The 55,760-nt window shown below is 65.2% G+C and carries 61 protein-coding genes and 1 pseudogene (1 of these 62 running past the window's edge); 45 read left to right on the plus strand and 17 right to left on the minus strand.

The genetic code is table 11. The features are described from left to right. The 3 genes from P4L93_09865 to P4L93_09875 all read left to right on the plus strand — a co-directional run. On the plus strand, nt 1-883 hold an 883-nt coding region (locus P4L93_09865), incomplete at its 5' end, for a hypothetical protein (protein ID MDR3687248.1). Nucleotides 884-971: 88 nt separating this feature from the next. Next, nucleotides 972-2,489: a hypothetical protein gene (locus tag P4L93_09870; GenBank protein MDR3687249.1), complete on the plus strand. Its 1,518-nt coding sequence runs from the start codon at nt 972-974 to the stop codon at nt 2,487-2,489. A gap of 46 nt (nt 2,490-2,535) precedes the next feature. Then, entirely contained in the window at nt 2,536-2,709 is a 174-nt protein-coding gene (locus P4L93_09875; protein MDR3687250.1) for a type II toxin-antitoxin system RelE/ParE family toxin, read from the plus strand. A 13-nt stretch (nt 2,710-2,722) separates the two neighbouring features. Here the strand turns inward: P4L93_09875 and P4L93_09880 are convergent, their stop codons facing one another. The 3 genes from P4L93_09880 to P4L93_09890 are packed head-to-tail and all read right to left on the minus strand — an operon-like array spanning nt 2,723 to nt 4,080. Then, nucleotides 2,723-3,448: a DUF4386 domain-containing protein gene (locus P4L93_09880; GenBank protein ID MDR3687251.1), complete on the minus strand. Its 726-nt coding sequence runs from the start codon at nt 3,446-3,448 to the stop codon at nt 2,723-2,725. A gap of 30 nt (nt 3,449-3,478) precedes the next feature. Then, entirely contained in the window at nt 3,479-3,745 is a 267-nt protein-coding gene (locus P4L93_09885) for a hypothetical protein (GenBank protein ID MDR3687252.1), read from the minus strand. Continuing rightward, a complete protein-coding gene (locus P4L93_09890; GenBank protein ID MDR3687253.1) occupies nt 3,742-4,080 on the minus strand; it encodes a winged helix-turn-helix domain-containing protein in 339 nt (112 codons plus the stop codon). The genes P4L93_09885 and P4L93_09890 overlap by 4 nt, the downstream gene beginning before the upstream one ends. A 184-nt stretch (nt 4,081-4,264) precedes the next feature. Between P4L93_09890 and P4L93_09895 the strand changes: the two genes are divergently transcribed. The 9 genes from P4L93_09895 (at nt 4,265) to P4L93_09935 (ending at nt 15,342) form a co-directional block, all read left to right on the plus strand. After that, a complete protein-coding gene (locus tag P4L93_09895) occupies nt 4,265-5,608 on the plus strand; it encodes a PocR ligand-binding domain-containing protein (GenBank protein ID MDR3687254.1) in 1,344 nt (447 codons plus the stop codon). Between the two features lie 2 nt (nt 5,609-5,610). Next, entirely contained in the window at nt 5,611-6,054 is a 444-nt protein-coding gene (locus P4L93_09900; protein MDR3687255.1) for a response regulator, read from the plus strand. Between the two features lie 4 nt (nt 6,055-6,058). Then, nucleotides 6,059-6,532, plus strand: coding sequence for a hypothetical protein (locus P4L93_09905; GenBank protein MDR3687256.1), 474 nt, complete (start codon nt 6,059-6,061; stop codon nt 6,530-6,532). Nucleotides 6,533-6,755: 223 nt separating this feature from the next. Then, complete coding sequence (locus P4L93_09910) at nt 6,756-7,547, plus strand: SAVED domain-containing protein (protein ID MDR3687257.1); 792 nt, start codon at nt 6,756-6,758, stop codon at nt 7,545-7,547. 41 nt (nt 7,548-7,588) lie between these two features. Beyond that, nucleotides 7,589-10,504 (plus strand): DEAD/DEAH box helicase, encoded by a 2,916-nt coding sequence (locus tag P4L93_09915; protein MDR3687258.1) that lies wholly within the window; start codon nt 7,589-7,591, stop codon nt 10,502-10,504. 59 nt (nt 10,505-10,563) lie between these two features. Further along, a complete protein-coding gene (gene purB / locus P4L93_09920; protein ID MDR3687259.1) occupies nt 10,564-11,907 on the plus strand; it encodes an adenylosuccinate lyase in 1,344 nt (447 codons plus the stop codon). A gap of 91 nt (nt 11,908-11,998) precedes the next feature. Then, a complete protein-coding gene (locus P4L93_09925; protein ID MDR3687260.1) occupies nt 11,999-13,189 on the plus strand; it encodes a carboxypeptidase-like regulatory domain-containing protein in 1,191 nt (396 codons plus the stop codon). 120 nt (nt 13,190-13,309) lie between these two features. After that, entirely contained in the window at nt 13,310-14,014 is a 705-nt protein-coding gene (locus P4L93_09930) for a hypothetical protein (GenBank protein MDR3687261.1), read from the plus strand. Then, the gene (locus tag P4L93_09935) at nt 14,011-15,342 is read left to right on the plus strand and encodes a carboxypeptidase regulatory-like domain-containing protein (GenBank protein ID MDR3687262.1); all 1,332 of its coding nucleotides are present in this window, start codon (nt 14,011-14,013) and stop codon (nt 15,340-15,342) included. The genes P4L93_09930 and P4L93_09935 overlap by 4 nt, the downstream gene beginning before the upstream one ends. Before the next feature lie 18 nt (nt 15,343-15,360). Here P4L93_09935 and P4L93_09940 read toward each other — a convergent pair whose 3' ends face one another. Both P4L93_09940 and P4L93_09945 read right to left on the minus strand, forming a co-directional pair. Next, entirely contained in the window at nt 15,361-15,834 is a 474-nt protein-coding gene (locus tag P4L93_09940; protein MDR3687263.1) for a hypothetical protein, read from the minus strand. Continuing rightward, on the minus strand, nt 15,831-16,379 hold the full coding sequence (locus P4L93_09945) for a hypothetical protein (protein ID MDR3687264.1): 549 nt from the start codon (nt 16,377-16,379) through the stop codon (nt 15,831-15,833). Before P4L93_09945 ends, P4L93_09940 begins: the two co-directional genes overlap by 4 nt. 206 nt (nt 16,380-16,585) lie before the next feature. Between P4L93_09945 and P4L93_09950 the strand changes: the two genes are divergently transcribed. From P4L93_09950 to P4L93_09960, 3 genes are read left to right on the plus strand one after another with little or no spacing between them, the layout of a single operon-like run. Then, nucleotides 16,586-16,903 carry a hypothetical protein gene (locus P4L93_09950; GenBank protein MDR3687265.1) on the plus strand — a complete coding sequence of 106 codons (318 nt, stop codon included), beginning with the start codon at nt 16,586-16,588 and terminating at the stop codon, nt 16,901-16,903. A gap of 30 nt (nt 16,904-16,933) precedes the next feature. Further along, entirely contained in the window at nt 16,934-17,167 is a 234-nt protein-coding gene (locus tag P4L93_09955) for a VF530 family protein (GenBank protein ID MDR3687266.1), read from the plus strand. A 44-nt stretch (nt 17,168-17,211) separates the two neighbouring features. Next, nucleotides 17,212-18,135 (plus strand): glycoside hydrolase family 16 protein, encoded by a 924-nt coding sequence (locus P4L93_09960; GenBank protein ID MDR3687267.1) that lies wholly within the window; start codon nt 17,212-17,214, stop codon nt 18,133-18,135. A gap of 66 nt (nt 18,136-18,201) precedes the next feature. On the opposite strand, the gene P4L93_09965 is transcribed toward P4L93_09960, so the two are convergent. The 4 genes from P4L93_09965 to P4L93_09980 form a co-directional block, all read right to left on the minus strand. Beyond that, nucleotides 18,202-19,728, minus strand: a complete 1,527-nt coding sequence (locus P4L93_09965; protein MDR3687268.1) for a 4Fe-4S binding protein — start codon at nt 19,726-19,728, stop codon at nt 18,202-18,204. 192 nt (nt 19,729-19,920) lie between these two features. Next, nucleotides 19,921-20,325, minus strand: coding sequence for an ACT domain-containing protein (locus tag P4L93_09970; protein ID MDR3687269.1), 405 nt, complete (start codon nt 20,323-20,325; stop codon nt 19,921-19,923). 69 nt (nt 20,326-20,394) lie between these two features. Beyond that, a complete protein-coding gene (locus P4L93_09975; GenBank protein MDR3687270.1) occupies nt 20,395-20,973 on the minus strand; it encodes a YdeI/OmpD-associated family protein in 579 nt (192 codons plus the stop codon). Then, nucleotides 20,970-22,169 (minus strand): winged helix DNA-binding domain-containing protein, encoded by a 1,200-nt coding sequence (locus tag P4L93_09980; GenBank protein ID MDR3687271.1) that lies wholly within the window; start codon nt 22,167-22,169, stop codon nt 20,970-20,972. The genes P4L93_09975 and P4L93_09980 overlap by 4 nt, the downstream gene beginning before the upstream one ends. Before the next feature lie 37 nt (nt 22,170-22,206). Here P4L93_09980 and P4L93_09985 point away from each other — a divergent pair, with 37 nt between their 5' ends. The 3 genes from P4L93_09985 (at nt 22,207) to P4L93_09995 (ending at nt 24,042) form a co-directional block, all read left to right on the plus strand. After that, nucleotides 22,207-22,836, plus strand: coding sequence for a hypothetical protein (locus P4L93_09985; protein ID MDR3687272.1), 630 nt, complete (start codon nt 22,207-22,209; stop codon nt 22,834-22,836). Nucleotides 22,837-23,050: 214 nt separating this feature from the next. Beyond that, nucleotides 23,051-23,659 (plus strand): PadR family transcriptional regulator, encoded by a 609-nt coding sequence (locus tag P4L93_09990; GenBank protein MDR3687273.1) that lies wholly within the window; start codon nt 23,051-23,053, stop codon nt 23,657-23,659. Beyond that, nucleotides 23,656-24,042 carry an HsmA family protein gene (locus P4L93_09995; GenBank protein MDR3687274.1) on the plus strand — a complete coding sequence of 129 codons (387 nt, stop codon included), beginning with the start codon at nt 23,656-23,658 and terminating at the stop codon, nt 24,040-24,042. Before P4L93_09990 ends, P4L93_09995 begins: the two co-directional genes overlap by 4 nt. Before the next feature lie 48 nt (nt 24,043-24,090). Here the strand turns inward: P4L93_09995 and P4L93_10000 are convergent, their stop codons facing one another. After that, the gene (locus tag P4L93_10000; protein MDR3687275.1) at nt 24,091-25,032 is read right to left on the minus strand and encodes a cysteine synthase family protein; all 942 of its coding nucleotides are present in this window, start codon (nt 25,030-25,032) and stop codon (nt 24,091-24,093) included. Then, a complete protein-coding gene (locus P4L93_10005; GenBank protein MDR3687276.1) occupies nt 25,029-25,574 on the minus strand; it encodes a carbonic anhydrase in 546 nt (181 codons plus the stop codon). The genes P4L93_10000 and P4L93_10005 overlap by 4 nt, the downstream gene beginning before the upstream one ends. Nucleotides 25,575-25,711: 137 nt before the next feature. On the opposite strand from P4L93_10005, the gene P4L93_10010 reads away from it, so the two are divergent. The 5 genes from P4L93_10010 (at nt 25,712) to rpiA (ending at nt 28,921) form a co-directional block, all read left to right on the plus strand. Then, nucleotides 25,712-26,305, plus strand: coding sequence for a DUF4352 domain-containing protein (locus tag P4L93_10010; protein ID MDR3687277.1), 594 nt, complete (start codon nt 25,712-25,714; stop codon nt 26,303-26,305). A 47-nt stretch (nt 26,306-26,352) separates the two neighbouring features. Continuing rightward, nucleotides 26,353-26,844: a ClbS/DfsB family four-helix bundle protein gene (locus P4L93_10015; GenBank protein ID MDR3687278.1), complete on the plus strand. Its 492-nt coding sequence runs from the start codon at nt 26,353-26,355 to the stop codon at nt 26,842-26,844. A 93-nt stretch (nt 26,845-26,937) separates the two neighbouring features. Then, complete coding sequence (locus tag P4L93_10020) at nt 26,938-27,489, plus strand: flavodoxin domain-containing protein (GenBank protein MDR3687279.1); 552 nt, start codon at nt 26,938-26,940, stop codon at nt 27,487-27,489. Nucleotides 27,490-27,562: 73 nt separating this feature from the next. Beyond that, nucleotides 27,563-28,057, plus strand: coding sequence for a 2-thiouracil desulfurase family protein (locus P4L93_10025; GenBank protein MDR3687280.1), 495 nt, complete (start codon nt 27,563-27,565; stop codon nt 28,055-28,057). A 156-nt stretch (nt 28,058-28,213) separates the two neighbouring features. Continuing rightward, entirely contained in the window at nt 28,214-28,921 is a 708-nt protein-coding gene (rpiA, locus tag P4L93_10030) for a ribose-5-phosphate isomerase RpiA (protein MDR3687281.1), read from the plus strand. 50 nt (nt 28,922-28,971) lie between these two features. On the opposite strand, the gene P4L93_10035 is transcribed toward rpiA, so the two are convergent. Beyond that, the gene (locus tag P4L93_10035; GenBank protein ID MDR3687282.1) at nt 28,972-29,538 is read right to left on the minus strand and encodes a hypothetical protein; all 567 of its coding nucleotides are present in this window, start codon (nt 29,536-29,538) and stop codon (nt 28,972-28,974) included. 127 nt (nt 29,539-29,665) lie between these two features. Between P4L93_10035 and P4L93_10040 the strand changes: the two genes are divergently transcribed. Next, nucleotides 29,666-30,124, plus strand: coding sequence for a hypothetical protein (locus P4L93_10040; protein MDR3687283.1), 459 nt, complete (start codon nt 29,666-29,668; stop codon nt 30,122-30,124). Here P4L93_10040 and hgcB read toward each other — a convergent pair. Together hgcB and hgcA are read right to left on the minus strand one after the other, a co-directional pair. Continuing rightward, nucleotides 30,121-30,525, minus strand: a complete 405-nt coding sequence (hgcB, locus tag P4L93_10045; GenBank protein ID MDR3687284.1) for a mercury methylation ferredoxin HgcB — start codon at nt 30,523-30,525, stop codon at nt 30,121-30,123. The two genes, P4L93_10040 and hgcB, sit on opposite strands and share 4 nt — an antisense overlap. A gap of 9 nt (nt 30,526-30,534) precedes the next feature. Beyond that, nucleotides 30,535-31,566 (minus strand): mercury methylation corrinoid protein HgcA, encoded by a 1,032-nt coding sequence (gene hgcA / locus P4L93_10050; protein ID MDR3687285.1) that lies wholly within the window; start codon nt 31,564-31,566, stop codon nt 30,535-30,537. Between the two features lie 217 nt (nt 31,567-31,783). Here hgcA and mscL point away from each other — a divergent pair, with 217 nt between their 5' ends. The 3 genes from mscL to P4L93_10065 all read left to right on the plus strand — a co-directional run bounded on the left by mscL (nt 31,784) and on the right by P4L93_10065 (nt 34,501). Next, the gene (mscL, locus tag P4L93_10055; GenBank protein MDR3687286.1) at nt 31,784-32,176 is read left to right on the plus strand and encodes a large conductance mechanosensitive channel protein MscL; all 393 of its coding nucleotides are present in this window, start codon (nt 31,784-31,786) and stop codon (nt 32,174-32,176) included. A gap of 119 nt (nt 32,177-32,295) precedes the next feature. Next, on the plus strand, nt 32,296-33,009 hold the full coding sequence (locus tag P4L93_10060) for a response regulator transcription factor (GenBank protein MDR3687287.1): 714 nt from the start codon (nt 32,296-32,298) through the stop codon (nt 33,007-33,009). After that, nucleotides 33,002-34,501, plus strand: coding sequence for a HAMP domain-containing sensor histidine kinase (locus P4L93_10065; protein MDR3687288.1), 1,500 nt, complete (start codon nt 33,002-33,004; stop codon nt 34,499-34,501). The genes P4L93_10060 and P4L93_10065 overlap by 8 nt, the downstream gene beginning before the upstream one ends. A 32-nt stretch (nt 34,502-34,533) precedes the next feature. Here P4L93_10065 and P4L93_10070 read toward each other — a convergent pair whose 3' ends face one another. Beyond that, nucleotides 34,534-34,938 (minus strand): DUF3221 domain-containing protein, encoded by a 405-nt coding sequence (locus P4L93_10070; protein MDR3687289.1) that lies wholly within the window; start codon nt 34,936-34,938, stop codon nt 34,534-34,536. Nucleotides 34,939-35,050: 112 nt separating this feature from the next. Here P4L93_10070 and P4L93_10075 point away from each other — a divergent pair, with 112 nt between their 5' ends. The 9 genes and pseudogenes from P4L93_10075 to P4L93_10115 all read left to right on the plus strand — a co-directional run bounded on the left by P4L93_10075 (nt 35,051) and on the right by P4L93_10115 (nt 42,612). Beyond that, complete coding sequence (locus tag P4L93_10075) at nt 35,051-35,269, plus strand: hypothetical protein (GenBank protein ID MDR3687290.1); 219 nt, start codon at nt 35,051-35,053, stop codon at nt 35,267-35,269. 131 nt (nt 35,270-35,400) lie between these two features. Further along, nucleotides 35,401-36,292, plus strand: a pseudogene (locus tag P4L93_10080) (phosphoribosylaminoimidazolesuccinocarboxamide synthase). Between the two features lie 2 nt (nt 36,293-36,294). Next, a complete protein-coding gene (locus P4L93_10085) occupies nt 36,295-36,789 on the plus strand; it encodes a hypothetical protein (GenBank protein MDR3687291.1) in 495 nt (164 codons plus the stop codon). Nucleotides 36,790-36,823: 34 nt separating this feature from the next. Further along, the gene (gene purS, locus P4L93_10090; protein MDR3687292.1) at nt 36,824-37,057 is read left to right on the plus strand and encodes a phosphoribosylformylglycinamidine synthase subunit PurS; all 234 of its coding nucleotides are present in this window, start codon (nt 36,824-36,826) and stop codon (nt 37,055-37,057) included. A 3-nt stretch (nt 37,058-37,060) separates the two neighbouring features. Then, entirely contained in the window at nt 37,061-37,759 is a 699-nt protein-coding gene (purQ, locus tag P4L93_10095) for a phosphoribosylformylglycinamidine synthase subunit PurQ (protein MDR3687293.1), read from the plus strand. Continuing rightward, complete coding sequence (locus tag P4L93_10100; protein MDR3687294.1) at nt 37,759-38,151, plus strand: hypothetical protein; 393 nt, start codon at nt 37,759-37,761, stop codon at nt 38,149-38,151. The genes purQ and P4L93_10100 overlap by 1 nt, the downstream gene beginning before the upstream one ends. Nucleotides 38,152-38,397: 246 nt before the next feature. Continuing rightward, nucleotides 38,398-41,250 (plus strand): cation-transporting P-type ATPase, encoded by a 2,853-nt coding sequence (locus P4L93_10105; protein ID MDR3687295.1) that lies wholly within the window; start codon nt 38,398-38,400, stop codon nt 41,248-41,250. 18 nt (nt 41,251-41,268) lie between these two features. Beyond that, entirely contained in the window at nt 41,269-41,937 is a 669-nt protein-coding gene (locus P4L93_10110) for a TrkA family potassium uptake protein (protein ID MDR3687296.1), read from the plus strand. A 9-nt stretch (nt 41,938-41,946) separates the two neighbouring features. Next, nucleotides 41,947-42,612 (plus strand): NAD-binding protein, encoded by a 666-nt coding sequence (locus P4L93_10115; GenBank protein ID MDR3687297.1) that lies wholly within the window; start codon nt 41,947-41,949, stop codon nt 42,610-42,612. 27 nt (nt 42,613-42,639) lie between these two features. Here the strand turns inward: P4L93_10115 and P4L93_10120 are convergent, their stop codons facing one another. Then, nucleotides 42,640-43,962, minus strand: coding sequence for a hypothetical protein (locus P4L93_10120; GenBank protein ID MDR3687298.1), 1,323 nt, complete (start codon nt 43,960-43,962; stop codon nt 42,640-42,642). A gap of 225 nt (nt 43,963-44,187) precedes the next feature. On the opposite strand from P4L93_10120, the gene P4L93_10125 reads away from it, so the two are divergent. From P4L93_10125 to P4L93_10165, 9 genes are all read left to right on the plus strand, one after another. After that, nucleotides 44,188-45,702, plus strand: coding sequence for a discoidin domain-containing protein (locus P4L93_10125; GenBank protein MDR3687299.1), 1,515 nt, complete (start codon nt 44,188-44,190; stop codon nt 45,700-45,702). Nucleotides 45,703-45,753: 51 nt separating this feature from the next. Continuing rightward, nucleotides 45,754-47,319 (plus strand): DUF4118 domain-containing protein, encoded by a 1,566-nt coding sequence (locus P4L93_10130; protein MDR3687300.1) that lies wholly within the window; start codon nt 45,754-45,756, stop codon nt 47,317-47,319. Next, nucleotides 47,316-48,032 carry a response regulator transcription factor gene (locus P4L93_10135; GenBank protein ID MDR3687301.1) on the plus strand — a complete coding sequence of 239 codons (717 nt, stop codon included), beginning with the start codon at nt 47,316-47,318 and terminating at the stop codon, nt 48,030-48,032. Before P4L93_10130 ends, P4L93_10135 begins: the two co-directional genes overlap by 4 nt. 387 nt (nt 48,033-48,419) lie before the next feature. Beyond that, complete coding sequence (locus tag P4L93_10140) at nt 48,420-48,509, plus strand: potassium-transporting ATPase subunit F (protein ID MDR3687302.1); 90 nt, start codon at nt 48,420-48,422, stop codon at nt 48,507-48,509. A gap of 12 nt (nt 48,510-48,521) precedes the next feature. Further along, the gene (gene kdpA, locus P4L93_10145) at nt 48,522-50,249 is read left to right on the plus strand and encodes a potassium-transporting ATPase subunit KdpA (GenBank protein MDR3687303.1); all 1,728 of its coding nucleotides are present in this window, start codon (nt 48,522-48,524) and stop codon (nt 50,247-50,249) included. Between the two features lie 9 nt (nt 50,250-50,258). Continuing rightward, nucleotides 50,259-52,334: a potassium-transporting ATPase subunit KdpB gene (kdpB, locus tag P4L93_10150; GenBank protein ID MDR3687304.1), complete on the plus strand. Its 2,076-nt coding sequence runs from the start codon at nt 50,259-50,261 to the stop codon at nt 52,332-52,334. 9 nt (nt 52,335-52,343) lie between these two features. Then, nucleotides 52,344-52,919, plus strand: coding sequence for a potassium-transporting ATPase subunit KdpC (gene kdpC, locus P4L93_10155; GenBank protein ID MDR3687305.1), 576 nt, complete (start codon nt 52,344-52,346; stop codon nt 52,917-52,919). Next, the gene (locus P4L93_10160; GenBank protein ID MDR3687306.1) at nt 52,919-53,608 is read left to right on the plus strand and encodes a hypothetical protein; all 690 of its coding nucleotides are present in this window, start codon (nt 52,919-52,921) and stop codon (nt 53,606-53,608) included. The genes kdpC and P4L93_10160 overlap by 1 nt, the downstream gene beginning before the upstream one ends. 54 nt (nt 53,609-53,662) lie before the next feature. Continuing rightward, a complete protein-coding gene (locus P4L93_10165; protein MDR3687307.1) occupies nt 53,663-54,772 on the plus strand; it encodes a universal stress protein in 1,110 nt (369 codons plus the stop codon). Nucleotides 54,773-54,879: 107 nt separating this feature from the next. On the opposite strand, the gene P4L93_10170 is transcribed toward P4L93_10165, so the two are convergent. Next, on the minus strand, nt 54,880-55,760 hold the 3' portion of the coding sequence (locus tag P4L93_10170) for a collagen-like protein (GenBank protein ID MDR3687308.1). 472 nt of this gene lie beyond the right edge of the window; only the last 881 of its 1,353 coding nucleotides appear in the window; its start codon lies beyond the right edge, outside the window; the stop codon is at nt 54,880-54,882.

A 55,760-nucleotide genomic window follows, 5' to 3' on the forward strand; every position in this document is an offset into this window, starting at 1 on the left:
CGACCCGGTGCTGCTCGAACACGAATTCGACCTCGAGCCGCTTCTCGCCGAGTTCGACCGCCGGGGCGTGAGCGTCGAGGCCGTCGTCTGGCACGACCGCAGCGTGGACTGGTCCCGCTACGACCTCGTCGTCATGCGCAGCCCGTGGGACTACTCGCTGCGACTGGCCGAGTTCCTCGAGTGGCTCGGCGCGCTGGACGCCGCTCGCGTACTCAACCCGCCTGCGCTCATCCGCTGGAACCTCGACAAGCGCTACCTGCTCGACCTCGAGGTGCATGCCGTCGCGATTGTGCCGACAACGGTCGCCTCCTCGCTCGCAGAGGTGCGCGCCGCCGCCCGGGCGATTGGTGGTCGCATCGTGATCAAGCCGAACGTGGGCGCTGGCTCGTGGGGCGCGCACATCACCTCGGCAGACGATCCCAAGCTCGACGGCTACGGGGCCGAGCTGCTCGGCGCCGGGAAGCTCGTGCTCGTCGAGCCGGAGATCCCGGAGATCACGGCCGATGGCGAGCGAGGCCTGCTGTTCTTCGACGGTGAGTACTCGCACACCATCACCAAGGGCCGCATCCTGGCCGACGACGGCGGATACGTGGGCGGCGAGTACAGCGAGGACATCCGGCCGGCATGGCCCACGGATGCCGAGATCGAGCTGGCGGCGCAGTGCAGTCGCGCGATCGCGGCCATCGCGGCCGAGTGCGGGTTCGCCAACGCCGCGAGCACGACCCCGCTGTACGCGCGCTACGACATCGTTACAGGCGCGAGTGGCCCTATGGTGATAGAGGCCGAGCTGTTCGAGCCGTCATACTTTGTGGAGACGGCGCCGGGGAGTGTGGAGCGAGTCGTGGGCGCGATGCTGAGGCGGCTCGAACAAGTCGCTCGGTAGCACCGCTGCGTGCCCTCTAGCCCGTCGGCGCGATGCCGCTCCGGGGTATTCTGTTACCGAAGGGGTGAGGTCTTCGGGGGAGGCTGCCATGCGTCACTTTCGGTTCGCGATTTTCGCGGTTGTGTCGGCGTTGCTGGTCTTAGGGTTTGCGCAGAGCGCGCTGGCGCAAAAGACCTGGCAGGTCACGCAGCTCACATCGGCGCCCTACGAGCACGACAACCTAGCCCTCTCGGGCGATCGCGTCGTCTGGCGCGAGCAGACGCCGGGCGGCCCGCTCTGGACGTGGACGCCTACCGAGGCAACCCACACCATCTCCAACGACGACGCGGTCGCCACCGCACCGAGCGTTGACGGCAACCGGGTGGTGTGGACCGGCTACTTTGCAGCGACGGGCTACAGCCAGCGCGTGTGGACGGCCGGGAGCGGAGAGTCCAGCGTCGCGCCTGTGTACTCGTTCGGAGGTGACCCGAACGCACCGAAGATATCTGGCACTCGCGTCGCGTGGGTAGACAGGCCGAACGGGGACTTGATCAGCCATGTGTACTCGCGCGATCTGGATGAGACCAGCGTGACCGTCGTGTCCAACAACACTTGGCCGATCTACGACCCCATTTCCGTATCCGGGAATCGGATCGCTTGGGACTGCTCCACGGACGGCCACTCAAACAACATCTTCACTCGCGTTGTCGGCGACGCTGGACAAAAGCAACTCACCAACCACGCCGGCATCTACGACGCCGCCTACTCACCGGAGGTGTCCGGCGACCGCGTGGTTTGGGTGGACAACGTGGGTGACTGGATCGTGCGGGTGTGGAAGTCGGACGACACGTCGATGGCGGTCGGACCGCTCGCAAATGACGGTTGGCTGGACCCGCACATATCGGGTGAGCGGATCGTCTGGCGCTCGCCGGACGGAAGCGGCGTCGGCCAGGTCACGACGCTGAAGCTCGGCGACTTGGCACCTAGCGTCCTGACCACTGGAGGCACGAGCAACAGCGACCACGCCTACCAGCAGGTTTCTGGCGACCGCGTGGTCTGGCGTGAGTTCGACGGCTCCGTCTACCGCGTGATGACGTGGGCCATGGGCGACTCGAGGCCCACCACGTTGAGTGGCGACTACTCGGCGAACGACCCACAGGTGTCTGGCGATCGCGTCGTGTGGCAGGGTTACGTGGGCGGCTACCAGCAGATCTTCACGGCCGTGCTCGCCGAGCAACCCGTGCCGACGCCGATCGCAACTTCGCTCACCAAGCCTGGGGTTTCGCCGAGCAAGCCCACTCACGGCAAGTACGCCACCTTCACGGCGTATCTGACGCCGAGCGATGCGGGCGTGGCTGGGTCGAAGGGCATGCTGCAGCTCTACCATCAGGAGACCAAGACCGTGCGCAAGAAGGTTGGCGGGAAGTGGCGCAAGGTCAAGGTGAAGTACTGGAGGCTGCGCAAGACCGCGGGCATGACGGGCGCCAGCGCGTCGGGCGGCCGCTGGCAACTCAGCGCGCGTGTGAAGCTCGCGTACAAGGGCAGCTGGAAGGCGACGGTCACGGCGACGGCTGCTGGGAACTACCTCCTGCCGGCCCTCAAGACACTGACATTTTCTGCGAAGTAGATAGCCGCGCTCAGACGCGGATGTCCAGACGTCTTGACTCGAGCGCATCGGTCGACTTGCCGAGGATTCACCACCGCGCGGTTGCGAGAAGCTCGCGGGCGGGGAGCACTACCGCGTGTGGCAGGGTGACTACCGCGTCATCTACACCGTCGAGGACGAGCGCCTCATGGTGCGGGTGGTAGAGGTAGGCCACAGGCGCGATGTGTACCGGCGGCTGTAAGCGGGAGCCATCGTCAGGACAGCGCACCTCCCAAACGCGCCGGCGTAGCGCCGTCGTGCGCCGACGCGCTCCGCGAGCTAGCGCTGCGGCCGGCGGTAACGATCAGCCATATGCCGACGACCAGCTCGAACGGCGCATACGGCAGTCCGGGAAGGACGCCCAGGCTCAGACCCCGATCCCACAGGGTGAGCAGTATGGACACCAGCAGCGGCAGTACCGTCACGAAGCCCCAGCCGGCCAGCCAGTGAGGAACCAGCTCGGACTGGTAGAGCAGGGAGTACCAGAGCAGCGCGCCAAGGCAGAAGAAGAGCATGCTCGCCGTGAAGGCATCTTGGTACAGGCTGAACGCGAGCGTCGCGGCTGCCGCAAGCGAGGGAGTGGCCGCGCCGCCGGCGACCTGGGCCCCCAGCGCCGCGAGCGCGTACAGGCCCAGACCGCTAGCCGCAAGCATCGCCACCTCCGCGAGCCACAATGCTCCTGCGGCGAGCGCGCGAGGGCGATCGAGGTCGCCGAGCGCTGCGAACAGCAGCGCGGTGAGCGCAGCGATTCCCGCGCCGGTCAACAACTCCATCAGGCCAGCCGCACGAACCATGGTGAGGTTGCCCGTGGCCGCGGGCAGCGCGCCGCTGGCACCCGCAGCCACCACCTTCGCCGACAGCACCGCTGCAGCCACACTCGTGATGAACTGCGCCACGAACGCCGCGCCCAACCACCTGGTGGTGCGAGTGTCGGACTTCATCTCGAAGCCCCCCTTTCGCGTGCGCCGGAGCTACCCGACGTCGCGCATCATCTGTTCGATCGACTCGACCGACGAGCGGATCGCCGCGATGTCGGCCTGCATGCTGGCCTGCGCCTCGCGCGTCTCCGTGGCGAGCTTGGTGTATTCGGCGTTGAGCTCTTTGACCTGCTCGCCGTCGCGGGACTTGATCTCAGCCATCTGGATTTCGTGCTTGCGCCGCGAGGGCTCGCTGAACGCAATGATCGCCGCAAACGCGAGCATCACCACAAGAAACGCCATGGGCCATCCGAGTGTCATCGCTTTCCCCTTCCTTCGGCTCCGCCGTCTGGGCTGAGGGTCTTCGCAGCTTGGCTGATCCGCTCGGGAGTCAGGTGCTCGTCGAAGTCCGCAACCGTGTAGTAGCGAAGCGCTTTGCCGTCTTCCGAGACCTCGTGGCGTCCCACGACGAGTCCCGCCTTTTCCAGCGTTTGCAGGTGCATGTGGAGGAGCGGACGACCGATGCCCAGCTCTCGGGCCAACTCGCTGACGTAGCTCTCCTTGGAGCTCAGCGCGGCCAAAATGCGTAGCCGATGAGGGCTCGCCAGTGCGTTGAGCATCTGCAGAAGCTGATCGCCTGTCCGGTCGTCCGTCATGTTCCTCCTTCACGTGTCAGCTAATACTGACATGTAACAGGATGGGGTGTCAATAGGCCTCAAAGGAGAAGGTCCGCCTCGATTGGGCCGCTTCTTGAACGTGTCCTGGGCGAGATGCGGCGATCAGCAACCCACATATCCATGGAGTCTGTATACTTGCGGACGATAGGGGGGGGTGAGACGGTTGGTACCGCTGTCGGATCTCGAATCGCCGCAGGACCATACCCGAGAGTTGGTCGGCTTGATTCTCGACAACTTCTCGGATACGCACGATGTAGCCATCGGAATTGTCGAGAAGGACGGCGACGCGGTCTTCTCTGACCGTGCGGAGACCTACTTCTCACCACTGTGCAAGCTGCTTCGAAAGTACCCGCGTCTATGGGCGCTGTGCGAGGAAGATCATCGGCGCAGAGGAGCCGGGGACGCCCCGCAAGGCCCCGGGATGTGTCACTGCGGCCTGAACAACTATGCGATGCCGATAGTGGTTGACGCCGTTCGTCAGGGCGTGCTGCTGTGTGGTCAGAGACGGCCCACGCGGTCGGGTGCCGACGAATCGGAAGCCGCGCTCGAGGCGTTCTTGGATTCGCAACAACTGAGGCCGTCTGTGGCGGGCAAGTTGCGGGCGGCCTATATCGCCACCGACACCGCAGATGAAACTCGCCTTGAGGGGCTCGGGCGCGAGCTAGCGAATACGTGTCAGCGCGTCTGCCAAGTCTACTATGAGCGTCGGGAAGTTGATCGCCGCTCCGCAGAGCTCACGCGGCGAACCGAGCTAACCATGCACGAGATTCAGCTCTGCAATGCCGCCGTATTATCTGCGGCTGAAGAGCTCCGCCGCTTCGTAGCACTTGGCGATAGAGCTAGCGCATACGAAATCGCGCGGGTCCTCCCAGACCAACTGGAGTACTTGGGAATGGTCGCCACGAATCTCCTCTGGTTGTCGGCTCCCCATATCTCGACGATCGTGACCGAGGACATTCGCAACCCGTTGGACGATGCCTGTCGGCTGATGGAATGGTACGCATCCCAAGAGGGCGTGGAGGTACGGCGAGTTGAACTAAGAGCCCGGACACTTGTGCCGTTCTCGCACGACCACATATCGCTCGTCTTTCGAAATCTCCTACACAACGCAATCAAGTACTCGTATCGCGGTAACGAGGCCCAAGGCCGCGATCGATATGTGCGCGTTGTGACCGATGCGGACACGCGCAGTGATCGCTGTCGCGTGTCTTTCCAGAATTTCGGCATCGGGATTGACCAGGAGGAGCTCGCGCGGGTCTTTGACCGACATGTCAGGGGCGCGAACACGAAAGACGAGCACCGGTCTGGCCAGGGTATCGGGCTTGCGATTTCGGATGAAATCATCCGGCAGCACGGTGGGAGGATCAGGGCAACATGCCGCAAATTGGCGCACGGCGGTCCGTCACTGGTCGAGGTGAGCGTTTACCTCCCCTATAGCCGAAGCGAAATTGAAGAGAACCTGATGAATCTAACGATGGATGAGAACGCCGGCAGACTGGGGGGATAGCAGTGCCACAACTTCTTTGGATTGAAGACGATGCCCGGCAGCTGAAGCATTACGTTGCTCCGTTGGAGCGCGCCGGGTGGGCGATCAGCATAGCGGGCTCGGCAAAGGAAGCGTTCGAAGCCCTAGATGCGATAGAGAGCTACGACGTCGTGCTACTCGACTTATTGTTGCCTTCGAAACTCCCCGAGTACGTGGAATACGACCACCCCGGGATTGCGATTTTGGAACACGTGCGTCGCGATCTAGACAGTCGGATTCCCGTCGTTGTGTTCACCGTCGTGTGGACTCCGGGTGAGCTCGACAAGGTCCAAGCTTTGGGCGTGAACGCGATTCTCAGCAAGCCAGTAGTGCAAAGGCGTCTCATGCAGGCGGTGTATGACGCCATTGGGGAGGAACTCCCGGAACCTGAGAAGCTGCCGGCGGAGGTGCCGGATGATTGGCGCTAGCTCCTTGGTCGACACGGGCGGGCCGACGCCAATACTCGGAGCCGCGGCTCAGGCGATGGGCCTAAACCTGACGCTCCTGACCGTCTTGCTGGTCGGGACGGTGTTGGGAATTCTGTTGCAGGCGGTGCTGTTGTCTCTCTGGCGCTTGGCCGTCCCCCAGATTACCAAGACCATCGCTGGGGTTAGGTACTCGAAGGCGAACTCGGTGGTTGAAGGCGCCCACGTGACCGAAGAGGAAAGGACATCGATCCAGGAGTCGCATTTGGCGTACGCCGCCGCGAAGGCGGCCGCGGGAGACTCCACGGGCGCGGCGGAGATGCGGCAGCTCCTGCCAAAGGTGTCACGGGAGCTGTCTGATGACACCATTGCAACGATGGTGAAGAAGGCCTCGAAGCACTCCCCGAGTACGGACGTATTTCAGGACTTCATGTGGGTTGTTTGTTCGGAAATGTCTCGTCGCCGCCAATGCGAGGAGTAGCCGCCCTACGATAGGCCGGGATCGCACTTGGCGCGGATAAGATATTGACACCGTTGCCGCGGCTCAGTAGGTGTGGGGGCGGACTCACCCGTGCTGGGGATGTCAGTCGACAACGAAACCCAGCTCCATTCCTGCGGCGAATGAATCGGGCCAGACCGATCGTCTTCGGCCAACTAAGGGCCCGGGTGGCCGAGTAGTACAGGCAGCTTTCCAAGGAGGCGCAATGCCGCACTTCAAGGGACTGCCCGCGCCGGAGACGGTGCGGCTAGACGGCCGTCTCGAAGATGGCGAGATTCGGATCATGCACCTGTCGGAGGACCAATGGCAGGACATATCTCTCGAACATGCCATCTACCTGCTCAACGCCTACGTGGATCCCGGAGTTCTTCGCAGACTCGCGGCGAGACGCAAACAAGACCCGGGAGTTGTCTTCCTGAACCTCGTCCCCACTGGTGCGACCTACACCGGGAATTTTGGCGAGGTATTCGTCTACGCCCTGTTCGAAGATCAATACGGTGCGGATGTTCCCTGCGTGAAGCTTCGTCTCCGCCTCACCGCGAATCAGGCGCTGACCGGGACCGATGTCATAGCTGTGTCGATGCAGGGTCCGACGCCCGCGGAGGACGACCATCTTTACGTCTCGGAGGTAAAGACCCGATCTGGCTCGGTGAAGAAGACCATAGTCCGAGAGGCTGTGAACGGAGTTCTTGCGGACATGCACAGCCGACTTGCGGAGTCACTGCTATTCCAAGAGAAGCTGCTCGAGGAGTCTGGCGATTCGGCGGGAGCGGAGCGGCTGTGGAGGTTTGAGGATCCGGTGAACTTCCCGTATGAGACAACTTGTATGGCTGTGGTGCTTCACGATTCGGACCGCTGGAAGGACGAGTTCTTGAACGAGCTACCACGGCGACACGACACAGGCGTGGAGGTTGTCGTGCTGGTTGTCCGGGTTAAGTGCCTTCGCGACTGGATTGACGCGGTCCACGCCGTCGCGGCAGCGCAGGCCGATGTCTGATGGCCGAAGTCAGTCGGTTGTTCCGCAGGCAAGCTAGCCAAATGACCGCTCACGGGTTGTTAGCTGACTTCGGCCGGTTGAGCGAGGCCGGGGTCAGCTTCACGTACAGAGAAGGTGATTTGTTCGTCAGCGCGTTCACGGCCGCGATTCAGGGTGCGCAGGCCGGGTCGTACCTCGAAGACAAGGGCACTGCACTCATGCTGGCGCGCACTCTAGAGGAGTTCGTGACTCACCCGGCACTCACAGTCTCACCTCTGACAGCATCCCTTGCCGCCGGCACGATGTACTGGCTCGCTGATCACAGCGCGAACGCCTGCGTCGTGGGACGGCAAGTCACCGGCCCGGCCCATTCGGAAGGCGTTGCGCCACCGGTGCTACTCCTGCACGACCTGCTGACGCGCAACCCAGAATTGCTCAGCAGGAGCGACGGCATAACGGTGGCGCTACGCGATTATCTCTTGGGTGGGGGAGCCGAGAACATCGCAGCCGCCCTGCGGGCCAGCCGTGATGCCAAGCGAGAGTCCCTCAAGTCGGGCGACCCATCTAGCTATGTGGCCTCCGTGATGATGGCGAGCGTTCTTGAGGCGCTGAAGCGTTCGAGTTTGTGGGCTTTCGTGGACAGCGACTACACGTCGGCGGGTCACGAGGCATGGGCTGACTACTGCCGCGCTCAACTCGATGCTGGGCGCCCGCTGATTGACCTGTGGCCCTCCCAGCAACGCGCTGTCGAGGCAGGACTCCTTGATGGCAAGTCGAGTCTCGTGCTGCAAATGCCGACGAGCGCGGGCAAGACCCGTGTGGCCGAGCTCGCGATCTGGAACGATCTGAAGAGCGATTCCTCGGCCAAAGCTTTGTACGTCGCCCCCTTCCGAGCGCTCGTTGGGGAGGTCGAACAGGAAATCGGTGCGAGACTCTCCGCACTCGGGATTCCTGTGGCTTCACTTTATGGGGGATCCGAGGCGAACGAGCTTGATGTCTTGCTTACGAGCTCGGCACGGCTCGTGGTCGCAACGCCCGAAAAGGCCGCAGCTGTCGCGCGCGGCGGAGCGCTTCCCATGGAACGATTCTCTCTCGTTGTACTGGACGAGGGCCACCTACTCGACAGTCTCAGCCGCGGTGCTCGGTACGAGTTTCAGCTCGCGGGCCTCCTGCGGGCCGTTGGTGGCGAGCAGCGCACGCTATTCCTATCCGCGGTTCTTCCGAATGCGGATGTCATCGCCGGATGGCTAGCGGGAGGTGCCGATGCCCTGGCCAAGTCGGGTTGGTCCCCGAGCCAGACCCGGGTCTGGTCCCTGACCTGGTCGAAGGATAGGGACGCCAGGCTTGACCGATGGGTGAACGGCAAGCCCAGTAGCCTCTTTGTACCGCGGTTCTTCGGGTATCGGGACGCTGGGACAAGGGGCGGCGTGCCGTCACGCGAGGCGTTGGAGGTCGCAGTCGCGACCGGTGTAAGGTTCGCACACCGGGGACCCGTGCTCGTGTATACGAACCGTCCGGATTGGGCCGAGTCGGGGTCAAGGAAATTCGTTGACGCTGTGAAGGCGAAGAGGATCAGTACCGAGGCCCTGGTTGATGATGCGAACAGGGATAGCCTCGAGGCGCTGGCGGAGTATGCCGAGATGATTCTTGGTGGGGAAGCGCCGCTTGCCGCTGCTATTCGACACGGTGTCGCATACCACCATGGGCGGCTGCCCCAACCCCTTAGGCTTGCCATCGAGCACGCGTATCGGCAGAGACAGTTGAGGCTGTTGATTGTCACAAGCACCCTGGCCCAAGGCGTGAACTTGCCAGCCAAGGCAGTGATTGTGCATTCCCTTCCAATTTCCGCGGCTGCAGTCAGGGATTTCTGGAATCTTGCGGGCAGGGCTGGGCGCGGCATGGAAGACACCGTCGGCGACGTCGTGGTGCTAACACTCACCTCGGCTGCGGAGCGCAGGCTCCCGAGAATGCTCAACAAGGCGAATATCGAACCGGTCCACAGCGTCGTTCTTAGCCTGGTGACACACCTCCTTGAGATCGGGGGCGATGTATCGGCCAGTACGCTGGCTGTGCTGTTGGAACAAAGCCCAGAGTGGCTGGACACAGTACAGGCCGTTGACTCTGCTCTGCTCGAATACTGCGCTGAGGACTGGGAAACCAGAGTCGCAGGCGAACTCGACGAGTTCGTGTCGAGCCTATTCGCCGCCCACGAGTCGGCGAATCAACCCGAGGCGAGCGAGGCGCTTCAGGCCTTTTGTAGGAGCCGTAAACTGTCGGTCGTGGCGAGAGTCGATTCTGGTGTCGCGCAGAAGATTGTAAGAATGGGTTTGTCCGTCGGTTCAGGGCTCTCAATAGTCGACGCGGGACCCGACCTTCTCGACTTGGCGGAACACGAACCGGAGGCGAGTGAGTCAGCTCTGACGAAGCTGCTGGAGACGCTGCCGGACGTAGCCGAGTGGACAGACGACAACCGCCCACTGGTCGCCTCGATTGCTTGGACCTGGATGAGTACCGGCAGCTATAAGGCGGTGTACGACCTGGACCAGAGCTTCTTTCGCCAGGACGTCGGCCATGCGGTCGAGTACATCACGAACACGGTCGGCTACCGTCTTGCTTGGGTGTTGAGCGGCGCCCTCGTATCGCTCGAAGATGCAGACGGTTCAATGGCGCATGTACCTGATTGGATTCGCTCGCTGCCCGCGATGTTGTTCTACGGGGTGAACTCCCGCGCTCTTGTCTGGGCGATGTCGCTGGGTCTGTCTGACAGGCGGGTTGCAGAAGATGTTCTCGGCCAGTACTCCGCTGGCGTTGGGCGCGGGCCGCAGACGTTTCGGGAGCTGGCCGACTGGATCCTTGGCAATCAAGAGGCGATCATCGCCGCCGTTACTGACAACTGGCCAAGCTACTTTGGTTGGGCCCTGTCCGGTGCACTGAAGCGCTACGCGACACTTCGCATTGGCGACAGCGTCGAATGGTAGTGACAAGCAGTCTGCGATAATGCCCTTGTCCCTCGCCTCCGCACTGAAAGGCTTCTCCCATGATCCCTCGCTACTCCCGCCCGGAAATGGCCCGCATCTGGGAGCTCGAGAACAAGTTCGCGATCTGGCGCGACATCGAGGTGCTCGCGTGCGAGGCGCAGGCCGACCTCGGCGAGGTGGGCATCACTCGCGCTGAGGCCGCGCACATCCGCGACACGGCCGCCTTCGAGGTCTCGCGCATCGACGACATCGAGCGCATCACCAACCACGACGTCATCGCGTTCCTCACCAACATGGCCGAGCACATCGACGCCGGCCTGCCCGAGGACGCTCCCAAGCCCAGCCGCTGGGTGCACTACGGCATGACCTCGAGCGACCTCGGCGACACGGCGCTCTGCTTCCAGATGACGCAGGCGTTCGACATCCTGATCGCCGACGTCCGCCGCCTCGGCGCGATCTGCAAGCGCCGCTCGCTGGAGACGCGCGACATGCTCTGCGTCGGCCGCACGCACGGCATCCACGCCGAGCCGATGACGATGGGCATGAAGTTCGGCCGCTGGGCGTTCTCGATGAAGCGCGCCGAGACCCGGCTGCTCGTCGCCCGCGGCCAGATCGCCGTCGGCGCCATCAGCGGCGCCGTTGGTAGCTACAGCAACATCGACCCGGCCGTCGAGGAGTACGTCTGCAAGAAGCTCGGCCTGACCCCCGAGCCGCTCTCGACGCAGGTCATCCCGCGCGACCGCCACGCGCAGTGCCTCGCAGCCATGGCTGTCGTCGCCGCCGAGGCCGAGGAGATCGCAACCGAGGTCCGCGCACTGCAGAAGAGCGACACCCTCGAAGCCGAGGAGCCGTTCGCCAAGGGCCAGAAGGGGTCCTCGGCGATGCCGCACAAGCGCAACCCCATCACCGCCGAACGCGTGTGCGGCCTGGCGCGCGTCATCAAGGCCAACGCGCAGGTGGGCTTCGACAACGTCGCACTCTGGCACGAGCGCGACATCAGCCACAGCTCGGCCGAGCGAGTCGTGCTCGCCGACTCGACGATCGCGCTCGACTACATCCTCGGCAAGCTCGAGTGGATCCTCGACGGACTGGTCCTCTATCCCGAGAAGATGAAGGCCAACCTCGAGGAGACGCGTGGCCTGATCTACTCCAGCCGCGTGCTGCTCTACCTGGTCGATGGCGGCATCACCCGCGAGGATGCCTACGCGATCGTGCAGGCCAACGCGATGGTGGTCTGGGACGACATCCAGCAGGCCCGCAAGGGACCGACCTACCGGCAGCTGCTTGAAGCCGACTCCGACTGCACGCTCACGAGCGCGCAGCTCGACGAGGTCTTCGACCCCTGGGCGTTCCTGAGCCGAGTGGGCGTGCTGTTCGAGCGGGTCGAGGCGCTGGAGTTCTAGCACCGCCCTGCCCCTCCCCATGCATTCTGAGAGCGCTGCGTAGTACTATATGCGCCGTGGGCGTTCTGTGAACAACTCTTAAGGAGAGCCAGTGAAAGCTCCGACGAGCGCGCGAACGCTGCGCACCGCCTGTATCGCCACACTCTTGGCCATGATCGTGTTGCTCGGCGGGTTTGCGAGCGCCTCGGCTTACGCGGCCACCGTCCAGGGCAACGTATTCTCTTCGTCTGAGGGTCAGGGCATTCCGTATGCCGAGGTTGAGATCTGGCGCCAGGACGCTGGCACGTGGGGAGTCGAAGACCTGGCCACCTGCGATGCCGACGGCGCGTGGAGCTACGACACCACCGATACGTCGCCCGTGCGCGTTCGTGCCTACGACCCCACCGCCGGGCACAAGCCGGCGTGGTTCGGCGGGACGTCGGTTCAGAGCGCAACGGATGTCATCCCCAGCGACACGCCCGACGACACCAACATGACGCTGCCGTTCGTCAAGGGCGGCACGCTGGGCGGCTGGGCTGGCGACTCCAACAGCGGCTATCCGATCGACAAGATTCGCGTGACCGCATGGCTTGTCGGCGTGACGAATCCTGTCGTGCACCAGACCACCACCGCTGACGATGGCGTGTTCAGCCTGCCCAACCTGCCGGCGGGCAGCTACATCGTGCGCTTCGACGACCCCACGCTCACTTGGGACACCCAGTACGCGTTCTTCGCTGATGTTCAGGCTGACGCCACTCCGTTCGAGATCGACGGCCCGGGCAGTTACTTCTGCGACGGCTTTCTCTCGCGCCACGTGAGCGCGCTGACCCTCACACCCACGGCCGCGTCGTCGGATAGCACGCTGTCCCCGGCGGTCGGCGGCACCATCACGCTCGAGACCACATGCACCGACGCCAACCTTGGCGGCGCACTGCGCAGTGGGATGCCGGTGCAGCTCTACGCCTCGCCGGACGGCGCCGCGTGGACACCGCAAGCGAATCCGGTGACAAGCCCATCCGTGGGCCGCTACCGCACGTCGATCGCTATCACGTCAGTTGGCAAGATCTACTACAAGTTCGCGGTACCCGCCGCCGACTATCGGGCCTACGTGGAGTCCGACCCGTGCTTGGTCATCAGGCGCGGTCCGACCTACTGGTCGACTGACCTCTCGGTGGTTCCCGGACAGCCCACGAACCCGGGGCCCGGTGATGCCACGGCCATCACGGCCAAGCTGGTCACGGGCGACGGCGCTCCAGCGGCCGGCCGAGTGGTTCGCGTGCAGGCGAGCCCGTGGAACGGCTGATTGTGGGACGCCGGGTTCGTTTACAGATATATGGGCGGCGGCGTCTACCGCGCCGATCTCACGCCGGCGCGCTCGCTGAGCTACCGGTTCGTGACGGTTGGCACGCGCGCGGAGCCCGCGGTGACCTCATCTGAGTTGTTCGTGCCGTGCGCTGGCGTCTACAACCTGTGGACCGACTACGGTGCCGGGCCTCACTTCATCGTCAACTGGTACGAGAACTACGGCCATTCCAGTACGGCGAGCGCCTACTCGACCCAGATCAGCACCACGGACACTCCCACGGTCTACGTGCTCACGTCGCCTGATGGAGTGAATTTCACCAGGGCCAACCTGCCCATCGTCCGCTCCGTGATCACGGCCCCGGGCGGCCATCCGGCCGTCAAGTATACGGCGCAGATCCCCAGCGTAACTGCGCTTCGCTTCTATAGCTTTGTGATGGCCAGCAACGGCACGACCGGCGTCTGCGAGCCGACCTTCGTCGGCCCCAACGCATGGCTCGGCGCCATCACGGCAAAGGCGACCGTCTCGGCGAGCCGCGCGTTTACGGTGTCCGGCTCGATCAAGCCGCATATCGCCGCGGGCTACAAGACCGTGACGCTGCGCTGCGTGCGCTCGGGTAGCTCGAAGACCAAGTTCTTCACGGCGATGGTCTATGACTCGGGCGCATTCAGCGTCTACCGGGCCTCCATCAAGCTGCCCAGAGGCACGTGGCGCATCTACCCGCACGTGGCGTCCGGCTCCAAGTACGGTGGGGTGGTGGGCGGTTGGGCGAACGCGTGGGGCGATTCGCAACAGCTGATCTTCAAGAAGGTGGTCGTCCGATGAAGAAGACCTCGCTCAAAGCGCTTCTACTCACTGCGCTCGTCGCCGCGTTCGTGCTTGCGGGCGCGACCGGCGCGTATGCCGCGACCATCCGCGGGCTCGTGCGCGACGGCTACTTCAGCACGCCGCTGTCCGGCATCCAAGTCACGCTCGTAGAGGCGGCCAACGCTGACTCGGTGGTGTCGTCCACCACAACCGGGCCCGACGGCCGCTACCAGTTCTCCAGCGTCGCGGACTCGACGTACTATTTGTACTTCTCAGACCCCAACGGCGCCTACTGGCCCATGTGGTTCGACGCTGAGGAAACCTTCGACATGGCCGACCCCATCGACGTCTCGGGCTCGGATGTCTTTCTGGCCAACGCCGATCTCTCGGGCGTCCACGTCAAGATCCAGTCGCGGCTCTCGACGGCCACGGTGAGTGCCGACAGCTCCGACGTGCCTCTTCTCGGCGATGCAGTGACGATCGACACGACCGCCACCGACGTGCTCTGGGGAGACACGAACGCAGGCCAACGCGTGGTGGTGCAGACGTCGTCCAACCGCATCACTTGGACGACGATCGGTCCCGCAGACGACTACGGCGACGGCACCTACCACTACGGATTCACGCCCACCACCACCGACGTTCGCTACATCCGCTTCGCAATCGGCGAGGCGTCCGACTCGGTTGCGACCACCTCGCCGAGCGTGCGCATCGCGCCTCGGATGTGGCCGACTCGCTGGGAGGGTGCGACGCTCGATGGTACGAGCACCGCAAGCCTTGTCGCCCCCGTGGGCGCGCCCGTGCGCATCCGCGCGCGGCTGTTCGACCAGAACGAGGCGCCCATGACCGGCGCGAACGTGATCGTGCAGATGTCCTCGGACGGCGTGAACTGGCACGATGGGCCAGCTGCCAGCGCGGCGGCGACCCTCACCGGCCAGTACGAGACTACCGGAATCGCAGGGTTGTGGAGCTTCTACCGCTTCTACTACCAGGGCGTCGGCTACAACCAGCCCAAGGCGTCCGGAGCGGTGACGATCACGTCGCCGTGGCACCTGATCGCGACCGCGCCAACACGCCTCAAGGCGAACAAGAAGACCTTCATCCAAGGCAGCGTCACACCGGTGCTTCCGGCCGGCGTGCGGCCGCTCGTCACGGTCCAGTGGCACGTCCGCGGCAAGTGGCGCACCTACAAGACGTACTGGCCGACGACATCGGTGGGTCAGGCGACGTTCTTCTACAAGCGACTTGCCTTCCCCAAGGGCGACTTTCGCTGGAAGGTGTCGCTGCCGGGAGACGCGTACCGTTTCGCGACGTCGACCGTCTACGCACCGATCAAGGTTCGATGACGTAGACGCCGCGGCGCCTTACTCGTCGTCCTCCATGCGCTCGACCCACTTCGCACGCCACTTCGGCGCGTCGTAGACCGGTGCGAAGTAGGCGTCGTTGCGCACGATCTTGCCGCCGCGCGTCTCGGCGGTCATGACGATGTACCAGTCGCTGCCGTCGGGGTAGCGCGTGAGCACGGCGCCGTTTGCTTTGTTGCCGGAGCCCTCGGTCTTGACCATCGTGAACATCGGCGTCATCAGGTAGTGCTCCTCGGAGTTCTCCGTGATGCGCGCGCTCTCCATGTGCGTGCCGAGCGAACCACCCGGGTAGTTCGTCATGATCGCGATCATGTTCTTCAGTCCGCGGACTCGCTCGCGGGACTGCGGCCACTCGGCGACGACGTTCTCGTCCAAGACCTCGGCGGCATCGCTGAAGTTGCCGGTCTGGATCATCTTGAGCCACCGGGTCATGAGTTCCTTGGCGCTGGGTTCGTGCCCCGCCGAGTCCGTCATCGCTTGCCTCCCTTGAGCGGCGGCGCGTCGGCCGCCTGAAGCATATTCGCGTACTCCTCGCTCACGTACTTGTTCAGCGACGCCATCTCGTGCGCCGAGAACACCCGGCGCTTGAGCAGCCCGACCGCGACGTCGTGGGCCTCGAGCAGCGCCGCGAGCGCCGTCTTGCGAACCGGCTCGGGCACCTCAGTCTCCTCGGCAGCCTGCTTGTACCCTCCGTGGCCGAGGTAGGCGATCACCAGCGCCTGAAGCTCGGGCGCCGGCAGCCAGGTCGAGAGCTCGGGCAGCAGCCGCTCGTACGCCGACGAGCTCACCTCGCCGAACACCCCGTACTCGTGAGCGATGAAGATGCACAGTCGGTTGGCCGCGAGCTCGAAGTAGACGGCGCGACCGGCGTCACGGCCCTGGCGGTCGTGCGCCTTCTTCTGGATGAAGAGGCCGACCAGCAGCCAGCCGATCACGCCGACGATCGCACCAGAGATGCCGATGAGGAACTGCGTCACTGCCGCACCCTCCATGCCTCGCGCCGCATCGCGGCGCCCCACAGGCTACCTTCCCTGACGGCGGCGGCCATACGCGCGAGGCGGGCGCTGCGCGGCCGAACCGCAACGGCCGCCGTGACCCACATCAGTCGGCCACCAGTGTTGGAGTCGCCTCACGTTAAGTTCATCCCGACGTCACATTGCTCTCATCGCCCGCTCACGACGCAGCGCCAGACTGTGAGGCAGCCGGTCTTCCACGGAGGTGTCTCATGCAAGCACCCACGATCCTGCGATATGCCGTGTCGACCAGCCGGACCGGACGCGTGCTAGTTCTGATGAGTCGCAATGGAGTCGTCGACGTGGTTCTCGTCTCGGACCGCACGACTCCCAGAGACTGGACCGAGCTGCTGGCGGCGAGATTCCCCGATACGCGATTCATCCTCGACGACGGAGAGCGCGGCTCGTGGGCAGCGGCCGTGGTCGCTCGGCTCGATGGCGCACAGGACAACCTGGTCGTCCCAATCGATCTCGCGTGGCGGTCGCTGCCTGCGGCCGCGCATTTTTCGTCCGCAGGCGCGGTAAGGTAGTGGCGACACCCATCGAATGAGGATGCCGACATGACCGATGCACCATCCAACGACCCCCTGCACGGAGTCACGCTCGAGACCATCCTGCGTAAGCTCGTGCACAAGTACGGGTGGGACGGGCTGGCCAAGCGAGTCAACATCAACTGCTTCAAGAGCGACCCGAGCATCAACTCCTCGCTGAAGTTCCTGCGCAAGACGCCCTGGGCGCGCAAGGAAGTCGAGGACCTCTACGTCAACTCCAAGTTCTGGACCCGCGACGAGTAGCCCCATCCTCGCGAGACTCATGACCCGTGGCGCACAATACGAGCATGCGAGTTCACTGGGCCATCGGTGCGAGTGCTCTAATCGTCGTCCTTCTCCTCGGGACCACTTCTGCTGCCCTCGCGGCGCCCGCCCCACACCTCGTGTTTGCCGATGAGTTCGAGCACGGCTTGGACCCGGCGACTTGGGTGCAGCTCACGCCATGGAACACCACCTACTCGACTGGCGAGCTGGAGAGCTATCGCCCGGACAACGTCGCCGTGGCTGGTGGCGAGCTTCGCTTGGCGTCGCGCAAGGACTCGAGCGGCGCACCCTACACATCGGGAATCGTCACGAGTCTTGCTCGTGACCGGTTCTCCTACGGCTACTTCGAGATTCGAGCCACGCTGCCCAAGGGGCGCGGCATCTTCCCGGCGTTCTGGTTGACCAACGGCGACAGCCTCGAGATCGACGCCATGGAGATGCTCGGCGACGTACCTTCCCGGGAGTACATGACGCTGCACCAGCACAATCAGGTGGTCTTCCAGCGCGCGGTAGACGGGCCCGATCTCTCCGAGGGGTACCACACGTTCGGGGTCGACTGGCAGCCCACGTACGTCCGCTGGTACGTCGACGGCCAACTGCGCGCGGAGTACGCGCATCCAGTCCCGCACGACCCGCTTTGGATCTGCTTGGACACGGCGATCGGCGGGAAGTGGGCGGGTGCGCCGGACGCCTCCACCCACTTCCCGCAGTACTTCGACATCGACTACGTTCGCGTGTGGAACCAGATGCCGCACGATGCGGCACAAGTCGCGTCTGCCTTGGCGAACTACGCTGCGACCGCGCAGGCCGCAGCGCTGTCGTCGCGCTACGGGCAGATGCTTGCTGAGCCGAGCATCGAGTCCGCGCAAACGGTGCTGTTCTATCCGGGCCTGCGGTCGCCGCGCTACGTCAGGGGCGCGCGGGCCTGGGAGGCGGCATCTAACTAGGGGCTCTTGGATTGTGGCTTCCCCGCGCTACTCGTGAGGTCGGGGCCGGCTCGCGCTGGGTAGGGCCTATTCCGTGGTGGGCGTCCGCTTGCTCGACCCTGAACTTCCCGGCATCCCGGTGACGCCTGGCGGCGGCATCTGCGGCCTGATTGTGCCTGGATCGTACTTCGGCAGAGGCGAGCCGATCGCGGCAGGCGTCATGGCGCAGCTCGGCGCGCACTGGTTGCATCCCACGCACAGTTCAGTGTTGACCACCGGCACTTCCACCGGAGGACCGCCGCGGCGGCTCGGCAGATTCGCAGGTCGCTCGACGCCCACGAGAGCTCCCGAGATCGGGCACGTGCTCTGGCACTGCATGCAGGCGTGGTTGTTGGCCCACGCGCGGCAACGCGTCTTGTCGATCTCGGCGCGCACGCCCAGGCCAAGCGCGATTCGCTCGGACTGCGTCGGGGTGTGGATGGCATCGGTGGGGCAGGGCACAGCGCAACGGTTGCAGTTCATGGTGCAATGCGCCGGGCGCTCGTCGAGCATCGGTGTCCAAGGGCCGGCCTCTGTGGCAAACGATACGCTGGGGCGCAGGCTCCCGGTCGGGCACGCGCTGTAGCAGGCGCCGCAGCGCACGCACAGCTCGGCGAGTCTGGCCGGGGTTGTCGACGGCGGCCGAAGGATGTCGGCGTCCGCTCGCTCAATCGGCAGGACCACCGCCACCACCCCGAGCCCCGTGGCGCCCACGGCGATCAAGGCATCGCGTCGGGCTGGCTGGTAGGCTGGCGCGAGCAGCTTGGGCGGTGCAGCGCCAAACGCGTTGGCGCCGGCAGGGCAGGCATCGAGGCAGCGTAGGCAAACGATGCACTCAGCCGAACTCGATTCGAAGCCGCCCTTGCGCGCGATTGCATCGGTCGGGCACGCCTTGGCGCAACGGGCGCACCCGGTGCACGTCTCGGCATCGACGACCCGGCGCACCCCCGGCAGTTTCGACAGCACGCCGAGCAACCCACCGAGCGGACACACGTCGCGGCACCATGCACGGTGCTCGGCGAGGCTCAGGGCGATGACCAAAACGAGTGGGATGAGCGAGAGAAACGCGACGGTGTGTACGGCGCCCCGGCCCAGCGTGGCGCCGATACCCAGACCCACAGCGTCGTTGCCCACGAAGGGCCGCGCCAGCTCCTGTAGGGGGCGGGCGATGATGGTGACCGGGTCGAGAATCATGGGCCCCAGGTTACCGACGATTGCGGCGCCCAGAACCACGGCGAGCGTCACGTACTTGCCCAGCCGCCAGCGAGGAGAGATCTTGCTGCGCAGCAGCGCTGGAAGAGGGGCGAGCTCGATCAGGGTGCCGAGCGGACAGATCCATCCGCACCAGACTCTGCCGAGCGCGATCGACAGCACGACGGTGAGCAGCGCAGCGGCCCAAAACGCGATGAAAGCGCGCGAGGCGAGCGCAGCCGAGAGGCCAACCAGTGGGTCGAGGCGCGAAAAGAGGCTCGAGAACGCCCACGAGCTACCCAGCCCCAGTCCGCCGATGGTGAGGCCGACGAAGGCTACGAGGAGGACAATCTGCACGATGCGCCGAAGGCGCGACCAAGACATGGTCATCCAAGCCAAATCGGGCTGCTGTCGGTTTGCCGGTACCGAGAAGGTGCGCCCGTTCGCCTCCTGCCGACGGCTCAAAATACCACACACGGTATTCGAGCCGAAGGTGTCCGCACTCTCGTCCCAGCGCTAAGCGTGCCACCGGCGTCGGCACCGTCGGTGGCTTGGCCCTGAGGGGTAGCGGATTGCCTAGAGGCCTGCGAGCAGCCCTACGACGTCGACCTCGCACGCCGCCGTCAGTACGAGCATGACCTTGTCGGCGCCATCGGCCGAGGTCGCGAAGACCTGACCGACGTTGATGTTATGTTCGGCCAGCCTGCGGGAGATGGCGGCAAGCTCGCCGGGCTGATTGGGGACCTCGGCGACCACCACGGACTGCATGTCCATCTCGCCGCCGAGGTGAGCCAGCGCCTCGTACGCGAGTTTGTTGTTGCTGGTGATCATGAGGAACTCGCCCTTGTCGCCCTTGTCGTAGGCGCCGATAGCCAGGATGTTCACGCCAGCTTTGCTCAGCGCCTCGGTGACGTCGGCGAGCAGGCCCACGCGCGTGGGCGCCTTGAACATGACTTCGTTGCGAATCTCGACCTCGGCCATGTGGAACCTCCCGGAATCACGGTTGCGTGAGAGGTTCATACCGCCCGGGACCCCGTGCGAACCGAGCGGCTACCACATCCGCCGATGCTCGGCCGCCGCGCGGACGACCTCGGCGATGCGCCGGGTGCGGGTCTCGGCGCGCTTGGCATCGGAGATCCAGCGAAACGTGAGCTTGCGCTGGCCCGGCGGCAACTCGTCCCAGTAGCACTGGGCATCGGGGTTGGCAGCGAGAGCGGCGGCTAGCTCCTCGGGCATCACGCCTTCCTCGACGCGGTCGATTGAGGTCCACGAGCCGTTGGCCTTGGCGATCTCGACGGCTGCAAGCCCGGCGGGCGTCATGCGCCCCTCGGCGATCAGGCGCTCGACGCGAGCCTTGTTGGTGCGCGCCCACGTGCTGGTGGGCTTGCGCGGCACGAACATCACCGTGTAGCGGTCGTCGTCGAGCCGGCCCGCGGTGCTGTCGATCCACCCAAACGCCAGCGCCTCCTCGACCGCATCGTCGTAGGTGAGCGAGGTCGCCGAGCCACCTTTCTTGCCGATGGCCAGTCGCACGCCCGCCGAGACGGCGTGGTTCGCTTCGAGCCACGAGTGCAGCGCGGCGCGGTCGGCGACTTCCAGCAGCGGTAGCGGGTCGCGCTTGGCGCTCATGAGGGCGCGACCTCCCGACCGACGAAGCGTGCGTAGCGCTGCTGCTCGGCCGCGACGCCGGCAAGCTCGGTGGCATACAGCTCGCGAAACGCGCTCACCTCGAAGCTCACGGTTTGCGGCTTGAGCGTACGTCTCCACACGCCAACAGCCTGGCCGTCGATCACGACCGTGGCCGCGAGCATCCCGTTGGAGGCGACTCGCGAGCCGTACTGCTCCAGGTGCTCTCCAAGCTGGTGGCTGCGTCCCACGTAGCCGAGCATGTACTCGTCGAAGCCGGGAATCAGGTGGACGCTGGGTGTGCGACCGCACGCACGCGAACCGCGCTTCGCACGCGCCCCGCTCGCCTTGGCGATCTCGGGCGCGAACCAGTAGCGCTCGCCGTCGTGCTCGGCGCTCACCAGGCCGTCCTCGACCGACGCAAGCGCCGCTTCGGCCTCACGCTTGGGGATGTCGCACCAGCGCGCGAGGTCGGCGACGGTGGCCGGCCCGTGCCCCGCGAAGTAGCGCGCCGCCAGCAGCGCCAGCGCCTGCCCTCGGGGCGCCTCGGGCGACAGGAGGCTGTTCTCTGCGGGGACCCACTCGGCGAGGAGGCGAAACGTCTGCTGCTTGGCCTCCATCGGGCCGACGACGAGTAGACCCTCCTGGGCGAGGCGCCACAGGATGTGGTAGCCGCGCTGGCCGGTGGTCGCGATGCCGCCGGCTTCGAGCAGCGCCATTGCGTCGGGGCGCGTGAGCCGCCGGTTACCCGTCAACGCCGCGCGGAACAGCCCCCGGGCACGCTCGAACGTGGGCTCGTCGAGCTCGAGGTCGCGCTCGCGCTTGGCCGCGCGCGCAAGGATGCGCGGAGTGAGCAGCGGCAACAGCCAGTGCACGTCCTCGGCGGCGAGGAAATGCAGCGTGCCACGCATCGGCCACGAGCGCACGATCGAGCCGTCCGTGAGAGCGGCTTCGACGTCGGCGAGCGCCGATCCCGGCAGGCGCAGCCCCAGCGCCCAGACGGCGCCAGCGTAGTCCTGCGCCTGCATCGCGAGCAGGTGCGAGACCACGTCGCAGGGCGAAGTCGCCGAGCTGCTCTCGACCAGCTGCGCGCGCAGGCGCATACGTAGGATGTCGTCGGTGTTCATGTGCAATAGGATGACACGCCCAATCCCTGCGCGGCACTTCTCGGCACTGCCGCGGGGGCGTGGCTCGGGCATAATCGACCTAGACGACAACCATCGAGGAGGTCTTCGTATGAGCGACGACACCGCCGCCGAGATCAAGCCTGAGCCGCAGCCCGAGCCCGAGCCCACCGAGCCTGGGGTAGGGGCCGGCATGCCCGAAGCCGAGCCACCCGCCGAGGCCGCAGCTGAAGCGTCCGCAGCGTCGTCAGCGTCGTCAGCCCCCACGGCCGCGGAGGCGTGGGAGCAGGTCGTGCGCAAGCTGAGCGAGCTGAGCGACGCCATCGCTGTCTGGGCCAAGGCTGCTGCCGACACCCCCGAGAACCGCAAGCACGTCGACGACGTCCGCGCAGGCATCAACGACGTGGCGCGCCAGGCCAACGAGGCGTTCGCGAGCGTCTCGGGCAGCGACTTCGGCCGCCAGTTCGCTCAGGGTGCCGACCAGATGGGGACGGCGATCGGCGAGACCGCGACCGAGTTCGGAGCTGCCGCTGCACCGCACGTCGCCAGCGCGTTCGCCGGGCTGGCCGACGTCTTCGGCCGTGCCGCGCAGAAGGTGGGGGAGAGCGTCTCCCCGCCGAGAAGCCCCGACCCCGGCGCTCGCCCCGCACCCGAGCCGCCGACGACGACCGCGACGCCGATGCCGCCGTCGGAGCCCGATGCGGCCGCGCCCGCTGCGACCGACGAGGATGCGCCGGAGTAGCCCGCCGCAGCCCCGACTTGACGCGAACGCGGAAAGCCCGACAGGCTCAACACCCGTCGGGCTTTCGTCACTCCGGGTGCCGCTGCCGTCAGCGGCCATGTCCACCGCGGGTTGCGCATTGGTACGAATCGTACTATTCTGCTGGAAGCAGTTAGTACGAACCGTACCAAGAGGCGCCGCAATCGAGCGGTCGCCTCGGCGAAAGAGGTCGTTCATGCCCACCATCACCAACGCATCCGCCAAGGAGCTCTTCGTCCTCGGGCGGCTGTCGTCCCGGCCAACCCACGGCCACGAGATCATGCGCACGCTGGCGGCGTCTCGCTCCGACCTGTGGGTCGAGCTCTCGGAGAAGCACGTCTACTACGTTCTGAACAAGCTCGAGCGCGATGGTTTCGTAGCCGTCGAGGTCCAGCGCGAGGGAGCGCGACCGGCCCGCAAGGTGTTCTCGATCACGCCGGCTGGTCGCGCCGAGTTCGCCCGCCTCATGACCGCCGAGTCGCTGGTCGAGTCGATGGCATACTCCGAGTTTGATGTCGTTTTCGGGATGCTGGCGTACACCGAGGCTCTCTCACCCGCCGAGAAGACGGCGGTTCTACAGCGGCGGGCCGACTACCTGCGGCGTCTGATCGCCGAGACCGCCGAAGCGCGTGCCGCAGCACAGGCCGCCGGGGCTGCCGGTCTGCCCGCCCGCATCTTCGACAAGCTCGAGCGCGTCACCCAGGCCGAGCTCGACTGGCTCGGCGAGGTGCTCGACGACGTCGCTCGCGATGGATGGGTGAACGATCGCCCGGCAGCTGGCGACCACGAAGGTGTGACGAGATGAGCCCGACTCTGATCGGCGCCGTTGCCGCGATACTCACAGCTGCCGTCATCTACACGATCGCTGTGTTCTCCGAGCGGAGCTCGGGAGTTCTTAAGCCATGGCATCTGGCGCTCTTCTGGCTTGGGCTAGTGTTCGACACGACCGGAACAACGCTGATGAGCGACATCGCCGGCGGCTTCAGGCTCAACATCCACGGCATCCTCGGCGTCAGCGCGATCGTGCTGATGCTCGGCCATGCGCTGTGGGCGACGATCGCCATCACGTTCAAGCAAGAGGGCGTGCTCAGGAAGTTCCACACCTTCAGCGTGCACGTGTGGGGGCTGTGGATGATCTCGCTGGTCAGCGGCATGGTCCTGGCGATGTCGCAGATTGTCGGGAAGTAGCTTCGCGCCGCAGTCGGGGCGGGGCCGGGGGCCAGCCGCGGTCGACCGTTAGTCGCCGAGCATCTCCTGCAGGTAGCTCGTCGCCTTCTGGCTGCTGTCCGGCGCGATTGCTACAGCCACGCCGGACGCGCCGTTCTCGCGCAGCCACCGCAGCGCACCTGCCACGCACGCGGCTGTCGACGAGCCGCCGAGCAGCGCCTCATCGGCGTGAAGCGCGCGGGCGCAGCCAAGGGCCTGGGCGTCGTCGACGTAGACGATCTCGTCGATGACGCTGCGGTCCAGGATGGCGGGCACAGCGGTCTCGGTGAGGTTCTTCAGGCCGCTGATGTGGTGACCGGCGACTGGCTCGATGCCGATGACGCGGATGCTCGGGTCGCGCTCCTTTAAGAAGCGTCCGACGCCACTGATCGTGCCGCCCGTTCCGATGCCGGCGAAGAAGTAGCGCACCGTTCCAGCCGACTGTGCCCAGATCTCCGGGCCGGTCGACTCGTAGTGAGCGCGCAGGTTGTCCGGGTTGTCATACTGGTTGGGCATCACGTAACGCGAATCGGCCGCGAGCATCTCAAGCGCCAGATCCATGGCGACATCCATCGGGTGACGCCCGGCGGGTGCGTCGGCCGGCGTCGGAACGACGGTCGCGCCGAAGGCTCGCAGCAGCACTGACTTCTCGGCGGGCATGGAGCGTGGGACCACAGCGGTCATCGGTCGGCCAGTTAGTGCGCACAGCGCCGCGAGCGCGATTCCGGTGTTGCCGCTTGTGGGTTCGAGCACGGTCTTGCCGTCGAGTTCGCCGCGCCGCTCCATCCCGGCGAGCATCCACTTCGCCGCGCGGTCCTTGACCGAGCCGAACGGGTTGACCCACTCCAGCTTCAGCGCCAGCTCCACGCCGTCCGGCGCGATGCGCTGCAGGCGCGCGAGGGGCGTGGGGTCATCGGCGTCGCCGATCATGTCGGCGAGGCTTGCGAAGCGGGCGCGTTGCGGCTCGCTCACAGCCAGTGCACCTCGCCACTCGCGAGCTGGTAGGCTGCGCCTGCGACGACCGGCACCGCGTCGCCGGAGCCGTTCTCGACGAACCACTCGCGCAGCTCCGAGACCGACTCGAGCACGTGCTGGTCGACCGCCTCGCGAAGCGAGGAGTCGGGGCTGACGTGGATGTGGTCGGTTATGGGCGCGAGCCACTTGGGCGCGTCACCCTCGCGCGCGGCGCTCACGGCCCCGCAGTCCTCATGGCCGAGAACCACCACGAGTCGCGTTCCTAAGACGTCGACGGCGTAGCGCACCGATGCGTAGCCCGCCTCGGACATGACGTGTCCGGCGACGCGGATCACGAACAGCTCGCCGGGTCCGACGTCGAACACGACCTCTACCGGCACGCGCGAGTCGCTGCAGCCCACGATCACGGCCCACGGCCGCTGCTCGTGGGCGAGACCTAGGCGTTGGCCCTGCGTGTAGTGAGGCTTCTGGCGGCCCTCGGCGAAGCGCGCGTTGCCTTCGCGCAGCATGCGCACGGCGATGTCGGATGGATAGCTCATGCGTCGATTATCGCAGAACGCGGGCGCAAGCCACGCAGTGCGCAACCCACGCGCATAAGCAGCGGAGTACAATCACGCCATCCTCGACGGTGCGGGCGCCGGCCTCGCCGAACACCCGCCGAGAGAAACGGTGCAAGATGCTGCGACGCTTCATCGTGGTTGTGGTGCTGATCTGCTGCCTGGCTCTTGCGGCCGGATGCGTCGTCGTGCAGCCGAAGCCCGATGGCACCTGGGGGGTCTCGCTCTTTCCGCCCAGCTCGCAAACGACCGTCACGGGCGGTTCGAGCGTCGGCGCCGGTGGTGGCCCAACGGCCAGCCAGGCCAAGGCAGCGACGGGTCACCCTGCCTATCCCGGAACGGCGCAGAAGTCCGGACCGTGGACTGTGATGGTCGAGGACGCCAACTCCCCCAAGGAGCTTCAAGACGGCTCGAAGCCAGCGTCGGGTAAGCGGTTCATGGTGCTCGACGTCGCGGTTCGCAACTCGGGTACTGGCGCGGCACTCAACGTGCTGCCCAACCAGTTCGCGCTGTGGGACTCGAGGAACAAGGTTGTCGATCCGTACCCGGCGAAGCTGGACATGTACAACGCGTTGTCGGTCAAACCGATCGACGTGGGCATGGGCGGTTTCACCTCGTTCGTTTACGAGATCCCGACGAGCCCTGCGGTCTACACGTTCACGATCACTCCAAAGCAGGGTGCCACAAGCCCGATGAGCTGGTACGTACCGTAGACACGCGCTAGTCTTTGCAGACCAAGCACGTCTCAGGGGGGATCGCGATGACACGCGACGAGGTGCTCGAGCGACTCAAGGCGCAACGCGCCGAGTTCGACGCGCGCGTTCACGCGATTCCTGGGGACTCGCTCGACGAGCCGGTCCCGGGAAGCCTGCACTCTCCCAAGCAGATTGTCGCGCACGTGAACGCCTACGAGCGGCTGATTGTCGATCGGCTCCGCGCGGCCCGGCTGGGCGAGAAGACGGCGTTCGACCGCGACCGCGTTGGCTGGGAGGCGTTCAACGACCGCATCTGGGCCGAGTCCGCCGAGCAGCCCGCCGAGGTTGTCCTGTCCCGCTCGGCCCGCGACTTCCTGGAGCTACTCGAAGAGGTGGCGATTCTCGGCAACGCCGAGCTTTCCGAGACGCGCGGGGTTACCGCCGCGATCGATCCGGCGTGGCTTCAGGGGCGCAGTCTGTCCGAGGTCATCGGCGTCGACGGTTTCGAGCACTACTCGGCGCATTTCGCTCAGCTTGAGGCAGCCGCGCGCGCCTGAGCTGCGGATTCTCGGCGTCGTCTGGGTCGGGGCCACCCTGTGACGGGTTACGCCCTGCGCCCCGCGGGTACTTATGCCCGAGGGGGCGCAGTAATGAATCGCAAGGTTTTGGTAGCGTACGCGAGCCTGTGCGGCTCGACCGCCGAGATAGCCGAGGCGGCCGGGCAAGTCCTGGCGGCCCAAGGTGCTGATGTTCGCGTCTGCGACGTCGCCGATATCACGACCCTCGACGAGTACGATGCGATTCTTTTGGGCACGGCGATTCGCATGGGGCGTCCGGTCAAGCCGATGCGCGACTTCATCCGCAACCACGCCCATGAGGTCGCTTCTCGGCCCAACGCAGTCTTCAGCGTGGGGGCAACCCCTAGGGACCGCACTCCACGCGCGATCTCGGAGGCATCGCACTTCGTCTCGCCGGTCGTCTCGGCGGTCGCTCCTCTGTCGGTGGCGCTGTTCGCCGGCAAGATCGATCCGACGCGGCTCGCGCTGCCGTGGAGGGCGCTCATCGAGCACGCCGAGCCAGGATCGAGGCTATCGGCGGGCGACTGGCGCGACTGGGACGCGATTGACGCGTGGGTCGAGGAGATCGCCCCGCAGTTGCTCGCAGGCGGATGGGGCGCTCGCGGCACGTCGATGCCGAGCTAGCGCGCCGGTCGCGAGGGACTACTGCGAGGCTGTCGTATCCTCAGCGCAGGACAGCGAACCCAAGGAGCCAGCCGTGACCAAGCGCAGCCGTCGAGTCGTCGTTCTCGCCCACTGCATCCTGAACGGCAACGCCAAGTACGGCGGGGGAGCGACATACGCAGGCGCCAACGTCGAAGTGCTCGAGCCGTACCTGCGAGACGGCGTGGGAATCGTGCAGCTGCCGTGTCCGGAGTCGAGCTTTCTCGGCATGAGTCGCTGGGGCATGACGCGCAACCAGTACGACAACGTCGCCTACCGTCGCCACTGCGCTGCGATTCTGCGGCCGACAATCGACACGCTCGAAGAGTTCGCTGCGGCCGGCTATGCCATTGAGGGCGTCGTCGGCATCAAGGGCAGCCCGAGCTGTGGCGTCACCGAGACGCACGAGGGCTACGAAGGCGGCGGGATTGAGGGCACTCCGACGTGCGAGCGGGTCGCGGATCGGGGAGTGATGATGGCCGTGCTCGGCGAACTGCTGGCAGTCCGCGGGATGAAGCTGACCTTCACCGACGTGCGCGATCCCGACTAGGCACGACGGTCGCTGGGCACAATCCAGTGAAGATCGACGCCCAAGCTCGCAAAGGAGCACGTTCATGCACGTCTTCCTCGCCACCGGCAGGGCGAGCAGCGCCTGCCGCGTCCTGATCGCTCGTGACGCCTGTCAGCTTTCCCGGGTGTTGTCGTAGTGACCCCCACGAATCACGACGGACCCCTCGGCCTGCGCGAAATGAAGCGCAACGCCGCCCGAGCTGCCCTTGACTTCGTCGAGCCGGGCACCGTGATCGGAGTCGGATCCGGCACCACCGTCTGGTGCTTCATCGACGTTCTCCGCGAATCAGGCCTGCATATCGGCGGTGCCGTCGTCGCATCCAGCGAGACCGCGCGGCGGCTCGCCGAGATCGGCGTGACAATCCTTGAGCTCGACGACGGTCATCCCACGCTCTATATCGATGGTGCCGACGTGGTCGACATGTCCGGGCGGGCGGTCAAGGGTGGCGGCGCCGCGCACACCCGGGAGAAAGCCGTCGCAACCGCCTCCGAATACTGGGCGTGCATCGTCGATGCGACCAAGGTCGTGAGGGCGCTGAGCGACGAGACGATTCCGCTTGAGGTGCAAGCCGCCATGGCCGATTCGGTCGCCGAGGCGATCTGTGCGATGGGTGGGTCGGCTCGCGCGAGACCCGACGTGGTCACAGACGCCGGAAACCCGGTGCTCGACGCAAGCGGCATCTCGCTGGTCGATCCGCTCGCCACGGAGACCGCGCTCGACGCGATTCCCGGCGTCATCGAATGCGGAGTGTTTGCTCGGCGAACCGCGGACGTAATCTTGGTGGGCCGTGCAGGCGGCGGTGTGGGCCGCATCATCCCGCACCACGAGGACGCCGAGTCATAGCTCGCCGCGTCGAGGGAGCCGCCGCACGAAAGCGCTCACAGGTCGCGGGCTTACGCGCTGCGCTCTAGCCGCAGGCCCAGGTACTCCGTGAGGAACGTCGCGATCAAGACGCCGATCAACGCCGCGCCCCAAGCAAGGGCCGTGATTCTGCCCAGGTCGTCGATGCGCGCTTCAACAGCGCGCATGTTGCGCCCGGCGATCACGACGCGCCCATCCTTTGCGGCAGCGCTCACGGAAGCGATGCGTACGCCGGTCTGAGGCTGCCACGTCACGCGATCGGTTCCCTGCGCGCGTGCGGCGGCCAGCACCCCTGCGGGCGGCTCGGCCACCGAACTCCCGATCGTCGCGCCCGAGGCCAGCACGTTGTCTTGCGGACCGACCACCACCACGAATGGCGCGAGGCTCATCGCGGCGTCGATGGTGGGGGACGTTGCTACGCTCTCGGGTGTGGCTCCGGCATCGAGGAGAGCGGCGCCGTCGGTGGCGAGTTGCTGCTGCGGGTCGTCGAGGCCGTTGCGGTAGCTCTGCTGCACGGCGAGGTAGGTCAGACCCGACACGGCGGTCACCGCGACCGCGATCGGCAGCCAGATGCGGATGATTCGAAACCAGAGCGGCATGGCGGGTGCTCCTCCCGGAGGCGAGTTGCCGAACGCCGGCCCGTCAATCGTACGCCCGGGTGCGCTAGGCTAGTCGCCGAGTCATCACACTGTTGCCCCGTCGTCTACAAGTCAGGAGTTCGCGCCGATGCCCGAATGCTCGTTTCACCCCGGCGTCGAGACCGGCGTTCGCTGCACCGAGTGTGGCCGCTACATCTGCCCCAAGGACATGGTGCCCACCCCCGTCGGGTACAAGTGCCCGGTGTGCGCCAAGCCCGCTCGCAGCCAGTACCAGGTCGTCAAGCCGGCGCAACTGCTGCGAGCCACGATCGTGGGCGGGCTCGTGGGCATCTTCGGCGGCGTCGTGCTGGCGTTCGTGCCGATTCTCGGCATCTTCTCGGGATTCATCTGGGGCATCGCCACTGCCGAGGCAACTCGCCGAGCGAGCGGCGGTCACCGGGAGTGGGCCGTGGGCATCGTCGCCATCGCGGCAATCGTGCTGGGCGGTCTTGCCGGCATGGTGCTGACCGGCCGCCTCAACCCGCTCGCCATTATCATCGCGATCGTCGTGGCGTTGGTGGACCTGGCGCTGCTCGAGTTCCGCTAGCAGCAGCTGCTGCCTCGCGCCGAGTTCTCGGCCCCGCCGCCGCAGCATCCGCTGGTGGGCGTCGCTTCGTCTCCACCGCAACAGCTCGCTGCGCCGGCCCCTGCAGCGTCGCCCGCGGGCGCGCCCGAGCAGCCGCACGTCGGCTCCGTGCCGGTCAGCCAGCCGTGGATGATCGCCGAGGCGCACCCGACTCCCGGCTTGAGCGTGATAGCGCCCGAGGCGCAGTTAAGCGCACACGCGCCGCATTCCATACAAGCGCCCAGGTCGACGATCGCGGCGCGCTTGTCGGCCATCGCGAAGACGCCGTGTGGACAGACGATAGTGCAGGCCTGACAGCCGGTGCACTTCTCGGCATCGAGCTTGAGGGTGACGACGTCTTCGATGTAGCGAATGCCCTGCATGACCGGCTCCTATCGGATTCGTGCGATCATTGTTGTCCAAGCGGCAGTCCAGCAAACCAACGCGACGACGATGCCCGCCACCTCCAAGGGTATCGCGCGGCGCAACTCGGCCTCCACTCCGCTGGGCGAAGTGTAGGGAGTCGAGCCGGTGAAGTTCACGCCCAGGTAGCTCGCCGCCGAGGAGACCGCGAGGAGAACGGCGGCCCATCCCAGCACGTTCTGTCCGCCGAGCATGCCGGGCAGTGTCACTAACGCGAGCAGTGCCAGAACCGCGCCGGCGACGGCGCCTTTCACCGTGAACGCGCGACCCGGCAGCCACGGGAGCAACGCCGGGACCATCACCGCGCCAGCGAACACCGCGAGCACGAATACCATCAGCGACGGGAACAGCCCCATGAGCGCTGCGAGCGGGGCGAACGCGCGCATCGCGATCGACGCTCCCAGCACCGCGAGCACCAGCAGAGCTGGAATTGCGTACAGCGCATAGTGCAGCGACGGCATGATCTCCATCGGCGCAAGCGCCATGCGCTCGCGCAACGTGAACGTCACTGCGCGCATGTCAGGTGTGGTCTTGTTCCCAGCATCAAGAAACGCCTTTAGATCCGCCGAGCGAACCGGTCCCCAGACGACGCGGTAGCCCGTGAGCTGTCGCACCTTGTGCGCAGCCACGCCCACGGCGCCGAGTTGCGGCAGGATGAGCGTCTCGTGGTCGACGTAGTCCGCCAGATGCGTGGCGAAGATGCGTCGCACCAGCTCGTCGGTGCCGAACGTCTTCTTGCCTGCCGCGCACCACACGTTGATGCCGTACGTCTCGAGCACGAGCAGCCAGGCGTCGACGCCATCGAGGTCGCGTCGCACGAGATCGACCGTCATCCGGTAGTTGCAGGTCACGATCACCGACGACGACGATGTGGGTATTCCGACGCGGTACAGCCCCGGGGCGACGGCCGAGTTCTCGCGACCCACACCCCAGCGAAGCGACCAACGCTTGAGCGTGTCGCGCCAGGTGAGCTGCGATGAGAGTTGAGGTACTTCTTCCATGGGGTCCCTCCGGGCGCCGGCGGCGAGCGGATACTTCGATATTCATCGAACTACGCACGCTCACAGTATTTCGATAGTCATCGAACCTGTCAATCCCTGCGTACGGCGCGGCCAATCGCTGTTCTGCCCGTCTGGGCGTTCATGGTCAAATGCCTGCCAGTGGGTGACAATTACCTACGCGCAGGGGCTGTGCGTCAAGACCACAAGGAGGGGCCACATGCTCAAGGAGTTCAAGGAGTTTGCGTTCAAGGGCGACGTTGTCGACTTGGCCATCGGCATCGTGATCGGCGCCGCGTTTACGGCCATCATCAAGTCGTTTGTCGACAACCTGATCAACCCGATTGTCGGCGCGCTCATGGGTGGCAAGAACGCCCTCGATGGCCTTGCGCTGTCGATGGGGCCGATCAAGCTGACCTATGGGGCGTTTCTGAGCGCCGTGCTCAACTTCCTGATCGTCGCGTTCGTGCTGTTCCTGGTGGTTAAGGCGGTCAACCGCTTTCGCAAGGCCGAGGAGGCCACCGACCGTGACTGCCCGTACTGCTTGACCTCGATACCGAAGGCCGCCACCCGCTGTCCGAGCTGCACCTCCGAGGTGGCCGCCGAGAAGTAATCGACCACTTGCGGCCGTGCTCAGACAAACGTAGATTCGGTGAAGATGCCGCCCTCCTCCGGGGGGCGGCGTAGTGTTCGCTCTGGGGAGATGCGTACAACGAGCTGAGGAGTCACGTCATGGTGGTCGAAACCCGCCGGATTCTGCTGGTCGAGGACGAGAAGTCGATTAGAAGCGCCGTCGCTGCGTACCTCGAGCGCGAGGGTTACTGGGTCACGCCCGCCGAGGACGGCCAGATCGCCCTCGACGAGTTCACGAAGCACAAGTTCGACGTCGTCGTGCTCGACCTTATGCTCCCGAAGGTCTCCGGCGAGCAGGTCTGCCGAGAGATCCGCAACGTCTCCGACGTCCCGATCATCATGCTCACCGCCAAGGGTGAGGAAGAGGACCGCATTGCCGGCCTGGAGCTGGGCGCCGACGACTACCTCGTCAAGCCGTTCTCGCCGCGCGAACTCGTCGCGCGCGTCCGGGCGCTGTTGCGCCGGGCGCACGTGGACTCCGAGCCGCAGCGCGACCGCCTCGTGTTCGGCGACCTGGAGATCGACGTGACGGGGCACAAGGCGTTCCTTCACGGCAGCGAACTCGAGCTGACTGCGAGCGAGTTCAAGCTGCTCACCACGCTCGCTCGCTATCCCGGCCGCGTGTACTCGCGCATGGAGCTGGTCGAGAAGGTTCTCGGCTACGACTTCGAGGGCTACGAGCGCACGATCGACTCTCACGTCAAGAACCTGCGCGCGAAGCTCGAGGACGATCCGCGCGAGCCTACCTTCATCTACACGGTGCACGGAGTGGGCTACCGCTTCGAGGCCCCCAAGACGGACGCGGATGCCTAAGAGCACCACACCCGACGTCCTAGAAGACGATCAGCAAGAGCAGCCCGTATCCGCCGAGCAGCCCTCGGCCAAGAACGGCAACGGCAGTAAGCGCCCGCAGGCGTTCCGGCGCCGGCTGGCGCTCGCGTTCGCGCTGGTGGCGGCGTTCACCGCGCTGCTGGCGGGCGCACTGCTCTCGGCGGCATGGACGTACCAGTTCAACGCCTACATCCACGACAATCTCAAGGATGCGGCTCAGGGAATCGCCACGATCGTCGAGCAGAGCTACAGCCAGTACGGCTTCTCGTACGGGACTCTGGAGCAGATCCCCATCATCGGCATGACCAGCAGCGTGGGCGTGCAGATCCTCGATACCAAGAGCCAGATCGTCTACGACGAGGCCAGCATGCGAGCTCACATGCAGGCCGCGATGCTCAACCAAACCACTCCGCTGGCTCCCTCGGTGCCCAAGCCGGTGGTCGTGCTCCAGCCGACCGGTGACGTCGTGACGGCGCCAATCGTCGTCAATGCCAAGCAGGTGGGGACGGTTCGCGTATGGGCCTACGGAACCAACGCGCTGCTCAGCGAACGCGACTTGCAGTTCCGAAGGGGCTCGTTCGAAGGTCTCGCAATCGCGGCGCTCGTGGCCGTCGCCTTCGCTGGCGTGGCTGGAATCTGGTACGCGGGCAGGCTTGTGCGCCCCATCGTCCGCATCACCGACACGGCCCAAGCACTCCAGAATGGCGAAACCGATGCCCGTACCGGACTTCATACGAGCGACGAGATCGGTTACCTCGGCCAGACGTTCGACGCGATGGCCGACTCGATCGAGGCCGATCGCGAGATGGAGCGGCGCCTGACCGCCGATGTTGCACACGAGCTGCGCACGCCGCTGCAGGCCATCCAGGCAACCGTCGAAGCGATGCAAGACGGCGTGCTCCCGGCCGACGAAGAGCGTCTTGGCATCGTGCGCGAGGAGACGCGACGCCTGTCGCGCCTGACCAACGGCATCCTCGAGCTCACGCGCCTCGAGCGCGGCGCGACCGCGTTCGACATGCGCCGCATCGATGTGTCGGGCCCGGTGCACATGGCGGTCGACTCGCTCGCGCCACTGATCGAGACGTGCGCGCTCACGCTGACCAGCGACATCGACGAACACATCTTCATCAAGGGCGACCGCGACCGTTTGCAGCAGGCGGTGGGCAATCTGCTCTCGAACGCCGCCCGCTACACGCCAGCCGACGGCAGCGTGCACGTGGCACTGCGCCGCGAGGGGGATGACGCTCTCATCGAGGTCGCCGACACCGGCGTAGGTATCGCCGATGAGGACATGAAGCGCGTCTTCTCACGCTTCTGGCGCGCCGACACTGCACGGGCGGCTGCGACTGGCGGCTCGGGTATTGGGCTCGCCGTCACCAAGGAGATCGTCGAGCGCCACGGCGGCACGATCAGTGTCGCGCACCGCGAGGACGTCGACGGCACCGTGTTCTCGATCCGGCTGCCCCTCGCCTAGCCGTCGGCCGTTGCGCTGATGCGCCAAGCTGCCTACTTGCTCAGGATCTGCACGGCCTTCGCAGAGCCTTGCACCGGGTACGACTCGGCCACGGCGCCCTCGAACCAGACCCGCACGCGCGTGCCTTTGGCGATGTGCGCGATCGAGTCAAGCGTCGCGACCTTGCCGCTGGAGTCGAAGAACATGGTCGCTGGCGGGATGTTGACCTGCGCTTTGTCCGAGATTGCGCCGGCGATCGGGGTGCCGGTGCTCTCCACCAGCATCGATGCGGGGCGACCGTCACCCGAGACAACGCTCGCGACCGAGCCCGTGATTCCCGCCGGCTCGCTTGGCGGTTGCGGTGCCGAGAAGCACGCCGAGAGGAGCAGCACGCTGGCGAGGACTGCCGCTGCGAGCGGCCCGAGCAGCGGATTGCGGCATCTGGGAGCGCGGGTCACGGGGCCTCCTCCCGAGATTGGCGTTCTGCACACAGCATAGCGCGCGGCGCCACAGGTTCTTCATGCGATTCGGGTATCGTTGACAGGGCGAACGGCAACGAGAGGGACGCGCATGATCTTCGGAATCCCGGTCTCACCGACCTGGCTGCTTGTGCTCGGTCTCCTGCTATTGGTACTGCTCGTGTTCCAGATACTCGTGGGCATGCGCAAGATCAAGTTCGGGCGCAAGACCTTCGTCTACCACAAGTGGGTCGCCTTCACGATCTTGGGCATCGCGGTGGTTCACGGGCTCCTCGCCATGCTGTTCGTGTACGGCTGGAGCGTGCTCTAGGGCCGAGGCGCCCTCGCCCCTCGCGCGCCCTTCGCCTACAATGACCCCGTACCCGCGCCGAAGCCCCCGCCGCACTCTCATTACACTCCGGGCTGGCAGTGCCACCGCGATTCCCCGGAGGAGCATCCACAGTGCAGCCGCTTTTGCCGAAGCCCACTTCGCAGGGCAAGGTTCGCGACCTCTACGACCTCGGCGACAAGCTCTTGCTGGTGGCCTCCGACCGCCTCTCGGCGTTCGACGTCGTGCTTCCCGAGCCAATCCCCTTCAAGGGCGAGGTACTCACCAAGCTTTCGCTGTTCTGGTTCGAGTTGTTGGCCGACGTCGTCCCCAACCACCTGCTGTCCGCCGATGTCGCCGACCTACCGGCGGAGTTCGCAGGTATGCGCGACTACCTTGCCGGCCGCTTCATGCTGGTCAAGAAGGCGACTGTGTTCCCGGTCGAGGTGCATCGTTCGCGGCTACCTCGCAGGGTCCGGCCTCAAGGAGTATCAGCGCCAGGGCACCGTGTGCGGCATCCCGCTGCCCGCCGGCCTGGTTGAGAGCAGCAAGCTGCCCGAGCCCATCTTCACGCCGTCGACCAAGGCCGAGATCGGCCTGCACGACGAGAACATCAGCTTCGAGCGCGCCTCGGAGCTGATCGGCGCCGAGGCGGCCACCACGCTGCGCGACAAGTCGCTCGCGGTCTACTCGGCGGCGCGCGACCATGCGCTGTCTCGCGGCATCATCATCGCGGACACGAAGTTCGAGTTCGGCCGCGTCAATGGCGAGATCACGCTGGTCGACGAGGTGCTCACACCCGATTCGAGCCGCTTCTGGCCCGCGGACACGTACGTGGCCGGCGCCAGCCAGCCGAGCTTCGACAAGCAGCCGGTCCGCGACTGGCTCGAAGCGAGCGGTTGGGATAAGACTCCGCCGCCTCCCGCACTCCCCGTCGACGTGGTTGCGGCCACCTCGGCACGCTATATCCAGGCATACGAACTCATCACGGGCCGCACGTTTGAGCCCGAAGGAAAGGGCGTCTAGTAGTGTCGCGTCGCAGTGCAAGCAACGAGCGGTATCAGAAGTACACGGGTCCCAAGGGCCAGACGCGCAAGTCGGCGGCTGCGGCCAAGCCGTCTCGCAAAGAGGGCAGCTCCACCCCGGTCAAGAAGAACAAGAGCAAGACCAAGGTCTCGGCCGACAAGGCACCGGGTGGCAAGTTCTACGAGCCTGACACTCCCGAGTACAAGTTCTGGCGCCGCATGTGGTGGGTGTGTCTGGGCGGCGGCTTGCTCTTGGTCGCCGTGTCGTTCTACTTGCAGACGTACCTGAAGACGTACCCATGGGCGCGTACTGCCGGCATCGTCACCATCGCCGCGTCGTACGCAGCGATCATTGGGGCGTTCTTCATCGACTACCGCAAACTGCGTTTGATGCGGACGGGCAAGTACATCTCGAGCACGCCTGCCAAGTCCGCTGCCGCCAATCCCGCCGACAAGCCCAAGACCCCCGACGCCGGTGACTCCGGAGACGACGAGTAGCCAGCCCACCTCAAGCCGAGAGGACCTCTACGCCATGGCACGTTACGAGATCTACGTAACCTACAAGCAGGGCATCTTCGACCCGCCGGGCGCCACCGCCGAGCGCGCGCTGTCCAACCTGGGCTACGAGGGCGTCAACTCCGTCAAGATCGGCAAGTTCATCCGGCTGGATGCCGACGCAGACCTCGCGAGCGTCACGGATATGTGCGGCAAGCTGTTGGCCAACCCGGTCATCGAGGACTTCCGCATCGAGACGGTGGAGGAGTAGCTCATGCGCTTCGGCGTCGTCATCTTCCCAGGCTCCAACTGCGAGCAGGACGTTATCCGAGCCACCCAGTACCTCGGCTTTGACAGCGAGTACATCTGGCACGGGGACACCGACATCTCGGGCTTCGACGCGATCGTGCTGCCTGGCGGCTTCTCCTACGGCGACTACATTCGCACCGGCGCAGTGGCGCGCTTCAGCCCTGTCATGGCCGAGGTCATCCGATTCGCCGAGGCGGGCGGACCGGTGCTCGGCATCTGCAACGGCTTCCAGATTCTCACTGAGGCCCACCTGCTGCCCGGCGCCATGCTGCGCAACCGCGGCCTGAAGTTCATCTGCAAGCAGGTCAACCTGCGCGTGGAGGACAACGTCTGCGAGTGGCTCGACGAGGCCGCCGGCACCGTTCTCCAGTTCCCGATCAACCACAACGAGGGCAACTACTACTGCGACGCGCAGACCCTCGATCGTCTCAAGGCGAACGGTCAGGTCGTCCTTCGCTACGTCGAGGCTGATGGATCGACCGCTCCCGGCGGCAGCGCCCCGAACGGCTCGCTCGACGACATCGCTGGCATCTGCAACGAGCGCGGCAACGTCTTCGGCCTTATGCCGCACCCGGAGCGGATGGTCGACCCAATCAACGGCGGAACCGACGGGCAGCCGTTCTTTACGACGATCGTTCGCAGGCTCGCCGAGGTGGCTGGCTAGTGCCGGGAGGTACCCCGCAACTTCATGGCCTCGAGTGGTTCACCGGCGGGCCGGTCGGTTGGTACATCCTCGGGATGTACGTACTCGCAGTCGGGCTTGCGCTGTTCGTGCTCGTGGACTCTTTGCGTGCGGTCAGGCGCGAGCATCTGGCCGAGCTTCCCGAGCCTGCGTGGATCTACCCCGTGTTCGGTGGCGGCTTCCTGGTCTTCGTCTTTAGCGTCCTGCTGCCGTTTGTGCCCGTTGCGTTCTCGGCGGTTTCGGCGCTACTAACGCCGTTCTGGCTCGCCATCGCGGTGGCCTACCTGCTGCGAGTGGTCTTCCCGAAGCCAGCGCAGTTGGACGAAGCCTCCGAGGTCGCGGCAGATGACGAGCCGTCCGACGATGCTTCTTAACAGTTTCTTCACACCTGTGGGCGGATTCTTCACGCCTTCGCAACTCGCTTCGGCGCATACTCCATCGCATTGTTCTCGCGGCTGCCCAAGGCGCGCTCGTTACCCAAGACGAAGTCGCGCACACGCAAGATAGCCAAAGGCGACAGCACTCGAGGTCGCCTCGCTCGGCAGGAATCGCACGGAATCCGTGGAATCGAAGCCTCACGCCCTAGCCCCCTTAGGGCCTTCGAACTGGGACGAGGATTGATGGAATCACCCGAAGAGACGATGGCCGGCCCTTCTGACTTGTGCGGTGTTGCACCAGATGCGGTGTATGGCCTGCTGCAGTCGTCGAGAAAGGGCCTCAGCGCCGAGGAAGCCAGCAAGCGGCTTGAGACCTACGGCGAGAACGTACTGACGGCCAAGAGGCCCATCCCTATGTGGCGCCGGTTCTCCGCGCACCTGCTCAACATGTTCGCGATCCTGCTCTGGGTCGCTGCGGCTCTGTCGTTCGCGTCCGACCAAGCTGCGCTCGGTTGGGCCGTCATCCTCGTCATCCTGCTCAACGCAGTCTTTGCCTTCGTGCAGGAGTACCGCGCCGAGAAGGCCATCGAAGCACTCAAGAACATGTTGCCGCCCAAGGCGAAGGTAATTCGCGGCGGACAGATGCAAGAGATCGATGCGCGCGTTCTTGTCCCGGGCGACGTGTTGGTCGTCGAGGAGGGCGACTTGATCTCGGCGGATGCGCGACTGGTCTACTCGGCGGATCTGCGCGTCGACAACTCGGCGTTGACCGGCGAGGTCGATCCGGTGGTTCGCCGAGCAGACGTGCTGATCGCCGATCCGCCTTCGATCACCGACGTGGAGAGCTACATCTTCACCGGCAGCACTGCAGTGCTCGGGCAGGGCCGCGCAGTTGTATACGCAACGGGCATGACCACAGAGTTCGGCAAGATCGCCGGGCTGACTCAGAGCGTCGCCGAGCGTCTTTCGCCTTTGCAGCGCAACATCGCGAGGCTCAGCCAGCTGATCTCGCTCATCGCCGTCATCCTCGGCATATTCTTCTTCGTCATCGGCAAGATGATCGTGGGGATGACGTGGCTCGCCGCCGCGGTCTTCGCTATCGGCATCATCGTGGCCAACGTTCCGGAGGGGCTGCTACCGACACTGACCATGGCGCTATCGGTTGCCGCGCAGCGTATGGCCAAGCGCAACGTTCTGGTCAAGAAGCTCTCCAGCGTTGAGACGCTCGGCTCGACAACCGTCATCTGTACTGACAAGACGGGCACGCTGACCGCCAACCAGATGACGGTGCGCGAGGTGTGGCTGCCTGGCACCACCGTCGAGGTCGACGGCGTCGGCTACGCGCCCGAGGGCTCCTTCACGACCGACGGCGCGGCGGTGACCGGTGAGTCCAAGCAGCGCCTCGATGACTGCCTCGCTGCGGCGGTGCTCTGCAACAACGCGCGCCTGCGAGCCCCAGAGGAAGAGGGCGGGCTGTGGACCATCCTCGGCGATCCTACAGAGGCCGCAATGCTCGTCGCCGCCGCCAAGGCAGGCTTCGACATCGAGGAGCTCGAGGAGACGCATCCTCGGAGATTCGAGCACCCCTTTGACTCGACCCGCAAGCGCATGACGGTCGTCTGCGACGTTGGTAACAAACTGGTCGCGTATGTGAAGGGTGCCCCCAAGGAGACCATCGGCTTGTGCACGCAAGTGCGCGACGCCAGCGGCATACGCCCCATTACAGGCGCCGACGTCGCAGCCGCGCTCGAGGCCAACGACCGCCTGGCGAGCCAAGCGCTGCGAGTCATCGCGGTTGCCGAGCGCCCGGTCCAAAGCGGCGAAGATGGTGCCGAGATGTCCGTAATGGAGCAGGGCCTGACTCTGCTCGGCCTCGAAGCGATGCAGGACCCGCCACGACCCGAGGTGACCGCCGCTGTCGCCGAGTGCCACACAGCCGGTATCCGCGTCATCATGATCACCGGCGACTACGGCCTGACCGCCGAGGCGATCGCTCGCAAGATCGGCATCATCACCTCGCCGGACGCCCGCATCGTCACCGGGGCCGACCTCGAGACCATGGACGACGACGCACTCAAGCAGGCCCTGAGCGGGCAGGTCTGCTTCGCTCGCGTGGTCCCCGAGCACAAGATGCGTATCGCTCAGACGCTGCAGTCCATGAACGAGGTCGTCGCGATGACCGGCGACGGCGTCAACGACGCCCCCGCACTCAAAGCGGCCGACATCGGCATCGCGATGGGCAAGGCCGGCACCGACGTTGCCCGCGAAGCTGCCGACATGATCCTGACGGACGACAACTTCGCGAGCATCGTCAACGCGGTCGAGGAAGGCCGCGCCATCTTCGACAACATTCGGCGTTTCCTCACTTACTTCCAGACCTCGAACGTCGCCGAGATGGTGCCGTTCCTTGCGATGGTCTTCCTGCGCATCCCGCTGCCGCTCACGCTGCTGCAGATCCTCACGATCGACCTGGCAACCGACCAGGTGCCGGCGCTCGCGCTCGGCCTCGAGAACCCCGAGCCCGGCGTGATGGAGCGCCCGCCCAAGCGCCCCGGCGAGCCTATCCTCACGTGGGGAATGGTGATCAAGGCGTACCTGTTCTTGGGTCCGCTCGCCGCTGCCGTAGGAATGTTCGGGTTCTTCTACGCCTACATGCTCTACGGCTGGCACTTCGGTGACTGGGCCGGCATGGCAGCCCTTGGGCAGATGCCGATCGGCGCGAGCCCCGCGACAGGCATCTACATGTTCGCGACTACGATGGCCCTGACTGGCATCGTCATGGCGCAGGTGGGCAACGGTTTTGCCATGCGAACGCACCGGCAGTCCATCTTCAAGGTGGGATTCTTCACCAACAAGATGTTGTTGTGGGGTATCGTCGCGGAACTCGTCTTCCAGGCGATCATTGTGTACGTGCCGCCCGTCCAGGCGATATTCAGCACTGCGGCGATGAGCGGAATGCAGTGGCTCGTTCTTGCCGCGTTCGCCCCGTTGCTGCTGGTAGCTGACGAGATCCGCAAGTACTTCCTGCGCATGAGCGCGAAGAAGCCCGACGCCAAGGTCGAGAAGGCGCCCGAGCCGGCGTCAGACCTGATCTGAAAGCGAGGTGAGGCGAGAATGCAGAACCGGTTGCACGTAGTCATCGGAGGGTATGGCCGAGTCGGTCGCTACCTCGCGAAGATGCTCGAGTTCGAGGGGCACACGGTTTCGGTCATCGACCAGGACCCGCTCGTGTTCGACTGTGACGAGTCCGAGGAGATCATGGGCCAGAAGTTCATCGGCCCGGTCTTCGACCGCGACGTGCTCGAAGACGCCGGCATCAGGGACGCCGACTGCTTCGCCGCCGTGACCTCGGGTGACAACAGCAACATCGTGGCGGCACGTACGGCCAAGGAGTTCTACCGCGTGCCCCGCGTCATCGCGCGCATCTACGACCCGCGCCGCGCCGAGATCTACCGCGGCCTCGGCATCTCGACCATCGCCTCGGTGTCTTGGACGAGCACCCGCCTGCTCGACATGGTCACGCACCCCGACCTGCACAGCGAGTACCAGTACGGCGACGCCGACGTCGAGATGATGGAGGTCGAACTGCCCGCCTCCCTCATCGGCAAGGCCATCTCCGACCTGTCAGTTCCGGGCGAGATCGCCGTTGGAGCGATTCTGAGAGGTGGCCGAGGCGTCCTCCCGGTCACCGGCACCACCTTTGAGAAGGACGACGTCCTCTACATCAACGTGCTGCGCGAGAGCGCCGATAAGCTCGAGCGCCTGCTCGGGTTCAAGGAGTAGGTGAAGACGATGAACATCGTTATCGTCGGAGCGGGCAAGTCGGGCGTCTACCTCGCAGAGAAGCTGCGCGCCCACCACTCGCTGACGCTCATCGAGCCGCGCCCCGACCGCGCTGAGTACGTCGCGGCCCGGATGCCGGACGTCCGTGTCGTGCGCGGCGATGGCTGCGAGCCGAGCGTGCTGGATCGCGCCAACGTGGGCCACGCCGACCTTGTCGCTGCTCTCACGGGCGACGACGAGGACAACCTCGTGGTCTCGTTCCTCGCCAAGACAACGCTGAAGGTCCCGCTCGTCTTCGCGCGAACCAACCACCCCAAGAACGAGTGGCTCTTCACCAAGCAGTGGGGTGTGGACGTGGCCATCTCAACGGCCAACGTCATCTACAACCTCATCGAGAAGGAGGTCAGCCTCGGCGACGTCATCACGCTGATGGGCCTGTCGGCGGAGAACATGGTCATCGACGAGCTCACGCTGACCGCCGATGCCAAGGCCGTGGGCAAGACGCTCGCCGAACTCAATCTCCCCAAGGCCGCCCACATCATGGCGATCATCTCGGGCGGCGAGATCGTCGTGCCGAGAGGCGACACGCTGCTGGGCGCTGGCGACGAGGTGCTGATCCTGTCCGCAATCGGCGAAGAGACACGACTGCGCGCGACGTTCGGAGTCCACCAGTAGGGGCGACGCCGAGTAGTCCGGAGACGCCTATCGCATCGAACTGAGTCGGTACGTCGTCTCAGCGAGCGAGGCCGCTGCGAACTGCTCGTCTTCGGCGTACGCCGTCTCGCCCTTTGAGAAGATGTATCCGGCCTTGTGACGGCTTTGCTGCTTCAGGGTGAAGTCGAGATGCGCCTTGGCCCAGCCGTAGGACTTCGGGTCGATCTTGGCGCCGAAGACCTCGATGTCGAACTCGGCAGCGTTGAACCGGCGCACGGCGCTGCGGTCGATGCTCGTCGGGTAGTAGATGTTGGGCGTGGGTGTGTGGTTCTTCCCTCGGCGATAGATCGTACCGCCGGGCGGCCGGAACTGCGGCACGGGAAACATCCGATTGTTGAGCGACCACCACACGAGCCCCAGGTTGTTCATCACTTCGCCGGGCACCTTCTTGCCCGCCCGAGCCGAGACGAGCGACACCTTCGCGATCATCTCCGAGACTGAGAACATGTAGTCGGGGTTGATGCGGCTGTGGTTGGTCACGGTCCCGTCTGAATTCAGATTGCTGCCTTTGATGCGGGGGTCCGTCCCCACCTGTGCCGGAGTTGCCAGAGCCATGAGCGCGTACCAGCGCCCCTGCCGGTCCCAATCCAGCGAGTGGGGATTGCTCGAGAACTCGCGGGCTGCGAACAAGAGCAGCGAGGCGTTCCAGCCGTCCTCCTCCGATTTGGAGTCGCCTGGAGTGAGCACGGTGCCAGACGCATCCATGTAGTAGGGCGGATCGATCGTGAGCAGGTGGTCGGCCTCGGCGGCGACGTCACTGGCTACCAGACTACGTGTGACTGGCGGGAGGTTGTTCCAGACCATTCGTGCGCCGAAGCCCATGTACGTGGTCCACAGCGCCGACTGCCAGCCGCTTCCCCAATGGTCACGGCCGTAGGACACGGCGAGGTCGTTGATCCAGGCAACCGTGCGGTGCGCGGCCACGCTCCCGCTAACCGTGACGGTCTTGGTGCGGTAGTACCCCTTGTTCAGGGCGATGGCGGTCGCGTAGGCGGCCATCGCCTCGGCGCGGATGCTCGTGAGTCTCGAAGGCAGAATCTCGACGCTAACCGTGCTTTGAAGGGATCCGTCAGGCCCGTACACAGGGGCAGCGGTCGTCTCGTAGGCGGGGTAGATGGCCTTGAACCAGCTCGTGTGCAGGTAGCGCAGCTCGTTGTTGGTGGCGCTCAGCGCGCGAGAGCGCAGGTCAAGCCTCTGCGCCGACCGGCTCATCGCCTTGGCGCTCGCCGACGCGGGCACGCCCGAGACCACGACAGCGATGGCGATCGCGAGTACGCCGAGCCGAGCACAACGTCGTATCCCGAAGCTCATCGGCGCACCCCTTCCTCGATTAGGCGAATCCTGCGTGTCCACAGACTATACTTCAGGTTGACCAATGCGCCCGATGGTTTTGCCTGTTGTTACGGCCGCGCCGGGACGTGACGTGGGTTTGGCGACAGGCCGGACGAGAATGTTCTTCGTTGTGAGAGGTTGAGGCACTTGTTGGGTAGGAGCGACCTTCGGGTTCGCGCGGCACTCGCCTTGGTGGCGGCTCTAATGGGAGCCGTCGGCTTCCTGTCTCTTCCGCACGCCGCTCGAGCGGATGTTGCAGCGGATGCGCAGCTCCGGTCTGCCGAGAGCGCTGCAGCCAACCGTGTCCGTGCGACGGAACTTCAGCTTCCGTACTGGGCGTTCACCTACTACACGCGTGACAACGCTTGGATCACCCTCGGGCCCGACGGATGGACGAGTGGCTACCTGCCTGGCGAGCTTTGGCGTCTCTACGCGCTGAGGGGTGACGGATGGTTCAGGACTCACGCCAACACTCGGCTGGCGCCTATCGCCCGCCACGATCCGGCGTGGACCGAGCTCGACATCGGCATCCGCTACTTCTACAGCTGCGCGTCGGACTACGACCTCACCGGCGATGCGGCCGCGAGGAGCCAAGCGCTCGTGGCAGCCAACTCCATGGCCATCGGCTTCAATCCCGCAGCTGGCGTCGTGAGCCCCGCCAGCGCCACGAACACGGCCACCGTCATCATCGACGATCTGATGAACGTGCAGCTGTTGTGGTGGGCAGCCGACCACGGCGGTTCGCCGGTCCTGCGCTCCGTGGCCAACGCACACACGCTTACGACCGCGCGGGACTTCGTTCGCGCGGACGGCAGCACGTACCAGTTCGTCTCCTACGAGACATCAACCGGCGCGGTGGTCGACCGAGGGACGAGGCAAGGTTGCTCGGACGACTCGACGTGGTCTCGCGGCCAGGCCTGGGCCATCCACGGCTTCGCGAACGGCTACCGCGAGACGCACAACCCGGTGCTTCTAGCAGCGGCTCGCAAAGTGGCCGACTGGTATCTCGCGCACCTTCCTGATGACATGGTGCCGTACTGGGACTTCGAAGCGCCTGACATTCCCAACGCCCCCCGAGACAGCTCGGCTGCTGCGGTGGCAGCTTCGGGGCTGATCGACCTGTCGATGCTCGATCCGGACGTCGCCAACCGCACCCGCTACGAGGCTGCGGCGCGAGCAACGCTGCAGTCTCTGTCATCGCCGAACTACCTCTCGACCGGGCCGAACCCAGCGGTGCTCCTGCATGGAACGATGAGCTACAGCGCTGGCTCCTACGACGTCGGCCAGTCCTTCGGCGACTACTTCTACCTGGAGGCACTCCAGCGTCTCCGTCGACTCACACCGGCCCAGAAGCCCTGGCGCATCGTTCGCACGGTGGCGAGCTCGGGATCGCCGTCTCGCGCTATCGACCGCTCGGAGTCGACGTCGTGGACGTCGAAGGGCAAGCAGTGGATCGACGTAAAACTCGAGCGCCGAACGACGGTGAGCGCCGTCGGCGTGGGAGTGCGGTGGGGAGCGAGTCGCTCGGCAACCCTGAAGGTGCAGGTCTCTTATGACCGCAAGCACTGGCGTACCGTGCGGGTCGCGCGAAGCGGCGGCGATTGGGCCGGGGTCGAGACGTACCGCTTCACCCCATCCAGGACCCGATGGGTGCGCCTCGCGGTCTCGGGCACGTCGCACAACTCCGCCAACGGAATCACGATGCTGCGAGTCTACTGATGCCCGCGCTGCCCGCGCCAGGTGCTGTCTTTGCGTGCTAGGCTCGATGCTATGAACTGGCGACGACTGACAACGGCGGGTGGAGGGTACCCTTTCGCGATTGTGGCGGTGGGCCTGGCGACGCTCCTGTTCTTGCCATTCCGCGATCTGCTTCAGACCACCGTCTTCATGCTGCTGTACGTTCCGGTCATCATCTCCATCGCTCGCCTTGTCGGCGTTCGCGCCTCGACGGCAGCAGCCGTGCTCGCGTTCCTAGCGCTCGACCTGCTCTTCATCCCGCCCTACTACCACGTCACGGTCGCATCGCTGTCCGAGTGGCTCGGCCTAGTCGTCTTCCTTCTGATTGCACTTATCGCCGGCCAACAGACCGGTCAGCTCCGCGCTCGTGAGCGCGCCGCAGTCCGCCGCCAGGACGAACTCGCATTGCTCAATCGGCTCGCCTTCCGCGTCGCCTCCGAGAAGAGCGTCTCGGCGATAGCCGAGTTCATCGTCGGCCAGGTCACCCAGGTGCTCGGCGCCCGGCGCGCGGCCCTCTACGTCGGCGGCCCGGGCACGGGGACTCCGCGGTGCCTCGCGCAGGCTGGCCTGCTGCGACCGTCGAGCGGAGAGGCGGCGCTGGTTGGCTGGGTGCTGCGCACGAGCAAGGCGGTCGGCCTGCCCGCAACCGAAGGCGTGCCCTACGATCAGCGGCTCGTCTCAGTAGGCGCCTCCGATGCCATTCCTGGAGTCGAGACCGCGGGGGCGTTCCTGCCGCTGCAGACGGCCAACAGTCTCGAAGGCGTCCTGTTCGCCGACCCAGCGCAGCCCGCAGGGTTCTCGGCAGACGACGCGCGACTGCTCGCGGCGGTCGCCAACCTCGCTGCGACTTCGCTCGAGCGCCAGCGCCTCGCGGGCGACGCGGCTCACGCGGAGGCACTGCGCGAGGCCGACCGACTCAAGTCCACGCTGGTCAGCTCCGTCTCGCACGAGCTCAAGACGCCCCTCGCGGCGGCCACGGCCCGCGTGACCGGACTGGTGGAGGAAGGGGAGGGCTGCGATGCAGCGCGCGTTCACGAGGAGCTCACCGCCGTCGCCGAGGACCTCGTGCGGCTCAACGACTCCATCGGCGACCTGCTCGATCTTTCGCGCCTCGAATCCGACGCCTGGCAGCCGCATTTCGACCTGTACGACGTGCGCGACGTCCTGGGCACGGTGCTCTCGCGGCTCTCGGCGAGTCAGCGCGAGCGCGTCCGGTTCGATCTGCCCGAGAACCTGCCCGATATCCGCGCCGACTTCGCTCAGCTGGCCCGCGCGCTCTCGAACCTCGTGGAAAACGCGCTGGTCTACTCGCCGGCCGACGCGCCCGTGCGCGTGTCAGCTCGCCGAGCAGGCGGTGGGATCGAGCTGTCGGTCACCGACGCGGGCCCTGGAGTCACCGACGCCGAGAAGGCGCACATATTCGAGAAGTTCTACCGCGGCCATGCGTCGGCAAGTGCGCCGGCGGGCACGGGGCTGGGCCTTGCGATTACGCGCGAGATAGTGCGAACCCATGATGGAACACTGAGAGTAGAAGACGCGCAGCCCCGTGGCTCGCGTTTCGTGCTGACGATCCCATCGAGTCCCAAGGAGCCAGCGTGACACCCGAAGGTGCCCCCGAGCGAGCCCAGCGAGTGTTGGTCGTCGACGACGAGGAGCAGATTCGCCGAGCGCTGAAGTCGGTTCTGCAGGCCCGCCACTATGAGGTCGACCTCGCCGAGACCGCCGAGCAAGGCCTCGAGATGACCGCAAGCCGAACGCCCGACATCATCGTGCTCGACCTCACGCTGCCTGGAATGAGCGGCCTTGAGGCCTGCAAACGGCTGCGCGAGTGGTACGAGGGCCCAATCCTCATCCTGTCGGTGCGCAACGCCGACGACGACAAGATCGCCGCACTCGACTCGGGCGCAGACGACTACCTCACCAAGCCGTTCTCCACTGGCGAGCTCCTCGCGCGCATCCGCGCTCTGCTACGTCGCACGCACTCAGTCGACACTGCCGTCGCGGAGTTTCGCTCCGGCGACCTGTGCGTCGACTATCCCAAGAGAACGGTGACGGTGAAGGGCGAGCTCGTGCACCTGACCCGCACCGAGTTCGATATCCTCGCCATGCTCTCGCGCAACGCTGGTCGAGTCGTGACCTCGCGGATGCTGCTCGACTCGGTGTGGGGGCCCGAGTATGTAGGCGACACCCAGACGTTACGCGTCCACGTGTCGCATTTACGTCGCAAGATCGAGTCGCCGGGCGATGTCTCGCACTACATTCTGACCGAGCCGGGCGTCGGATTCCGATTCGTGGAGCCCGAAGCGGGCTAGATTCGTCCTCCGTTTCGGGCTATCGGCGAATCTTTTCGCAATCTTCACGCGGGCCTTCGAGCCCTTTACGCGTCCTGAACAGTCCGCTCGCCATACTTGGAGGGCGGGCTTTTGTGCGTCCGTGCATCTTGAGTACCGACCGGATGGAGTCGCGTCATGATCGTTTGGGCCTCGGCGTTGGTGTTCGTTGCAGCGCTGATCGCAATGTGGGCATGGGTGGGTCAAACGCGTCGTCACGGTCACGCTCGCAAGCGCGCGCGTTGAGTTCAAAGAAGGGGTGTAGCTGATGGAGTTCTTGATTGATGTGCTCGTTGTCTTAGGTGTCGTCGTCGCGGTGGGCATCACCGTCGTCTACGTGTACCTCGCGGACAGGATGGTGTCCGGACGATGAGTGCACAAGACATCATCGTCGGCATCATTTCGGTCGGCGTTCTGCTCTATCTACTTTGGGCGCTCATCAACCCGGAACGCCTGTAGGAGGCAGCCGAGATGCCACTCATAGACCTCATACAGATGACGCTCTACGTCGTCTTGATCGTTGCGGCTGCCAAGCCGATGGGCACTTTCCTATTTAAGGTATTCACGGGTGAGAAGACGCTACTTCACCCTGTGCTCGCACCTGTTGAGCACGGGATCTATCGGATGGTGGGTGTCGACCCCGAGGGTGAGATGACGTGGGTCGCCTACGCGATCTCGGTGCTGATGTTCTCGGGCGTGGGACTGCTCTTTCTCTACGCGCTACTGCGCCTGCAGGGCGTACTGCCGCTGAACCCCGCCGGCGTTCCGAGCATGCCGAGCCTGCTCGCCCTGAACACTGCCGTGTCGTTCATGACGAACACGAACTGGCAGGCCTACGCGGGGGAAACCGGCGTGAGTTACCTCACGCAGATGGTGGGACTGACGTGGCACAACTTCGTCTCGGCAGGGGCCGGCATCGCGGTTGCCGTCGCGTTCGTGCGCGGTCTGACGCGCATGGGACGCAAGGAGATCGGCAACTTCTGGGTCGACCTGACGCGCGCGTGCCTCTACGTGCTGCTGCCCATCTCGCTGATTCTCAGCTTGGGGCTGATGTCCCAAGGTGTCATCGACAACTTCAGTCGCCCGACCCAGGTAAAGACCGTGGAAGGCGCGATGCAGACAATCGCGCAGGGCCCCGTCGCATCGCAGGAGGCTATCAAGGAGCTGGGCACGAACGGCGGCGGCTTCTTCAACGCCAACTCGGCGCATCCCTTCGAGAACCCTACGCCGATCACGAACTTCCTCGAGATTCTCGCGATCCTAGTCATCCCGGCGGGACTCGCGTACATGGTGGGCAAGTTTGCGGGGGACACCCGCCAAGGCTGGGTGCTGCTGGCCGCGATGACGCTGATCTTCATCGTTGGTCTCTCGGTGGTCTATGGCTTCGAGCGCGCGGGCAATCCTAACCTCGCTCGCGTCGGGGCCAACCAAGCGCAAACCGCCGGCAGCTCGGGCGGAAACATGGAAGGCAAGGAGGTGCGGTTCGGAATCGCGCAGACGTCGCTGTTCGTCAACGCGACGACCGCGGCTTCGTGCGGTGCCGTCAACGCCGCGCAGGACAGCCTCACGCCGCTCGCCGGAGGAATGGCGATGCTCAACATCGCTCTTGGCGAGATTGTGTTCGGAGGCGTGGGCTCGGGCCTGTACGGCATGTTGATCTTCGCGATTATCGCGGTGTTTATCGCCGGCCTGATGGTCGGGCGAACGCCGGAGTATCTCGGCAAGAAGATCGGGCCGACAGAGATGAAGCTCGCGATGCTCTCGGTGCTCGCGCTGGAAGCGGGCATCCTCATCATCGCCGGCATCGCAGTGGTCTACCCGCCGGCTGCCTCGGCCGTGGCCAACACCGGACCGCACGGACTTTCCGAGATCCTGTACGCCGCCACCTCAGCGGTCGGCAACAATGGCTCCGCATTCGCCGGCCTCAACGCTACCGGTCCGTTCTACACGATCGCGCTGAGCATCGGCATGTTCGTTGGTCGTTTCTTCTTCATCGTCCCTGTGCTTGGCATTGCCGGCGCCATGGCGCAGAAGAAGGTCGCGCCACCGTCCTCTGGCACGTTCCCGACAACCGGTGGGCTCTTCGTCGGCCTGCTCGTCGGCGTGATCATCATTGTCGGGGCGCTCACGTTCTTCCCCGTCTACGCGCTCGGTCCGATTCTCGAGCACCTGCTCATGACCGCCGGCCGGCTCTTCTAAGGAGGATCGATGTCTGACACCAATCTCACCGATGCAGTAGAGAGCAAGGAACATAAGCCCCGCGGCGGCGTCGCCTCCGATCCTCAACTCATCGTCGGCGCCATTCTCGATGCGCTTCGCAAACTCGACCCGCGTACGCTCTACCGCAATCCGGTCATGTTCGTTGTCGAGATCGGCAGCATCATCACCACGGCATACGCAATCGCCTCAGCCTCGAGCGGCGGCAAGGACCTGGGCTTCTTCGTCGCACTGGCGTTCTGGCTCTGGTTCACCGTCCTGTTCGCCAACTTCGCGGAGGCGATGGCCGAGGGACGTGGCAAGGCCCAGGCGGATGCGTTGCGCAGCTTGAGCACCGACACCACCGCCAACCGTCTGGCGGCATCCGGCGATACCGAGATCGTGGCGGCCTCCGATCTTCGCCGAGGCGACACCGTCGTTGTCGTTGCCAACGAGATCATCCCTGGCGACGGCGACGTGATCGAGGGAATCGCCTCGGTCGACGAGTCCGCCATCACCGGCGAGTCGGCCCCGGTCATCCGCGAGAGCGGCGGCGACCGCAGCGCGGTAACTGGCGGCACGAAGGTCCTCTCGGACCGCATCGTCGTCCGCATCACGTCGGACCCGGGCCAGACGTTCCTCGACCGCATGATCGCGCTCGTCGAGGGCGCCAGCCGCCAGAAGACCCCAAACGAGATTGCGCTCGACATCCTGCTTATCGTGCTGACCATCATCTTCGTGCTCGTGGTCATGACGCTGAAGACGTTCGCAATCTACTCGTCGGGTGATGTGTCCGTCAGCGTTCTCATCGCGCTCCTCGTCTGCCTCATCCCGACAACCATCGGCGGGCTTCTCTCGGCAATCGGTATCGCCGGCATGGACCGCCTCGTGCAGCGCAACGTGCTCGCGATGTCAGGGCGCGCGGTCGAGGCCGCGGGCGACGTGGACGTGTTGCTGCTCGACAAGACGGGCACCATCACCTTCGGCAACAGGCAGGCCGCCGAGTTCCTGCCAGTCTCGGGCGTCACCGAGACCGAGGTCGCCGACGCCGCGCAGCTCGCATCTCTCTCCGATGAGACGCCTGAGGGCCGCTCGATCGTCGTACTTGCCAAGCAGTTCGGCATCCGCGAGCGACATCTCGACGAGGCCACCACGCAGTTCATCCCGTTTACGGCGCAGACGCGGATGAGCGGCATCGACATAGGCGACGAGCAGATCCGCAAGGGCGCAAGCGAGTCGGTGGCTACGTGGGTCGAGTCGCTTGGCGGTACCGCACCGGCCGATCTCGACGGACTGGTGCGCAGCGTGTCCGAGAAGGGCGGCACTCCGCTCGTGGTCTCGCGAGGCAACAAGGCGCTCGGCGTCATCCACCTGAAGGACATCGTCAAGGGCGGCATCCGCGAGCGCTTCGAGCAGCTTCGCGCGATGGGCATCCGCACGGTGATGATCACCGGCGACAACCCGATCACGGCGGCGGTCATCGCCAAGGAAGCCGGCGTGGACGACTTCCTTGCGCAAGCCACGCCCGAGACCAAAATGGAGCTCATCCGCAGGGAGCAGGGGAGCGGCAAGCTGGTCGCGATGACCGGCGATGGTACCAACGACGCGCCGGCGCTCGCTCAGGCCGATGTTGGCGTCGCGATGAACACAGGGACGAGCGCTGCCAAGGAAGCCGGCAACATGGTCGACCTGGACTCCGACCCCACCAAGCTCATCGAGATCGTAGCCATCGGCAAGCAGCTGCTCATGACACGCGGCTCGCTGACGACGTTCTCCATCGCCAACGACGTTGCGAAGTACTTCGCGATCATTCCGGCGATGTTCATGGTGACGCACCCGGAGCTCGCCAAGCTCAACATCATGGGCCTGCACTCGCCCCAGAGCGCGATCATGAGCGCCGTCATCTTCAACGCGCTCATCATCGTGGCGCTCATCCCGCTGGCGCTCAAAGGCGTCAAGTACCGGCCGGTGGGCGCGGGCGCACTCCTTCGCCGCAATCTGCTGATCTACGGGCTCGGCGGAATCATCTTGCCGTTCATCGGCATCAAGCTGATCGATGTCATCCTCGTCGCATTCCACCTCGGTTAGGAGACCGGCATGAGACGCGCACTTCTTATCTCGCTTCGCATGGCGGTTGTGACCGTCGTCCTGACCGGCCTGATCTATCCGCTCGTGGTGTGGGGCATCGGCGCCGTTCTCTTCCCCAAGCAGGCCGCCGGCAGTCTCGTCACCAACCAAAGCGGCACCGTGATTGGTTCTACGCTCATCGCTCAGTCCTTCACTGCCGACAAGTACTTCCACCCGCGTCCGTCCGCGGCCGGTACCAACGGATACGACCCGATGGCCTCGGGTGCGAGTAACCTCGGGCCGACCAACGCCAAGCTGGTCGACAACGTGAAGCGGCTGGTCGGCCTGGCCGAGCGTGCGGATCACATCAAGCCAGGCTCCGTCCCGATCGACATGGTTACCAGCTCGGGCAGCGGGCTAGACCCCGACATCTCGCCGGACAACGCAGCCCTGCAGGTTGCTCGCGTCGCCCAGGCGCGAGCGCTGACGCAAGACGCGGTCAAGCAGCTCGTGGCGAGGTATACGTCCGGGCGCGACCTCGGGTTCCTCGGCGAGCCTCGGGTCAACGTGCTTGAGCTCAACCTAGCCTTGGACCAGGCGAAGTAATGGCTGACAGCGAGAGCCGGTGCGCTGCGCCTCGCGGGACGCACCGGCTCTATCTCGGATACGCCCCAGGTGTGGGGAAGACCTACGCGATGCTCGTCGAGGCCAGGCTGCGTGCGGCGCGAGGCGAAGGCGTGGTCGTAGGCTACCTGGGGCCGCATGTCCGGCCTGAAACAAAGAAGCTGTCCGAAGGCATGGAGACAATCGCACCATTGCGTGTCGTTTACCACGGCAGCGAGTTCGCCGAGCTGGACACCGATGCCGTCGTCGCCCGGCATCCGGAATGGGCCGTGATCGACGAACTTGCGCATTCGAACGTGCCGGGGATGGAGTGTGAAAAACGATGGCAGTGTGTCGAGCAGATTCTCAATGCGGGGATTGGCGTGCTCTCGACGCTCAACGTACAGCATGTCGAGAGTCTCAACGACTACGTCTATCAGGTGAGTGGCGTTCGCGTCGCCGAGACAATCCCGGATGAGTTCGTCGACGCGGCTGATGTGATTGTGGTCGACATCGACCCGGAGGATCTGCTCGTCCGCCTCAAGCATGGCGCGGTGATGCCCGCTGATGAGGTCCGGCCAGCGCTCATGCATTTCTTCCGGAAGCGCACGCTCGTGGCGCTGCGCGAGCGGGCGTTGGCGGTCCGCTCTTCACATTCGCGGATCATAGGTAGCGTCTGTGACGAGTCGTGATGGGCTTTTGCGCTATCGTGACCGATGGCTGGTGCCTACGACGGGAGGACGAGTTTGACCGCGGATAGCTTGGGCAAGCCGGGCTGCCACAAGGTGTTTCTGGGTTACGCCGCCGGCGTCGGCAAGACATACACGATGCTCGCCGAGGCCCAGCGTCGCCGTGCGCGCGGCGAGGACATCGTGATCGGCTACGTCGAGCCGCACCTGCGCCCAGATACGCTTGCAATGGTCGAGGGTCTCGAGATCGTGCCGCCGAAGCTCATCGACTACCACGGCGCTACTTTCACGGAGCTCGATACCGACGCGGTCATAGCGCGACATCCCAAGAGCGTGCTCGTCGACGAGCTGGCGCACACCAACGTGCCGGGCACTCGACACGAGAAGCGCTGGCAGTCGGTTGAGGAGCTTCTCGACGCCGGGATCAATGTGCTCTCGACCGTCAACGTGCAGCACCTTGAGAGCCTGAACGACACGGTGTGTACGATCACCGGCGTGTGCGTGCGAGAGACGGTGCCCGACCGAGTCTTGGACCAGGCTGATGAGGTCGAACTCGTCGACGTGCCACCCGACGCGCTGATCAACCGTTTGCGTCGGGGCGCGATCTACGCGCCCGACAAGGTGGACCAGGCACTCAGCAACTTCTTCCGCCGAGGCAACCTCGTTGCACTTCGCGAGATGGCGCTCCGTAAGGCCGCCGAGGAAGTCGACGACGACCTGGAGGAGTTCATCGCCTCGCACGACGTCGACAAGACGTGGGGAGCGGTAGATCGAGTGTTGGTCGCCGTCACAGCGCGCAAGCAGAGCGCGAAGTTGGTGCGCCGAGGCTTTCAACTCGCGCACAGGCTCGACGGGGACATGTGGGTCATTCTGGTCAAGCCGGCCGCCGTACTTCTCGGCGCGGGCGAGCAAGAGGCGGTCGACGAGATCCGAGCCCTGACCGAGGAGCTCACTGGCAACTTCATCGAGGTGAGCAGCGAAGACACCGCGACCGGCATCATCGAGTTCGCGCGCTCGCATCAGATCACGTTCATCGTGATGGGCCAGTCAGTGCGTGGGCGGCTCGACGAGATCCTTCACGGGTCCATCGTCAACCGCATCATGCGCGAGACTCGCAATATCGACGTAGTCATTGTTGCCGAGTCGAACTCGACCGAGCCGCAGTAGGGCGAGGCGGGTCCGGCTTCAGCTCGGTGTTTTGTTGCGTTGCAATCAGAACGAGAAAGGACCTCGGCACACTCGCCGAGGTCCTTCTTGAGTCAGAAACGAACAGCTTAGAAGTTGTTCCAGTGGTTGGTGTTGTCGTGCGTCCACGTCTGGTTCGAGTAGCCAGTGCCGGTCGGTCCTTGGAACTCGATCCCCGTGCTCGTGATCTTCATCGAGTAGTTGTGACCGGCGCCGCCGGGGCCGTTCCAGCTGACCGTACCGTCACCGTTGTCGGTGAGGCCCACGCCAGCGGTACCAGTGTCGCCGCGAGAGCCACTGTCTCCACGGGCACCCTGAATGCCTTGGTAGCCAGTGTCGCCACGTGCGCCTGCCACTCCGGCAGTACCAGTATCGCCCTTGGCGCCCTGATAGCCCTGATAGCCCTGGACACCGGTGTCTCCGCGGTCGCCCTTGGTACCCTGCAGGCCCATCGAACCTGCGAGGCCCTGTGCGCCCTGATAGCCCTGCGTGCCTTGGTCGCCCTTCAGGCCCTGGAAGCCCTGAATTCCGGCGAGACCCTGCGCGCCCTGGACGCCCGTATCTCCGTGGTCGCCCTTGAGACCCTGGGGACCCATGAATCCTGCAAGACCCTGCGGGCCTGCGTCACCGTGGTCGCCCTTGGAGCCCTGAAGACCCTGGAAGCCCTGGAAGCCTTGAAGACCCTGATCGCCCTGAGCACCCTGATCGCCCTTGGAACCCTGAGCGCCCTGAACGCCGCGATCGCCTTGGTCACCGCGATCGCCTTGGTCGCCCTTCAGGCCCTGGAGACCCATGAAGCCCGCGAGACCCTGCGAGCCTTGATCGCCCTGAGCCCCTTGGTCGCCTCGGAGACCTGGGAAGCCCTGGTCGCCCTTGTCGCCCTTGGAACCCTGCGAGCCATCATTGCCCTGCGAGCCCGTCCAACCCTGGTCGCCTTTGTCGCCCTTGGAGCCTTGCGAGCCTTGATCGC

This window comes from Coriobacteriia bacterium, assembly GCA_031292615.1.
In the GTDB taxonomy this organism is placed as follows: domain Bacteria; phylum Actinomycetota; class Coriobacteriia; order Anaerosomatales; family JAAXUF01; genus JARLGT01.

Coding starts and splice junctions, on each gene's coding strand:
- P4L93_09870 (MDR3687249.1), top strand. CDS start 972: ATGCGTCACTTTCGGTTCGCGATTTTCGCGGTTGTGTCGGCGTTGCTG.
- P4L93_09880 (MDR3687251.1), bottom strand. CDS start 3,448: ATGAAGTCCGACACTCGCACCACCAGGTGGTTGGGCGCGGCGTTCGTG.
- P4L93_09885 (MDR3687252.1), bottom strand. CDS start 3,745: ATGACACTCGGATGGCCCATGGCGTTTCTTGTGGTGATGCTCGCGTTT.
- P4L93_09890 (MDR3687253.1), bottom strand. CDS start 4,080: ATGACGGACGACCGGACAGGCGATCAGCTTCTGCAGATGCTCAACGCA.
- P4L93_09910 (MDR3687257.1), top strand. CDS start 6,756: ATGCCGCACTTCAAGGGACTGCCCGCGCCGGAGACGGTGCGGCTAGAC.
- P4L93_09915 (MDR3687258.1), top strand. CDS start 7,589: ATGACCGCTCACGGGTTGTTAGCTGACTTCGGCCGGTTGAGCGAGGCC.
- purB (MDR3687259.1), top strand. CDS start 10,564: ATGATCCCTCGCTACTCCCGCCCGGAAATGGCCCGCATCTGGGAGCTC.
- P4L93_09935 (MDR3687262.1), top strand. CDS start 14,011: ATGAAGAAGACCTCGCTCAAAGCGCTTCTACTCACTGCGCTCGTCGCC.
- P4L93_09940 (MDR3687263.1), bottom strand. CDS start 15,834: ATGACGGACTCGGCGGGGCACGAACCCAGCGCCAAGGAACTCATGACC.
- P4L93_09950 (MDR3687265.1), top strand. CDS start 16,586: ATGCAAGCACCCACGATCCTGCGATATGCCGTGTCGACCAGCCGGACC.
- P4L93_09955 (MDR3687266.1), top strand. CDS start 16,934: ATGACCGATGCACCATCCAACGACCCCCTGCACGGAGTCACGCTCGAG.
- P4L93_09960 (MDR3687267.1), top strand. CDS start 17,212: ATGCGAGTTCACTGGGCCATCGGTGCGAGTGCTCTAATCGTCGTCCTT.
- P4L93_09965 (MDR3687268.1), bottom strand. CDS start 19,728: ATGTCTTGGTCGCGCCTTCGGCGCATCGTGCAGATTGTCCTCCTCGTA.
- P4L93_09970 (MDR3687269.1), bottom strand. CDS start 20,325: ATGGCCGAGGTCGAGATTCGCAACGAAGTCATGTTCAAGGCGCCCACG.
- P4L93_09975 (MDR3687270.1), bottom strand. CDS start 20,973: ATGAGCGCCAAGCGCGACCCGCTACCGCTGCTGGAAGTCGCCGACCGC.
- P4L93_09980 (MDR3687271.1), bottom strand. CDS start 22,169: ATGCCCGAGCCACGCCCCCGCGGCAGTGCCGAGAAGTGCCGCGCAGGG.
- P4L93_09985 (MDR3687272.1), top strand. CDS start 22,207: ATGAGCGACGACACCGCCGCCGAGATCAAGCCTGAGCCGCAGCCCGAG.
- P4L93_09990 (MDR3687273.1), top strand. CDS start 23,051: ATGCCCACCATCACCAACGCATCCGCCAAGGAGCTCTTCGTCCTCGGG.
- P4L93_09995 (MDR3687274.1), top strand. CDS start 23,656: ATGAGCCCGACTCTGATCGGCGCCGTTGCCGCGATACTCACAGCTGCC.
- P4L93_10005 (MDR3687276.1), bottom strand. CDS start 25,574: ATGAGCTATCCATCCGACATCGCCGTGCGCATGCTGCGCGAAGGCAAC.
- P4L93_10010 (MDR3687277.1), top strand. CDS start 25,712: ATGCTGCGACGCTTCATCGTGGTTGTGGTGCTGATCTGCTGCCTGGCT.
- P4L93_10015 (MDR3687278.1), top strand. CDS start 26,353: ATGACACGCGACGAGGTGCTCGAGCGACTCAAGGCGCAACGCGCCGAG.
- P4L93_10020 (MDR3687279.1), top strand. CDS start 26,938: ATGAATCGCAAGGTTTTGGTAGCGTACGCGAGCCTGTGCGGCTCGACC.
- P4L93_10035 (MDR3687282.1), bottom strand. CDS start 29,538: ATGCCGCTCTGGTTTCGAATCATCCGCATCTGGCTGCCGATCGCGGTC.
- P4L93_10040 (MDR3687283.1), top strand. CDS start 29,666: ATGCCCGAATGCTCGTTTCACCCCGGCGTCGAGACCGGCGTTCGCTGC.
- hgcB (MDR3687284.1), bottom strand. CDS start 30,525: ATGCAGGGCATTCGCTACATCGAAGACGTCGTCACCCTCAAGCTCGAT.
- hgcA (MDR3687285.1), bottom strand. CDS start 31,566: ATGGAAGAAGTACCTCAACTCTCATCGCAGCTCACCTGGCGCGACACG.
- mscL (MDR3687286.1), top strand. CDS start 31,784: ATGCTCAAGGAGTTCAAGGAGTTTGCGTTCAAGGGCGACGTTGTCGAC.
- P4L93_10060 (MDR3687287.1), top strand. CDS start 32,296: ATGGTGGTCGAAACCCGCCGGATTCTGCTGGTCGAGGACGAGAAGTCG.
- P4L93_10065 (MDR3687288.1), top strand. CDS start 33,002: ATGCCTAAGAGCACCACACCCGACGTCCTAGAAGACGATCAGCAAGAG.
- P4L93_10075 (MDR3687290.1), top strand. CDS start 35,051: ATGATCTTCGGAATCCCGGTCTCACCGACCTGGCTGCTTGTGCTCGGT.
- purS (MDR3687292.1), top strand. CDS start 36,824: ATGGCACGTTACGAGATCTACGTAACCTACAAGCAGGGCATCTTCGAC.
- purQ (MDR3687293.1), top strand. CDS start 37,061: ATGCGCTTCGGCGTCGTCATCTTCCCAGGCTCCAACTGCGAGCAGGAC.
- P4L93_10105 (MDR3687295.1), top strand. CDS start 38,398: ATGGAATCACCCGAAGAGACGATGGCCGGCCCTTCTGACTTGTGCGGT.
- P4L93_10110 (MDR3687296.1), top strand. CDS start 41,269: ATGCAGAACCGGTTGCACGTAGTCATCGGAGGGTATGGCCGAGTCGGT.
- P4L93_10115 (MDR3687297.1), top strand. CDS start 41,947: ATGAACATCGTTATCGTCGGAGCGGGCAAGTCGGGCGTCTACCTCGCA.
- P4L93_10120 (MDR3687298.1), bottom strand. CDS start 43,962: ATGAGCTTCGGGATACGACGTTGTGCTCGGCTCGGCGTACTCGCGATC.
- P4L93_10125 (MDR3687299.1), top strand. CDS start 44,188: ATGGGAGCCGTCGGCTTCCTGTCTCTTCCGCACGCCGCTCGAGCGGAT.
- P4L93_10130 (MDR3687300.1), top strand. CDS start 45,754: ATGAACTGGCGACGACTGACAACGGCGGGTGGAGGGTACCCTTTCGCG.
- P4L93_10140 (MDR3687302.1), top strand. CDS start 48,420: ATGAGTGCACAAGACATCATCGTCGGCATCATTTCGGTCGGCGTTCTG.
- kdpA (MDR3687303.1), top strand. CDS start 48,522: ATGCCACTCATAGACCTCATACAGATGACGCTCTACGTCGTCTTGATC.
- kdpB (MDR3687304.1), top strand. CDS start 50,259: ATGTCTGACACCAATCTCACCGATGCAGTAGAGAGCAAGGAACATAAG.
- kdpC (MDR3687305.1), top strand. CDS start 52,344: ATGAGACGCGCACTTCTTATCTCGCTTCGCATGGCGGTTGTGACCGTC.
- P4L93_10160 (MDR3687306.1), top strand. CDS start 52,919: ATGGCTGACAGCGAGAGCCGGTGCGCTGCGCCTCGCGGGACGCACCGG.